This is a genomic window from Flavobacterium notoginsengisoli (assembly GCF_014207905.1).
Taxonomy (GTDB): domain Bacteria; phylum Bacteroidota; class Bacteroidia; order Flavobacteriales; family Flavobacteriaceae; genus Flavobacterium; species Flavobacterium notoginsengisoli_A.
In genome coordinates this window covers 171,687-229,357 of sequence record NZ_JACHLB010000007.1, presented here as the reverse complement: position 1 = coordinate 229,357, position 57,671 = coordinate 171,687, and the positions used below count along the sequence as shown (strand labels likewise).

53 protein-coding genes (2 of these 53 cut by a window edge) are annotated in these 57,671 nt (G+C 32.1%); 43 read left to right on the top strand and 10 right to left on the bottom strand.

What is annotated here, in order from left to right:
• The 11 genes from HNP35_RS20195 to HNP35_RS20145 all read left to right on the top strand — a co-directional run.
• Positions 1-1,994, top strand: partial view of a SusC/RagA family TonB-linked outer membrane protein gene (locus tag HNP35_RS20195; protein ID WP_184165973.1) — the 3' portion only. 1,720 nt of this gene lie to the left of the window's left edge; only the last 1,994 of its 3,714 coding nucleotides appear in the window; its start codon lies off the left edge, out of view; the stop codon is at positions 1,992-1,994.
• 14 nt (positions 1,995-2,008) lie between these two features.
• Positions 2,009-3,493 carry a RagB/SusD family nutrient uptake outer membrane protein gene (locus HNP35_RS20190; protein ID WP_184165976.1) on the top strand — a complete coding sequence of 495 codons (1,485 nt, stop codon included), beginning with the start codon at positions 2,009-2,011 and terminating at the stop codon, positions 3,491-3,493.
• A 19-nt stretch (positions 3,494-3,512) separates the two neighbouring features.
• Positions 3,513-4,370 carry a zinc-binding metallopeptidase gene (locus HNP35_RS20185; RefSeq protein WP_184165978.1) on the top strand — a complete coding sequence of 286 codons (858 nt, stop codon included), beginning with the start codon at positions 3,513-3,515 and terminating at the stop codon, positions 4,368-4,370.
• Positions 4,371-4,399: 29 nt separating this feature from the next.
• On the top strand, positions 4,400-5,761 hold the full coding sequence (locus tag HNP35_RS20180; RefSeq protein WP_184165981.1) for a DUF4302 domain-containing protein: 1,362 nt from the start codon (positions 4,400-4,402) through the stop codon (positions 5,759-5,761).
• Positions 5,762-5,850: 89 nt separating this feature from the next.
• Positions 5,851-6,126: a hypothetical protein gene (locus HNP35_RS20175; protein ID WP_184165984.1), complete on the top strand. Its 276-nt coding sequence runs from the start codon at positions 5,851-5,853 to the stop codon at positions 6,124-6,126.
• Positions 6,127-6,295: 169 nt separating this feature from the next.
• The gene (gene fabG, locus HNP35_RS20170; RefSeq protein ID WP_071637930.1) at positions 6,296-7,042 is read left to right on the top strand and encodes a 3-oxoacyl-[acyl-carrier-protein] reductase; all 747 of its coding nucleotides are present in this window, start codon (positions 6,296-6,298) and stop codon (positions 7,040-7,042) included.
• Positions 7,043-7,158: 116 nt separating this feature from the next.
• Complete coding sequence (locus HNP35_RS20165) at positions 7,159-9,186, top strand: hypothetical protein (RefSeq protein WP_184165987.1); 2,028 nt, start codon at positions 7,159-7,161, stop codon at positions 9,184-9,186.
• Positions 9,187-9,252: 66 nt separating this feature from the next.
• Entirely contained in the window at positions 9,253-9,657 is a 405-nt protein-coding gene (locus HNP35_RS20160) for a hypothetical protein (RefSeq protein ID WP_184165990.1), read from the top strand.
• Between the two features lie 60 nt (positions 9,658-9,717).
• The gene (locus HNP35_RS20155) at positions 9,718-10,500 is read left to right on the top strand and encodes a hypothetical protein (protein WP_184165993.1); all 783 of its coding nucleotides are present in this window, start codon (positions 9,718-9,720) and stop codon (positions 10,498-10,500) included.
• A 102-nt stretch (positions 10,501-10,602) separates the two neighbouring features.
• Positions 10,603-11,499, top strand: a complete 897-nt coding sequence (locus HNP35_RS20150) for a LysR family transcriptional regulator (protein ID WP_184165996.1) — start codon at positions 10,603-10,605, stop codon at positions 11,497-11,499.
• 75 nt (positions 11,500-11,574) lie between these two features.
• Entirely contained in the window at positions 11,575-12,540 is a 966-nt protein-coding gene (locus tag HNP35_RS20145) for a YeiH family protein (RefSeq protein WP_184165999.1), read from the top strand.
• Positions 12,541-12,542: 2 nt separating this feature from the next.
• Here the strand turns inward: HNP35_RS20145 and HNP35_RS20140 are convergent, their stop codons facing one another.
• Positions 12,543-13,460: a hypothetical protein gene (locus HNP35_RS20140; RefSeq protein WP_246453618.1), complete on the bottom strand. Its 918-nt coding sequence runs from the start codon at positions 13,458-13,460 to the stop codon at positions 12,543-12,545.
• A gap of 203 nt (positions 13,461-13,663) precedes the next feature.
• Between HNP35_RS20140 and HNP35_RS20135 the strand changes: the two genes are divergently transcribed.
• A complete protein-coding gene (locus tag HNP35_RS20135; protein WP_184166005.1) occupies positions 13,664-14,662 on the top strand; it encodes a zinc dependent phospholipase C family protein in 999 nt (332 codons plus the stop codon).
• A gap of 125 nt (positions 14,663-14,787) precedes the next feature.
• On the opposite strand, the gene HNP35_RS20130 is transcribed toward HNP35_RS20135, so the two are convergent.
• Complete coding sequence (locus HNP35_RS20130) at positions 14,788-16,929, bottom strand: LTA synthase family protein (protein WP_184166007.1); 2,142 nt, start codon at positions 16,927-16,929, stop codon at positions 14,788-14,790.
• A 200-nt stretch (positions 16,930-17,129) separates the two neighbouring features.
• Between HNP35_RS20130 and HNP35_RS20125 the strand changes: the two genes are divergently transcribed.
• The 11 genes from HNP35_RS20125 (at position 17,130) to HNP35_RS20075 (ending at position 27,979) form a co-directional block, all read left to right on the top strand.
• Entirely contained in the window at positions 17,130-17,792 is a 663-nt protein-coding gene (locus HNP35_RS20125; protein ID WP_184166010.1) for a response regulator transcription factor, read from the top strand.
• A 2-nt stretch (positions 17,793-17,794) separates the two neighbouring features.
• Complete coding sequence (locus HNP35_RS20120) at positions 17,795-19,195, top strand: sensor histidine kinase (RefSeq protein ID WP_184166014.1); 1,401 nt, start codon at positions 17,795-17,797, stop codon at positions 19,193-19,195.
• 313 nt (positions 19,196-19,508) lie between these two features.
• Positions 19,509-20,366: an ATP phosphoribosyltransferase gene (hisG, locus tag HNP35_RS20115; RefSeq protein ID WP_026729805.1), complete on the top strand. Its 858-nt coding sequence runs from the start codon at positions 19,509-19,511 to the stop codon at positions 20,364-20,366.
• A gap of 129 nt (positions 20,367-20,495) precedes the next feature.
• On the top strand, positions 20,496-21,794 hold the full coding sequence (gene hisD / locus HNP35_RS20110; protein WP_184166017.1) for a histidinol dehydrogenase: 1,299 nt from the start codon (positions 20,496-20,498) through the stop codon (positions 21,792-21,794).
• A gap of 82 nt (positions 21,795-21,876) precedes the next feature.
• Complete coding sequence (gene hisC / locus HNP35_RS20105; RefSeq protein ID WP_184166020.1) at positions 21,877-22,923, top strand: histidinol-phosphate transaminase; 1,047 nt, start codon at positions 21,877-21,879, stop codon at positions 22,921-22,923.
• Between the two features lie 112 nt (positions 22,924-23,035).
• Entirely contained in the window at positions 23,036-24,172 is a 1,137-nt protein-coding gene (hisB, locus tag HNP35_RS20100) for a bifunctional histidinol-phosphatase/imidazoleglycerol-phosphate dehydratase HisB (RefSeq protein ID WP_184166022.1), read from the top strand.
• Positions 24,173-24,240: 68 nt separating this feature from the next.
• On the top strand, positions 24,241-24,831 hold the full coding sequence (hisH, locus tag HNP35_RS20095) for an imidazole glycerol phosphate synthase subunit HisH (protein WP_184166024.1): 591 nt from the start codon (positions 24,241-24,243) through the stop codon (positions 24,829-24,831).
• A 110-nt stretch (positions 24,832-24,941) separates the two neighbouring features.
• Positions 24,942-25,670 carry a 1-(5-phosphoribosyl)-5-[(5-phosphoribosylamino)methylideneamino]imidazole-4-carboxamide isomerase gene (gene hisA, locus HNP35_RS20090; RefSeq protein WP_184166026.1) on the top strand — a complete coding sequence of 243 codons (729 nt, stop codon included), beginning with the start codon at positions 24,942-24,944 and terminating at the stop codon, positions 25,668-25,670.
• An 80-nt stretch (positions 25,671-25,750) separates the two neighbouring features.
• The gene (gene hisF / locus HNP35_RS20085) at positions 25,751-26,506 is read left to right on the top strand and encodes an imidazole glycerol phosphate synthase subunit HisF (RefSeq protein ID WP_184166028.1); all 756 of its coding nucleotides are present in this window, start codon (positions 25,751-25,753) and stop codon (positions 26,504-26,506) included.
• A gap of 89 nt (positions 26,507-26,595) precedes the next feature.
• Positions 26,596-27,192, top strand: a complete 597-nt coding sequence (gene hisIE / locus HNP35_RS20080; protein ID WP_184166030.1) for a bifunctional phosphoribosyl-AMP cyclohydrolase/phosphoribosyl-ATP diphosphatase HisIE — start codon at positions 26,596-26,598, stop codon at positions 27,190-27,192.
• A gap of 145 nt (positions 27,193-27,337) precedes the next feature.
• Positions 27,338-27,979: a hypothetical protein gene (locus HNP35_RS20075; RefSeq protein ID WP_184166034.1), complete on the top strand. Its 642-nt coding sequence runs from the start codon at positions 27,338-27,340 to the stop codon at positions 27,977-27,979.
• On the opposite strand, the gene HNP35_RS20070 is transcribed toward HNP35_RS20075, so the two are convergent.
• A complete protein-coding gene (locus HNP35_RS20070) occupies positions 27,940-28,638 on the bottom strand; it encodes a carbohydrate-binding family 9-like protein (RefSeq protein WP_184166037.1) in 699 nt (232 codons plus the stop codon). The two genes, HNP35_RS20075 and HNP35_RS20070, sit on opposite strands and share 40 nt — an antisense overlap.
• A 166-nt stretch (positions 28,639-28,804) precedes the next feature.
• Between HNP35_RS20070 and HNP35_RS20065 the strand changes: the two genes are divergently transcribed.
• A complete protein-coding gene (locus HNP35_RS20065) occupies positions 28,805-30,460 on the top strand; it encodes a M1 family metallopeptidase (protein WP_184166040.1) in 1,656 nt (551 codons plus the stop codon).
• A gap of 178 nt (positions 30,461-30,638) precedes the next feature.
• Here the strand turns inward: HNP35_RS20065 and HNP35_RS20060 are convergent, their stop codons facing one another.
• A complete protein-coding gene (locus tag HNP35_RS20060; protein ID WP_184166043.1) occupies positions 30,639-32,183 on the bottom strand; it encodes a hypothetical protein in 1,545 nt (514 codons plus the stop codon).
• A gap of 155 nt (positions 32,184-32,338) precedes the next feature.
• Here HNP35_RS20060 and HNP35_RS20055 point away from each other — a divergent pair, with 155 nt between their 5' ends.
• The 7 genes from HNP35_RS20055 to acs all read left to right on the top strand — a co-directional run bounded on the left by HNP35_RS20055 (position 32,339) and on the right by acs (position 42,921).
• Positions 32,339-33,514, top strand: a complete 1,176-nt coding sequence (locus tag HNP35_RS20055) for a 2-isopropylmalate synthase (protein WP_184166046.1) — start codon at positions 32,339-32,341, stop codon at positions 33,512-33,514.
• Between the two features lie 56 nt (positions 33,515-33,570).
• Complete coding sequence (gene leuB, locus HNP35_RS20050; protein WP_184166048.1) at positions 33,571-34,689, top strand: 3-isopropylmalate dehydrogenase; 1,119 nt, start codon at positions 33,571-33,573, stop codon at positions 34,687-34,689.
• A 268-nt stretch (positions 34,690-34,957) separates the two neighbouring features.
• Positions 34,958-36,631: a dihydroxy-acid dehydratase gene (gene ilvD, locus HNP35_RS20045; RefSeq protein ID WP_184166051.1), complete on the top strand. Its 1,674-nt coding sequence runs from the start codon at positions 34,958-34,960 to the stop codon at positions 36,629-36,631.
• 64 nt (positions 36,632-36,695) lie between these two features.
• Positions 36,696-38,384 carry a biosynthetic-type acetolactate synthase large subunit gene (gene ilvB, locus HNP35_RS20040; RefSeq protein ID WP_184166055.1) on the top strand — a complete coding sequence of 563 codons (1,689 nt, stop codon included), beginning with the start codon at positions 36,696-36,698 and terminating at the stop codon, positions 38,382-38,384.
• An 86-nt stretch (positions 38,385-38,470) separates the two neighbouring features.
• Complete coding sequence (gene ilvN, locus HNP35_RS20035; protein WP_184166059.1) at positions 38,471-38,992, top strand: acetolactate synthase small subunit; 522 nt, start codon at positions 38,471-38,473, stop codon at positions 38,990-38,992.
• Positions 38,993-39,052: 60 nt separating this feature from the next.
• Positions 39,053-40,522: a ketol-acid reductoisomerase gene (gene ilvC, locus HNP35_RS20030; protein WP_184166062.1), complete on the top strand. Its 1,470-nt coding sequence runs from the start codon at positions 39,053-39,055 to the stop codon at positions 40,520-40,522.
• A 491-nt stretch (positions 40,523-41,013) separates the two neighbouring features.
• On the top strand, positions 41,014-42,921 hold the full coding sequence (acs, locus tag HNP35_RS20025; protein ID WP_184166065.1) for an acetate--CoA ligase: 1,908 nt from the start codon (positions 41,014-41,016) through the stop codon (positions 42,919-42,921).
• Between the two features lie 104 nt (positions 42,922-43,025).
• Here acs and HNP35_RS20020 read toward each other — a convergent pair whose 3' ends face one another.
• A complete protein-coding gene (locus HNP35_RS20020) occupies positions 43,026-43,622 on the bottom strand; it encodes a 3'-5' exonuclease (RefSeq protein ID WP_184166068.1) in 597 nt (198 codons plus the stop codon).
• Between the two features lie 3 nt (positions 43,623-43,625).
• Positions 43,626-45,539, bottom strand: coding sequence for a DUF294 nucleotidyltransferase-like domain-containing protein (locus HNP35_RS20015; protein WP_184166071.1), 1,914 nt, complete (start codon positions 45,537-45,539; stop codon positions 43,626-43,628).
• A gap of 541 nt (positions 45,540-46,080) precedes the next feature.
• On the opposite strand from HNP35_RS20015, the gene HNP35_RS20010 reads away from it, so the two are divergent.
• The 11 genes from HNP35_RS20010 (at position 46,081) to HNP35_RS19960 (ending at position 52,450) form a co-directional block, all read left to right on the top strand.
• A complete protein-coding gene (locus HNP35_RS20010) occupies positions 46,081-47,208 on the top strand; it encodes a hypothetical protein (RefSeq protein WP_184166074.1) in 1,128 nt (375 codons plus the stop codon).
• Positions 47,209-47,224: 16 nt separating this feature from the next.
• Positions 47,225-47,416 (top strand): hypothetical protein, encoded by a 192-nt coding sequence (locus tag HNP35_RS20005; RefSeq protein ID WP_184166077.1) that lies wholly within the window; start codon positions 47,225-47,227, stop codon positions 47,414-47,416.
• A gap of 417 nt (positions 47,417-47,833) precedes the next feature.
• Positions 47,834-48,004: a hypothetical protein gene (locus tag HNP35_RS20000; protein ID WP_184166080.1), complete on the top strand. Its 171-nt coding sequence runs from the start codon at positions 47,834-47,836 to the stop codon at positions 48,002-48,004.
• Positions 48,005-48,122: 118 nt separating this feature from the next.
• Complete coding sequence (locus HNP35_RS19995; protein WP_184166083.1) at positions 48,123-48,848, top strand: hypothetical protein; 726 nt, start codon at positions 48,123-48,125, stop codon at positions 48,846-48,848.
• A gap of 2 nt (positions 48,849-48,850) precedes the next feature.
• On the top strand, positions 48,851-49,357 hold the full coding sequence (locus HNP35_RS19990; RefSeq protein ID WP_184166087.1) for a hypothetical protein: 507 nt from the start codon (positions 48,851-48,853) through the stop codon (positions 49,355-49,357).
• A gap of 119 nt (positions 49,358-49,476) precedes the next feature.
• Entirely contained in the window at positions 49,477-49,962 is a 486-nt protein-coding gene (locus HNP35_RS19985; RefSeq protein WP_184166090.1) for a hypothetical protein, read from the top strand.
• 120 nt (positions 49,963-50,082) lie between these two features.
• Positions 50,083-50,253, top strand: coding sequence for a hypothetical protein (locus tag HNP35_RS19980; RefSeq protein WP_184166093.1), 171 nt, complete (start codon positions 50,083-50,085; stop codon positions 50,251-50,253).
• Positions 50,254-50,272: 19 nt separating this feature from the next.
• Complete coding sequence (locus HNP35_RS19975) at positions 50,273-50,791, top strand: hypothetical protein (protein WP_184166096.1); 519 nt, start codon at positions 50,273-50,275, stop codon at positions 50,789-50,791.
• Positions 50,792-51,031: 240 nt separating this feature from the next.
• On the top strand, positions 51,032-51,487 hold the full coding sequence (locus HNP35_RS19970) for a hypothetical protein (protein ID WP_184166099.1): 456 nt from the start codon (positions 51,032-51,034) through the stop codon (positions 51,485-51,487).
• Positions 51,488-51,546: 59 nt separating this feature from the next.
• Positions 51,547-52,068 (top strand): hypothetical protein, encoded by a 522-nt coding sequence (locus HNP35_RS19965; protein WP_184166102.1) that lies wholly within the window; start codon positions 51,547-51,549, stop codon positions 52,066-52,068.
• 148 nt (positions 52,069-52,216) lie between these two features.
• Entirely contained in the window at positions 52,217-52,450 is a 234-nt protein-coding gene (locus HNP35_RS19960) for a hypothetical protein (RefSeq protein ID WP_184166105.1), read from the top strand.
• Positions 52,451-52,659: 209 nt separating this feature from the next.
• Here HNP35_RS19960 and HNP35_RS19955 read toward each other — a convergent pair whose 3' ends face one another.
• Both HNP35_RS19955 and HNP35_RS19950 read right to left on the bottom strand, forming a co-directional pair.
• Complete coding sequence (locus HNP35_RS19955; RefSeq protein ID WP_184166108.1) at positions 52,660-53,043, bottom strand: hypothetical protein; 384 nt, start codon at positions 53,041-53,043, stop codon at positions 52,660-52,662.
• 85 nt (positions 53,044-53,128) lie between these two features.
• Positions 53,129-53,545, bottom strand: a complete 417-nt coding sequence (locus HNP35_RS19950) for a hypothetical protein (protein WP_184166111.1) — start codon at positions 53,543-53,545, stop codon at positions 53,129-53,131.
• 141 nt (positions 53,546-53,686) lie between these two features.
• Here HNP35_RS19950 and HNP35_RS19945 point away from each other — a divergent pair, with 141 nt between their 5' ends.
• Positions 53,687-54,916: a multidrug effflux MFS transporter gene (locus HNP35_RS19945; protein ID WP_184166114.1), complete on the top strand. Its 1,230-nt coding sequence runs from the start codon at positions 53,687-53,689 to the stop codon at positions 54,914-54,916.
• A 161-nt stretch (positions 54,917-55,077) separates the two neighbouring features.
• Here the strand turns inward: HNP35_RS19945 and HNP35_RS19940 are convergent, their stop codons facing one another.
• Both HNP35_RS19940 and HNP35_RS19935 read right to left on the bottom strand, forming a co-directional pair.
• On the bottom strand, positions 55,078-56,343 hold the full coding sequence (locus HNP35_RS19940; protein WP_184166116.1) for an NAD(P)/FAD-dependent oxidoreductase: 1,266 nt from the start codon (positions 56,341-56,343) through the stop codon (positions 55,078-55,080).
• A gap of 80 nt (positions 56,344-56,423) precedes the next feature.
• Positions 56,424-57,671, bottom strand: partial view of a DEAD/DEAH box helicase gene (locus tag HNP35_RS19935; RefSeq protein ID WP_184166118.1) — the 3' portion only. 87 nt of this gene lie beyond the right edge of the window; only the last 1,248 of its 1,335 coding nucleotides appear in the window; the start codon falls outside the window, past its right edge; the stop codon is at positions 56,424-56,426.

Here is a 57,671-nt window from a genome sequence, read left to right as displayed (position 1 = left end):
CAAGTAGAACATTAAGACCTTATGATGAAAATGGTAATTTAGAATATTACCAAAACAACTGGGCTCCAATGAATATTCTTAATGAGTTAAAAAACAATACGCTTGGAATTAAAGTACAAGATATTCGTTTTCAAGCTGACTTAGAGTATAAATTAGCTAAAAACCTGACTTATAACTTTACAGGTTCTGCTCGTTATGCAAATACTTCGAGAGAGCATAAAATTTATGAAGGATCAAATGTTGTTGGTGCTTACAATGCAGGTGTTGGAGAAACTTTAAATACTCAAATTCAAAGAGATAACGTGTTTTTATATCAAAATCCAAATGATTTAACGGCACCAAAAGTTTCGGTATTGCCAAATGGAGGTTTTTTAAGAAAATACACTAACGATATGACTTCATATAATGTTAGAAATAGTGTTACTTACAGAAATACATTTAGCGACAAACATGAAGTTGAAGGTTTCTTCGGAACAGAGTTTAGATCTGTTGATAGAAATAATGACAACTTTACAGCTGCTGGAATTCAATTTGAAAAAGGGCTTAGCGCTTTTATTGATCCAAAAATGATTGAGAAATTAGTAAACGAAGGAAACTCTTATTACGATTTTGGTGCAGAAAGAGAGCGTACAGTTGGTTTCTTCGGAAAAGTTGGATATACTTATGACCGTCGTTATACAGCTTCTGTTACAGGTCGTTATGACGGATCTAACAGACAAGGAGATACAGGATCTTCAAGATGGTTGCCAACTTACACTGTGAGTGGTAAATGGAATATCAAAGAAGAAAGTTTTATGAAAGATGTTGAAGATATTAATACTTTGGCACTTAGAGCTTCTTACGGTTTAACTGCAACTGCTGGACCTGCAACTAACTCGCTAGCAATTTATAGAAGTTATATAGCAAATCGTTTTCAAACTACTGATAGAGAAAACGCAATTCGTATAGAAGATTTACAGAATAAAGATCTAACATGGGAAAAACAATTTGAAACCAATATTGGTTTAGATCTTGGAATGTTTAATAATAGAGTACAACTTACTGCAGACGTTTATCAGCGTAAAGCGTTTGATTTGATCGATTTTGTTATTACTTCTGGAGTAGGAGGACAAGATGTTAAGCAAGGTAACAATGCAGATATGGAAACTAAAGGGGTTGAGCTTGGTATTACAACTCAAAACATTGCTTCAAAAGATTTTAAATGGTCTACTACGTTGAATTTTTCTGTTTACGATCAGAAAATTACTAAACTGGCAAACAAACCAGCAGTATTTGATTTAATTGCTACAAATGGTGGAAATACAGTTGGTCATCCTAGAAACTCATTATACTCTTACCAGTTTACAGGATTAAATAATGAAGGTTTACCAACTTTTAAATTACAAGATGGTGCTGACAATAACATTACAGATGCTAATTTCCAAGATACTAATGATGTAACGAAATATTTGAAATATGAAGGTTCTGTTGAGCCAAATAAATCAGTTGGTCTTGCAAATACATTTACTTACAAAAGCTGGTCTTTATATGTATTTGTAGTAGGGTCAGGCGGAAATAAAGTAAGATTAAATCCAGTTTATAGTAATACTTATAATGATCAGACTGTTTTTACAAAAGATTTTGCTAACAGATGGATCAATCCAGGTGATGAAAACTTCACTAATGTTCCAGTTATTGCTGATAGATTGTTAAACAGAAATTACGGTGCTAATGATTTACAAATTGCTTATAATACTTATAATTTTTCTGATGTTAGAATTGCAAGCGGTGATTTCGTAAGATTGAAAAATATCTCTTTAAGCTGGGAATTTCCAAGTGAATACAAAAGAAAGTTAGGATTAACAACATTTAATTTAAAAGGTTCTGCTGTAAATCCATGGTTGATTTATTCAGATAAAAAATTAAACGGACAAGATCCTGAATTCCGTAACACAGGAGGGGTAGCATTCCCAATCACGGCACAATATACTTTTGCAATTAATCTTTCATTCTAAATAATAAATTGATTATGAAAAATATAAAAATAACACTATCATTATTATTGCTAGTTGGTTTTAGTAGTTGTGATGATTTTCTTTCAGAAATACCAGACAACAGAACACAAATAGATACTCCTGAAAAAATATCTGAGTTATTGGTTACGGCGTATCCAAACAGATCTTATTTCCCGATTGCAGAGGTTATGTCTGATAACGTCTATGATACTGAGGTACAATCTACAAGTATCATTAACGAAGAAAGCTATAACTGGGAAATGCAATCTCAAATTGGTTTAGATAGCGAGAATGCATTCTGGACGGCTTCTTACGAGGCAATTGCTGCTGCAAATCAAGCTTTAGATGCTATTGAAAAATTAGGTAGCCCATCTACTTTGAATCCGCAAAAAGGTGAAGCTTTAATTGCTAGAGCTTACAATCATTTTATGTTGGTTTCTTTGTGGTCAAACCGCTATAATCCTGCAACTGCAGCAACAGATTTAGGTGTTCCTTATGTGATAAAACCAGAAACAGAATTGTTGGCTAAGTACAAGCGTAATAGTGTTCAGGAAGTATTTGATTTTGTAGAACAAGATCTTATAGAAGGAATGAAATACGTGACAAATGAGTATAAAGAACCTAAATACCATTTTACTGTAGATGCTGCCAAAGCTTTTGCTGCTCGTTTTTATTTGATAAAAGGTGATTGGGATAAAGTTATTGAATTTACTGATGGGCTTGGTTCTAAACCAACAAAACTTAGAAATTATACTGCTTTTTACGCAGCTGCTTTTGCTCAAATGCCAATTGAATATTCTAGAGTAGAGCAAGAAACTAATTTATTGGTTGATTATCCTAACTCAATTGCTAATAGATCAGCTTCTTATAGATTTGCTCTTCCAGGAAATAAATCTGATGAGATATTTGGTGTTCAAACTAATATCTGGGCTAAAGCGAATGTTATTAGACCAAATGGTCAATATTATGGAGGTATAAACGTATTTGTTCCTAAACTTTATGAGTATTTCAAATACACAAATTTAACTTCACGTACAGGAGAGCCTTACACAGCTACAGTATTATTTAGTATTGATGAAATGTATTTGAACAGAATCGAAGCTTTGGTAATGAAGAACAGATTTGCAGAAGTTAATACAGAATTAGGATACTTTTTAGGAACTAGAACTACTGGATATAATGCAACTACAGATGTATTGAATGAAACTGTTGTAACAAATAAATTTCCAGTTGTTGCAAACGAATACACTCCATATTACACATTAACACCTCTTCAGACTTCTTATATTAAAGCAATAGTCGAAGCTAGAAGAAGAGATTTTATTCGCGAAGGTTTAAGATGGTTTGATATTAAACGTTTTAATCTTGTTGTAGTACATAATACTCTTGAGTTTGGAAAAGTGGTAAGAAATAATGTCTTGGAAAAAGATGATAAAAGAAGAGCATTACAAATTCCGCTTAGAGCGTCAGATAATGGCATTGAAAAAAATCCTAGATAATTTTTAATTTGAAAGTAGTATGAAAATATTTAAAGCATATAAAACAGTATTAATTGCAGGAGCTTTTATGATTGCATCTTGCGCTCATGAAGATCAGCCAACAGAAAGCCAGTTAGATTTTTCTGCTCCAGCAAAAACAGATTTAGATAAATGGATTGGTACTAATTTCTTAGATCCATATAATATTAATGTGTATTATGAGTGGAATCAGAATTTAGTAGACAACAATAAATATTTGTATCCGCCTCTTGTTTCAAAGGTTCAGCCTGCGATGGAAGTGGTTAAGAAAATCTGGATTGATAGTTATACAACTATCGGAGGAACAGAATTTGTTAAGAAAATTGCACCTAGAGAATTTGTTCTTGTTGGAGGTATAAACTTAAATACAAACGGTACAGTAACTTTAGGACTTGCTGAAGCTGGTCAAAGAGTTTCTTTATTTCAAATTGACAACTTAAACAAAAAAAGTAGAGCAAGTGTAACTCAGTTTATTCATACTATTCAGCATGAGTACGTTCATATTTTAAATCAAACAAAACCTTTTGATGAGCAGGCTTGGGCAAAATTAACACCATCTGGATATACATCAAGCTGGTATGTTGAGGCAATTGCAACTTCTAGATCTTTAGGATTTATAACAAGTTATGCAAGGTTGAATATTTATGAAGATTTTGCCGAAACGGCTGCTACAATCTTAACAAGTTCTAAAGCTGAATATGATGCAATTTTAGCAGGTGTTACAGATGCAACTGCAAAAGCAAACATTAAAGCAAAAGAAGCACTTGTGGTTAAATATTACAAAGAGGCATTTAACATTGATTTTTATGCTTTAAGAGATGAAGCGCAGAAAAACACAGATGTTGTAATAAATAATTAAGGACAATAAATTTTATAAATAGAAATATTATGAAAGCAAAATATATATATAAGTGCTTAATGATTGCTTTTGCAGCCTTGCTTTTGGGATCATGTTCAAGTCCGGAAGTAGACTCAAAATTCGATGAAAATGCGACAGATAGATTAAGTGGTCGCCAAAAAGAATTAAATGATTTGTTGCTATCATCAGCTGATGGGTGGAAAGCAGTTTATTACACTGATAGTACACAATTAGGAGGATGGACACATTTATTTAAATTCCTACCAGGAGGAAAAGTAGATATGGCATCAGATTTTACAGGTAAAGATGGCGAAATTGATACCAAAACATATCAGAGTCAATACAATATTCAGCTAGGAAGCACAGTAAGTTTAGTTTTTTCTACGCAGAATAGAATACATCTTCTTTCAGATGCTAATAATTATCCAACAGCTGCACTTTTAGCAAAAGGATATTTAGGTGATTTCCAGTTTTATTACTACGGAGAAAAAGATGGTAACATTATTTTTAGAACTAACAGAAATGGTCACTTTCTTCGTTTTGTAAAAGCTACACCAAAAGACTGGACAGATTTACCAGGAAATGTTCCGATGATTAAAAACATTACTGGCGATATGAATAGCCCATTATTTAGATTGTTAGAAATCAATGATGGTACAGCAACTAAAAACTACGATTTTAGTTATAACGCTAGTGCTCGTTTTGGTACAGGATATTCTATAGATCCTGCAGTTAATACAAGTTATGATTTGGCGCTTTCGTTTAATCCTGGAGGTGTTTATTCGAAACTTCCATTAGATGTAAAAGGTCAAAAACTTACAGATTTTCTTTATGATGCTCCAACAAATTCTTTTGTTGCAACAGGAAAAGATGGTGTAAAAGCAACTATTAAATATACAAATGCACCGCCAAGACTTACTGATAATTACAAAGTGACTTTGCCAGCAGCTGGAGCTCCATCTACTGCTTATGGTTATATTGCGGCGAATCTTTCTGCTGCTCCAACTAACTCGCAGTTGTGCATGTACTTGCTTAATGAAATCAACAACGCTTCTGTTGCAAAAGTAAATAGAGTACAATTTACTTTCTACAATAATCGTACTGTAGATATTATGTACAGTTTTACAGGTGGAAAAGCAACTGTTTATCATAGAGCAACTGTTACAGAAGATGCAGTTAATAAAACGATCATCTTAAAACATTCACTATGGCATAATGGAACTTCTGTAATTGCAGCAGATGCTTTAGTGAAAAATCTCGATGATAAATTGATGGATCCTAAAGGTTTATATGTGACTAGAGAAAGTTTCAGAATAACTTATTCTAATACTATATACACATTTACTTGTGCATCAAGCAGTTTTAGAATTACTACTTACGCATTCCAATAAAAATTTAGATAAAAAAAGCAACTCATTTTTGAGTTGCTTTTTAAACTTTATCACATAAATTAAGTTTTGCCCCTTACCATTAATAAATTATGATAAAAAAAGTTTTAACGCCAGCAACTATTGCTATTTTTTTCTGGGGAATAATCCTTCTTATACTTAATGCAAAATATTATGAATATGTTAGATATTATCTGTATCTATCGATTATCATAGTTTTTCCTATAATGATTGTGAATATGATTAAACAGAGAAAAAATGATAAAATAAACGGTACAAAAGAGTTTTATCAGGCTATAAATAGAATGATGATTTTTGCAGTAATTCTTGTTATTATGTTTGCTATAACTAAACAGCATCACGTTTAATAATTTTTAGTTTTTATTTTTTTATTCAGGTGGAAACAGCTCATTTATTGAGCTGTTTTTTTGTTTTGGGAAGAAACAAAATTCTAAACCAATTTTTGTATCACAAATTTTATTAAACGCCCAAATAAGCTATATTTGTATTTCAAAAAATAAAAACGAATACCTTAATATGAAATTACTAGAAGGAAAAGTTGCCATTATTACTGGTGCAAGCCGTGGAATTGGAAAAGGAATTGCCGAAGTTTTTGCTAAACATGGAGCAAATGTTGCTTTTACATACAGCTCGTCTGCAGCATCTGCAGAAGCTTTAGAAGCAGAATTGAATAGTTTAGGAGTAAAAGCTAAAGGATACCAATCAAACGCAGCAGATTTTAACGAAGCTCAAACTTTTGTTGATGCTGTTTTAGCTGATTTTGGAACGGTTGATATCTTAATCAACAATGCCGGAATTACAAAAGATAATCTGTTAATGCGTATGTCTGAAGCAGATTTTGACCAAGTAATTGATGTAAATTTGAAATCGGTTTTCAATATGACAAAAGCGATTCAAAAAACTTTCTTAAAACAAAGAGCAGGTTCAATCATTAATATTAGTTCTGTAGTAGGAGTTTCTGGAAACGCAGGACAAACTAACTATGCAGCTTCTAAAGCAGGTGCAATCGGATTTACTAAATCTGTAGCTCTTGAATTAGGTTCTCGTAACATTCGTTGCAATGCAATTGCTCCAGGTTTTATCGAAACTGAAATGACTGCAAAATTATCAGAAGATGTAGTAAAAGGATGGAGAGAAGGTATTCCATTGAAACGCGGTGGAACTACAGAAGATGTAGCGAATGCTTGTCTTTTCTTAGCTTCAGATATGAGCGCTTACATTACTGGCCAAGTTCTTAACGTTTGCGGAGGAATGCTTACATAAGGTACTGAGGTACTAAGTTGCAAAGGTTCAAAGGTTTTAATATTCAGTTCTTCTGATTTTATGATAAAACTGAACACTTTTTAAATCTGAAAACTGATACTGAATACTAAATAAATATGACTACAAACACGATTCTTTTATTATTGCTTTCTTTAGTAATTGCTGGTGGTTTGTCGTATTTTCAATATTTTTTCAAAGCCAAAAGTAAATCCAATGTGATTGTACTTTTGGCTTTTTTGCGTTTTTTAGCCATTTTCGGACTATTGGTTTTACTCATAAATCCGATAATTTCTAAGAATTCGCTAGAAATTACAAAAACGCCATTGGCAATTGTGGTAGATAATTCGAGTTCGATTACGGCTTTAAAATCAGATAAAAAAGCAGTAGAATTATATCAAAAATTAATATCAAACCCTGCTTTAAAGGAAAAGTTCGAAATTCAATCTTATCAGTTCGATAATGATTTTAAAAATTCGGATAAATTCGATTTTAAAGGCAATCAAACCAATTTGGATCAAGTTGCTAAGAATTTAAAAAGCATCAACAAAAATCTGATTTTCCCGACAGTAATTATTACAGACGGAAATCAAACTACAGGAAACGACTACGTTTATAGATTTGATCCTGTCAATAAAGTTTATCCTTTGGTTGTGGGAGATACAACCACTTTTTTTGATTTAAAAATCAATCAGTTAAATGTAAATAAATACGCTTTTCATAAAAATAAATTTCCTGTTGAAGTCTTTTTGCAATATGCGGGAGACAAAACTGCTAATGCAGAATTTACTATTACGCAAGGAAATACAGTTGTAGCAAAAGAGAAACTTTCTTTTTCGCCTTCTAAAAAAACAGCTTCTCTAAATTTACTTTTGCCAGCAGATAAAGTTGGGTTGCAGATTTATAAAGCAAGCATTCAATCTTCTGCAAAAGAAAAAAACAGTTATAATAATATCAAGAATTTTGCAGTTGAAATCATTGATCAGAAATCAACTATTGCAATAGTTTCTACAATAAATCATCCAGATATTGCCGCTTTAAAACGTTCAATTGAAGTTAATGCACAACGTAAAGTAATATTAGTTAAACCGAATCAAATTAATGAGTTACAAGATGTTTCTGTTCTGGTTTTGTATCAGCCAACAACTGCTTTTAAAGCTATTTTTGATAATGGCAAATTGAAAGGAACAAACTCATTTATTATTACCGGAAACAATACCGATTTTAATTTTTTAAATCAGCAGCAGAACAACTTAGTTTTTAAAATGAGTGGTCAGCGAGAAGATTTTTTAAGCGAATTCCATTCTGATTTTAATCTTTTTGCAATCGATAATATCGGTTTTGAGGACTTTCCACCTTTGCAAAATGCATTTGGAAATATCAGTATTAATGGCAATATTTCGGTTTTACTTTCTTCAAAAATTAGAAACGTTTCTACTAATACTCCATTGTTGGCTTTCGCCGAAAATCAAGGAAAAAGAACTGCATTTTTATTAGGAGAAAACAGTTGGAAATGGCGTTTGCAAAGTCATATTGACAATCAATCATTTGAAAAATACGATGTCTTTATTGATAAAATTATTCAATATTTAGCTTCATCCAATTCAAAAAAATCTCTGGTTGTAACACACGAAAGTTTTTATAATTCTGGAGAAGAGATTATCATCAACGCGCAATATTTCAATAAAAATTATGAGTTTGATGAAAAAGCCAGATTGACAATAAGCGTTGTAAACATAGCAACCAAACAAACCAAAAATTATGATTTGTTAAAAGGAAGCAATTCTTTCTCTGCTAATTTAGAAGGTCTGCCGGCAGGAAAATATAATTTTACAGTAAAAGAATTAAACTCAAACACTTCATATGCAAGTCATTTTGAAATTTTAGATTTTGATATCGAAAAACAATTCGTAAATCCGGACGTCGCTAAACTGCAACAATTAGCACAGCAAACTGGAGGAAAAGCATTCTTTGAAAATCAAGCAGATCAATTGATTAATACGCTTTTAGAAAATTCTGAATACAAATCAATTGAGAAAAACATCTCAAGTAAAACGCCAATTATTGATTGGGTTTGGTTGTTGATATTAATTGCAATTTTATTAACGACAGAATGGTTTGTGAGAAAATATAATGGATTGCTTTAGTGAGTTACAAAGTTTCAAAGAAACAAAGATTCATAGTTTTTAATAGACTTTTAAAATGATGCGTTGATGAATGATATTCAGAATATTTTAAATGCAATATTTCCTTTCGTTGAAAGGTTATTAAAAGAATACGGCGAATTTTACCCTTTATCTTGCGCTGTAAATTTAAATCAAGAAATTGAGCATATTCTCTTAGAAGAAAATGAAGACGATGATTGTCCAGCTTCGGCATCGGTTATAGATGAATTAAAAAAAGTATTATATTCAAGAAAAGATGATTTTCTAGCAGTTGCCATTTTTTATGATGTTGAGCTAAAAGAAGAAGAAACTTCTGCAATAGCCGTTTTTGTTGAACATAAAGAGGAAGAACTTGCGTACACTTTTTATTTTCCGTATGAGCTCATTAATAATGATTTGATTCTTGGTGAATCTTGGAAAGTTGTTAATGAAAGAGAAATTTTTGAAGATTAGTTTTTACCATTGTTTATATGTTGTCCTTTTTTATTGAATAAATCTTAAAAATATTAAAATATGCTTAATCCTTTCAAAAGAAATAAAGAAGATGTTGTTTTTAATATGTTCAAAGAACGATTAGAAAAGAAAGGTTTAACTATTAAATCTATTGATGAAGAGGATTTTATTTACATAGATATAGGTGAATCAGATTTGAAAATTAGCTTAGAAAATGTTAGGCTTAATTACAAAAGAGATTCTGATGAAACTCATATTGATGACTTAATTGATGTGATTATTTCGCATTCATTTAAAATTGATGATTGGGAAAAAATAAAAGACAAAATATACATACAGTTTATTCCAAATGATTTTGATTTTGGAAATACGGTAAATGAAAAGGTTACAAATGAATTTAGTAAAGCCTTTACATTGAGTCTTAATAATGGCTACTCGTTTATCACAAATGATGATTTATGCGATTGGAATATCAGTTTAAAAGATTTACAAGATCAGGCAGATTTTAATTTGGGAATTCTTTTAGATAAAGTAAAGATTGAACTTGAAGATATTGATGGACATAAACTTGGAATGATTAATATCGACGAAGTTTCGCTTAAAAGTTCTTGTCTTTTTTCTTTAAAAATAAAGGACTTAGTTAAAGATAATATTGGTTATCCGTTTTATGCTGTAATTCCTGTGAGAGACTTTTGTTATATCTTTTCTGAGGAAGATTTTGAATATTTTTCCCAACGTTTAGGCTCTGTTGTTCTTGATGAATATAATAATTCGGGATATGCTATTACAACAGAAATATTAAGATTTTCTGAAAGCGGAGTTGAAGCAATTGGAAAATACTAGGAAATCAAATATTTGATCTTGATATTTTATTATGATAGCAAGAGATTTTAAAGTTTTTAGTTAACTTGAAACTTTAAACATGAAACAAAAGAAACATTAAATATGGATTTCAGGCTAAAAGTTTTCTATACCGTTGCACTCCGCCTTAATTTTACTAAAGCGGCTACAGAATTGTATATTACTCAGCCTGCTGTTTCTAAACATATTCAAGAGTTAGAAGAAACCTATAAAACGAAACTTTTTGAGAGAAACGGTTCTAAAATTGCTTTAACTCCAGCAGGAAAAATTCTTTTAAAATATACTAAAAGTATTTTTGATCTTTATCGTGAAATAGATTTTGAAATGAGTTCTTTCAACAAAGAACGCCAAGGTTTATTGCGATTGGGAGCAAGTACAACCATTTCACAATATATTATTTCTCCAATTTTAGCCAGTTTTCACCAAAAGCAAAAAGACATTAAAGTCAATTTGCTAAATGGAAATACAGAACAAATAGAAAATGCTTTAATCAATAAAGAAATCGAAATCGGAATTGTTGAAGGACAATCTAAAAACCAATCTATAAAGTATATTCCGTTTTTAAAAGATGAATTGGTTTTGGTTTGTAACAGCAAAAATCCATTTGTAAAACAAGATGAAATTTCGATAAATGACTTAAAGTCAATGAAATTTATAACGCGTGAACGCGGATCTGGAACACTAGAAGTTATTGAATTTGCTTTAAAAAAAGCAGGTCTAAAATTTACAGATTTGCAAATTGAAATGCAGTTAGGAAGTACAGAAAGTATAAAATCTTATTTGCTCAATTCTGATTGCTTCGCCTTTATGTCTATTCATGCTGTGAGTAAAGAGTTGAAAAATAAAGAATTAATTGTTTTGGATGTAGAAGAATTATCAATAGAAAGATATTTTTACATTATAACTTTACAAGGAAAATCTGATTCATTATCAGAGCTTTTTATTCAAAATATGGCAAATCATTATAACTTGAAGTTATAGTCGATTGTAAATTACGATTGGCGTTTTCAATAGAAACGACGGAACTTTGCAAGGTAAATATCAATTACCTTTATTTTGAAAACAAAAGAACATTCAACTTCACAATTATTTGAAATTAATCATTATTTGCAACAAGGACTTTTTCTTGTTGTAATTCTGCTAAGTCTATTTTCGATTATTTCGCCTCCAATTGCATTACTATTAGGAGTTATACTGGTGAACTTTTTTGGAAATCCTTTTGCCGAATTTAATAGCAAAGCAATTACCTTTCTATTACAATTTTCTGTGGTAGGTTTGGGATTTGGAATGAACGCAAACAGCGCATTATCAGCAGGAAAAGAAGGTTTTGTACTAACAATATTTTCGATTTTCAGTACTTTGCTGTTTGGGTTTCTATTAGGAAAATGGTTAAAAACAGATAAAAAAACTTCTCATTTAATTTCTTGTGGAACAGCAATTTGTGGAGGAAGTGCAATTGCCGCAATTACACCAGTTATTAAATCAAATGAAAATCAGACCTCTATTGCTTTGGGTGTTATTTTTATACTAAACTCAATTGCATTATTTGTTTTTCCATTTATTGGCCATCAATTAGATTTAACTCAAAAAGACTTTGGGTTATGGTGTGCAATTGCCATTCACGACACCAGTTCGGTTGTTGGAGCCGCCAATAAATATGGCGCAGAAGCTTTACAAGTAGCTACAACTGTAAAATTAGCAAGAGCTTTATGGATAATTCCTATTTCCGTTTTAACAGCTTTTCTTTTCAAGAATAAAAACTCAAAGATAAAAATTCCTTATTTTATTGGTTTGTTTATTTTGGCGATGCTTTTAAATACTTATTTTCCAGCAACAGCTATTTTTTCAGCACATTTTGTTGGAGTTGCTAAAATAGGATTAACAATTACGCTGTTTTTAATTGGAGCCACTTTAAATTTTACAACTTTAAAAACAGTAGGAGTGAAGCCTTTGTTGCAAGGTGTGATTTTATGGATATTTATTGCTGTTTTGGCTTTATTATCAATTCTTTATTTAGGATAATATTATTTTACATTGGAGAATTTTACAATTGGTTTGTCAATCATTTTGTAAAATTTTCCTTTGAAGGCATAACGTCTTTCAATCTCAAAATCAAATGATTTTTTTGTTTTAGCCATTGCCGCAATTTCTTCAGGAACATTTGTTTCAAATTCATCTTGCGCCTTTAATGCTTTATTATAAGATCCTGTAGTTTTGATGATTATATCTCTAAAATGTTTTTTGGTATTGTCATTTACAACCGTATAATTTCCAGACCATTTTATGCTTTGCACATTGGTTAATTGGTAATTGTCAACTTCCATTATAAGCTGGTATTTTCCATCAAAACCGGCAACCAAATAAAGCCATCCTTCAAAAGGACCGCCTGCACCACCGTTAACATGCAATAAGGTAAAAGCAAACTGATCTTCTCCGATTTCAACCAATTTTGGAGTTGGGCATTGTGCAAAAGCTCCAAACGCAGCAACTGCAGGCTGAAAAGATCGCATTTCCCAAAGACTACCATTTTTTGCAAACTTTGCTAAACCAAGCAATCCGCCAGAAAAGCGTCCCGTCTGCAGTCCATCTTCATCATGAACCGAATGATTAAAAGCTAATATTTTAAATTGATTCCCCTTGGAATCTGAATAATCGATATCGGCAAGAAGTCTGGTGGCAACGCCTTCTGTGTAAGGAAATAATTGATCGCCTTCGACACCGTTTACATCTGTGTAAGGAGAAGGTGTACAGGTTTTGCAGATCCAACTGATGAAACCGCTTCCATCGCGTTTACCATATTGTGTGCCAGGAAATAGTTCCCACATTACTTTTTTTGCCTTAAAAGGATCAGCTATTTTTAAAGTTCTTTTTGAATTAAGAATGGTGTCTTTTACATTACCAGGTTTTAACTCAATTTCCTGTGCAAAACAAATGCTAGACAAAAAAATAATAATTATAAGAAAATTATGGCGCATATTTTAGATTTAATACCTAACAAACATACAAAGAAAATTATTGTTAATGTGGATTTCTCTCGTTTTGGGCTAATAAATCATAAAAACTCAAAATAGTAGAATCTTAATGATAGTATTTTTTGCGTATTCTTTAATTAAAGCTAAATTTGCTCCCTCTAATAAAAAAACAAATGAAAAAAATCCAAATGAGACCAAAATTAATCGCTTTCGGTGCTTTAATTCTTGGCTTTATTATGTTATCATGGGGAAATGTTGGCCATGAGCGTATTAACAAAGCTGCTGTAATGGCTTTACCAAAACAATTACAGATATTCTTTTACAATCACATTGATTTTATTACACAAGAAGCATCGGTTCCAGATATCCGTAAATATGCTTTAAACTATAAAGAAGAAGGTCCGAGACATTATTTTGATATGGAAAATTTTGGTCCTGCAGATACTTACCCGCAAACATTGGAAGAAGCAAAGCAAAAATACGATGCTAAATTCTTAAGCGATAATGGAATTTTGCCTTGGTATATTGAAGATATGATGGCAAAATTGACTAAAGCTTTTAAAGAAAAAAACAGAGCAGAAATATTATTTCTTTCAGCAGATTTAGGACATTATATTGGAGATGCGCACATGCCTTTGCATACTTCAAAAAATCATGATGGACAGTTGACGGATCAAAAAGGTATTCACTCTTTATGGGAAAGCAGATTGCCTGAGTTATTCGTTAAAAACTACAAATTGAATGTTCCCGAAGCGCAATATTATGCAGATGTTCATAAAGCAATTTGGGACATGATTAATGATACACACAGTTTTGCACAGCCTTTATTGGATATCGATAAAAAACTGAGAACTGCTACTCCAGAAAATAAAGTTTTTGAAGTTGATGCAGAAGGGAAAATTGTAAAAACAAAATACAATACTTCTAAATTCACAGATGAATATGCTACAAAATTGCATGCAGAATTAAACGGAATGGTCGAAAATCAGATGAAAAAAGCTATTGCCGCAACTGCAAGTTTCTGGTACACGGCATGGGTAAATGCTGGAAAACCTGATTTAAGCGATTTAGATTCGCCAGCAGTTACTCAAAGAAATTTTCAGTTTTTACAGGAAGATTTAAAAGCATACCAAAAAGGAAACTTATTCGGAATGAAGAATCAGAACGATTAAAAAGTTTTGTTTCAAGTTTTATAGTTTCAAGTTTCAGGTTTTGCCTTGAAATTTAAAAAAGCCTCAAATTCACAATGATTTGAGGCTTTTTTATTTTTGGTCAATGCTGGATTGGCGCATTTCTATTAACGAAGTTTAGCGTATAATCTATTGTGTTTTGCAGTAAGGCTTAAATCTTTAAGCTGATATTCTTTTTCTTTTAACACATACGAAGCAGATTGATAGTAAGAAATAGTTTCATTTACTAGATTCTTATTTTCAGTTTTTAATGGAATTTCGTCATAATGTATTTGAAAATCAGAAGAAAGGCCAGTTTCTGGTTTTAGTTTTAACTCAAATTGTTTGATCTGCTGTTTAGGAGATAAAATGGTTAAAACATTATCTTTTATCAATCCTAAATCCTGATAAGTCGCTATAAAAGCTCTCGGTTTGTAATCAGATTCAAAAACATCATGTCCGAAAAATTTACTTTTATAATCAAAATTCAATAAACCGAATAATGTAGGCATAACATCAATTTGTGACATTAGTTTGTTACATTTTTCTGGTTTCGCAGTTGGATCATAAATTAAAGCTGGAATTCGGTATTTATCTAACGGAAGTTCAGTTTTTCCTGCGCTAGAAGCACAATGATCGGCTACAATAACAAAAACAGTATTCTCAAACCAAGGCTGTTTTTTAGCCTGATTAAAAAACTGACGCAGAGCATAATCTGTATATTTTACACCGCCATTTCGTGATTTTATATCTCCTGGAATATCAATTTTATTGTTCGGATAAGTAAAAGGCCTGTGGTTGCTAACGGTCATGATATGATTAAAGAAAGGCTTGTTTTGCTTAGCTTCTGTGTTCATAATCTTAATCGCTTTATTGTACATATCTTCATCGCAAACTCCCCAAACATTAGAAAATGTGATTTCATTTGGTTTAAAACTCGATTTGTCAATAATTTGATAACCGTTTCCAGAATAAAAATCCTGCATATTGTCAAAAAAAGCATCTCCACCGTACATAAATTTGACATTATAACCTTTTTGTAGAAATACAGATCCGGTAGAAAACTTGTTTTTATTATCTTCTCTTTTCACAACGCTCTCGCCGGCAGTTGGCGGAAGACATAAAGTAACAGCTTCAAGTCCGCGAACCGTTCTGTTTCCAGCGGCGTAAAGATTCGTAAATAACAGGCTTTTTTGCGCTAAACTGTCCAGAAAAGGAGTGATATTCTCTTTGTTTCCATACATTTTCATAAAATCTGCACTCAAACTTTCTACAGTAATTAAAACGACATTTTTCTTCTTTTCGATAGAATCATCTTTAATTTCTCGTAATGTACTCTGACCTGAAATCTCAGGTAATTGCTGTTTCAAAAGTGCAAAAGCTTCTTTGTTAGGAATTGTTTTGTAAAACTTGAAATAATCCAGTTTGTTATTCTGAAAAGCCAAGTAAAATTTATAAATACCATTTGCCTGTAATTCATTTACAAAAATATTCTTTGAATTCTCTATTTTGGCTAATGATGGAATTGCAAATAAGGAAATGAAAAATAAGACGCCATAAATTGCTGTAATTTTAATCTTCTCTTGAACTGGAGGGATTTCTTCAATATAATTTTTTGATTTTTTAATAATGAAAAAAGAAATAGTTCCAGTAATGATAAACAAGGCAGAAAAAATTGGAATTACAGGGTAAGATTGCATAATATTACCGATAACTTCATTAGTGTAAATGAGATAGTTAACAGCTATAAAATTATATTTCACGCCAAATTCATTCCAAAAGAAAAATTCGCTTAAGGCGTTTTGAAGAATTAGCAATACATATAAAAAAATCACAAAAGCGAAAAGCCAAAATCTGATTTTGTTTCTCCATTTTGGAATAAAAAGGAAAAGTGTAAATAGAGCAGTTTTGATTGAAATGAAAATCAAAACAATTTTGGGTAAAGCGCCTCCATATTCATCGAAAATACTTTTTCCTGAAGCTGTATAAATTAGTAAAAGAACAAAACCTCCTAAAATAAAATATCCGTAAGGTCTATTATATTTTGAATTGGAAATGAAAATAAGATACAGCCAAAGAAAAAATGAAGCAACAGTAAAAACAAAAAAGTCTGATAATAAACCGAATACAAATATTTTAAAGCTTTCGGCAACGGTAAACGAACTTTGAGTTATGGGATGAAATAGTAATACAATTCTAAGTAAAAAACTTACAGCAAAATAGAGTGCCGCAAGATTGTAAAATGGAGAAAATTTTTTGAAAAGATTCATCGGATTTATTTTTTTTACAAAATTAATTTCGAATGATTAACGGCAGATTAAGTTCGACTTTAACCTTACTTAGCGTTATCTTAAAGTTTGCTTAAGATTGCGATTTTGTTTTGATCTTGAGATAAATGTGCTTTTTCAGGTTCAAAAATCTTTATCTTTGACTAAGAAAAAATGAAAACAAATCTTAGAAATTACGGTACATGCATATTTTAATAGTAGAAGACGAATTAGGAATTGTTCAGTTTTTAAAACAAGGTCTTCAAGAGGAAGGTTATCAGGTAACAACCGCGAATGATGGTTCTAAAGGCTTTGAATTGGTTCAAGATCAGAAATTTGATTTGATTCTTTTAGATTGGATGCTTCCCAAAATAAACGGATTGGATTTGTGTAAGGCCATAAGAATTAAAGACCAAATTACTCCCATAATATTTTTAACGGCAAAAGATACGGTTCAAGAAACAATTGAAGGTTTAAAAGCGGGAGCAAACGATTATATCAAAAAGCCATTTAGTTTTGAAGAACTTGTAGAACGTATAAAAGTTCACTTTAGAAATAAAATCAAAACAGAAGTTCTGACGTTGGGAAACATTACAATTGATTTATCTAAACATATTGTTTCTAAAGATGCGGAAGAAATTTCTTTGACACAAAGAGAATTTGAACTGCTAACGTATTTGATTCAAAATAAAGGAAAAGTTTGTACTAGAAATCAGATTTTGAGAGATGTCTGGGAGATTAATTTTGAATATGATACAGGAGTTATTGATGTTTTTATGAATGCAATTCGTAAAAAATTGAACCTTAAAATTGAAGAAGATTATATCAAAACTATCCGCGGAATTGGTTATATCGCCAATGATTAAAAATGACATCACTATCTTTTAAAAATCGAATTGCCCTAAATTATATTGTTGGAACCGGACTTCTGGTTTTGGCTGTTTTTTCAGCTATTTATTTCATTGTAAAACTGACTGTTTACAACCATATTGATGAGAATTTAAGAATCGAAATTGAAGATCACTTAAAAGAAATCAGAATGGAAAACAAGAAAGTAATTTTTATGGACGCTGAAGAATGGGAGGAAAGAGAACATAATTCTGTCGATGTTAATCCTGTTTTTGTTCAGTTTTTTGATTTGAATAAAAGGATTATTGAAAAATCTCCCAATCTTAAAAATGAGAAACTAATTTTTCATGAAAATAAAGAGCATTTTCAGCTTTTTGACACCAAATTATTAGGAAATAAAATTCGTCAAATTCAAGTTCCACTTCATGTAAAATCTAGGAAAGTTGGGTATTTAATTATTGCAATGTCCCTTTCTGATTCTTCAAAAGTTTTAGAAAATCTGTTGGATACTTTGATGATTGCTTTTCCAATTATCCTTTTGATACTATTTTTCCTTGCACGTTTTTACGCAGGAAGAAGTATAAAACCAATAAATGATATTATTTACACTTCAAAAATTATCACAAAAGATAATTTGAAATCGAGAATTCCGCTTCCAAAAACAAGAGATGAATTGTTTACGCTTTCCAAAACAATTAACAATTTATTGAATCGAATTGAAGATGCCATAGAACGCGAAAAACAGTTTACTTCAGATGCATCTCATGAACTTCGAACGCCGTTAACAGTTATTAAAGGAACACTTGAGGTATTGATTCGTAAAACACGTGATAGTAAGGAGTATGAAGAAAAAATTAATTACTGTATAAATGAAGTAGATCATTTAAATTCTCTTGTAGATCAATTGCTTATGATGGCTCGTTTTGAAAATCAAAAGCAAAATGTAGAGAAAGAAAATGTGTATTTGAATGCGGTAATTTTGGATGTTCTTACATTAAATGCTGAGAAAATTAAAGCGAAGAAACTCAATGTAAAATTAGAAGCTTCAGAAGAGTTTAGTATCTACTCTGATAATTATTTAACGGTAACGATTCTTCGAAATATTATTTCAAATGCGGTAAAATATTCTACAGATGAAACTGATATTAAAATTTCGTTGACTAGAGAAAAGGATAAGATAAACTGTGTTGTTTCAGATCAAGGAATTGGCATTGCAAAGAAAGATTTAGAGTCTATTTTAAATCCGTTTTTCAGATCAGATTCGTTAAGTCATTCAGAAATTAAAGGAACTGGTTTAGGTTTGTTTATTGTAAAAAGAATGACAGATTTGCTTGAAATTAAATTTAAAATAGAAAGCGAAATTGGTAAAGGAACTAAAGTTTTATTGGTTTTTGATGAATTTGATAATTCGTTAAAGTAATTTCAAAATTATTGGGCTAAAAGCCGTTTAGGATGTTTTTTAACAATAAACTATCGTTAAGTTAAAATAAAAATTGCTTTTTAATTAATTTATCTAGTATATTTGCAACCGAATCAAAGAAGTAAAAAATACAACAAATCATGATTTCAATTCAATTACATCATCATCATCTACATTATTGCTCTCAAGCGATGTGTTAATGGTATGCGTGTAAATCATCATATTTTAAAACCCGTTTGAGTACATCAAACGGGTTTTTTAATTCTAACTCTCTTTGTACTCAAACTATCAACCAAACAAACAACTAAAAAAAATGAGTACTTTAAAAATTGCAATTCAAAAATCAGGTCGTTTAAACGAAGACAGCATTCAAATCTTAAAAGATTGCGGTATTTCAATCAACAACGGAATCGATCAATTAAAAGCAGAAGCTTCCAATTTTCCTCTAGAGGTTTTATACCTAAGAAATTCGGATATTCCTCAATATCTAATTGATGGAGTGGTAGATTTGGCAATTGTTGGCGATAATCTTTTGGTAGAAAAAGGAAAAGGAATTGAAGTAGTTCAGAAATTAGGATTCTCAAAATGTAAAGTTTCTGTAGCTGTTCCTAAGACTTTTGAATATAATTCTGTTCAGGATTTAGCTAATCTGCGTATTGCTACATCTTATCCAAACACAGTAAATGAATATTTCAGTAAATTCGGATTGACTGTAGATATTCACCAAATTTCTGGTTCTGTTGAAATTGCGCCAAATATTGGTCTTGCTGATGCTATTGTAGACATTGTTTCAAGCGGTAGTACTTTATTCAAAAACAATTTAAAAGAAGTTGAAGTAATTCTGAAAAGTGAAGCAGTTTTAGCTGTTTCGCCAAAAGTTTCGCCAGAAATACAAAAACACATTGATACTTTAAAATTTAGAATTCAGGCCGTTTTAAGAGCTAGAAATTCGAAATATATTCTAATGAACGTTCCAAATGACAAAATCGACGCCGTTGGAAAAATTCTTCCAGTTCTAAGAAGTTTAACCGTTTTACCACTAGCACAAGAAGGATGGAGCAGTGTTCACTCTGTAATTGACAAAGACACTTTCTGGGATGTAATTGATCAATTGAAAGAAGTTGGTGCAGAAGGAATTCTAGTTTGTCCAATTGAGAAAATGGTTCTGTAAGGTATTCGCCTGCTATAGGCAGTAAGCTTTAGGCATTAGGCTTTTGAAAAACTTACTCCTTACGCAAAACACAAACACAACGTTAATAAAGCCTAAAGCCTACAGCTTAAAGCTTAAAGCTTAAAAAAAATGAATAAAATAGACAATCCAAAACCAGAAAGCTGGTCAGAAATATTAAAAAGACCAACTCAAACTATTGATGATATTGAGGTTACGGTAAAAGAAATTTTCAGAGAAGTGCAGAAAAAAGGAGATGAAGCTGTAGCAAAATACACTTCTATTTTTGACGGAATTTCTCAAGATAATTATGAAGTTTCTTTAGATGAAATAAACGAGGCAATTGCATTGATTCCAAACGAATTAAAGGAAGCAATTCAATTAGCAAAAGAAAATATTTACAAATTTCATAAAGCTCAGAAAACAGATAGAGTTGAAGTTGAAACCATTGAAGGCGTAAACTGTTGGCAGGAAAAAAGACCAATCCAAAAAATCGGTTTGTATATTCCAGGCGGAACAGCGCCATTGTTTTCAACGGTTTTAATGCTGGCTGTTCCTGCTGAAATTGCAGGTTGTAAAGAAATCGTATTGTGTTCTCCACCAGATAAAAAAGGGAAAATTAATCCCGCAATTTTATATGCTGCTAATTTATGCGGTGTAACTAAAATTTTAAAAGTTGGTGGAATTCAAGCCATTGCAGGAATGACATTCGGAACGCAATCTATTCCTAAAGTATATAAAATCTTCGGACCAGGAAATCAATTTGTAACTGTGGCAAAACAATTAGCGACTCAATTTGGTGTTGCCATTGATATGCCGGCGGGACCTTCAGAATTGCTAATTGTAGCAGATGATACCGCAGTTCCGGCTTTTGTCGCTTCAGATTTATTATCTCAAGCGGAACACGGAACAGATAGTCAGGTGATTTTGGTTTCTACCTCGAAAAAATTAATTGCAGAAGTAGAAAAAGAAGTTCAGTCGCAATTAGAAGTGCTTCCAAGAAAAGCTATCGCAGAAAAAGCTATAGAAAATTCGAAACTAATCTTTGTTGAGAATGATCAGACGGCTTTGGAGTTAATCAATGAATACGGACCAGAACACTTTATAATTTGCTCGGAATATGATGATTTCTATTGCAACGGAATCGTAAATGCGGGTTCAGTTTTTATTGGGAATTATACTCCTGAAAGCGCTGGAGATTATGCTTCTGGAACCAATCATACACTTCCAACAAATGGTTATGCAAAAAATTACAGCGGTGTAAATTTGGATAGTTTCATGAAATCGATGACTTTTCAAAAAATATCAGAGAAAGGAATTCAAAACATTGGAAAAGCAATAGAATTAATGGCTGAAGCTGAAGGATTGCAAGCACATAAAAATGCTGTAACCTTACGTCTGCAGTCTTGCGAGGTTTCTAAAACCTCGTAGGTCTAAATAGATTTCCAGTTTATAAGCTTAACAAGTAATACCTACAAGATTTTGAAAACCTTGCAGGAATAAAGAAAATAAAATGAGCACATTCGATATAAATACAATAACAAGAGAAAACGTAAAGTCTTTAAAACCCTATTCTTCTGCGAGAGATGAGTTTGAAGATTTTGATACAGCCGAAATGATTTTTTTGGATGCGAATGAAAATCCGTTTCAAAATGGAGTAAATCGTTATCCAGATCCGCAACAGAATTCGGTTAAAGCTATCTTGGCAAAAAATAATTTGATAAAACAAAGTCAGATTCTGTTAGGAAACGGAAGTGATGAAGTTCTTGATTTGCTTTTTAGAGCTTTCTGTGAGCCTAAAAAAGATAATATAATTTCGTTGCCACCGACATACGGAATGTATGGAGTTTTAGCAAATATCAATGCGGTTGAGAATAGAGAAGTTCTTTTGACTACAGATTTTCAGCCACAAGTTGAAAAGATTTTAGAAGCTGTTGATGAGAACACTAAAATTATCTTTTTATGCTCGCCAAATAATCCAACAGGAAATTCTTTTTCGGATGAAAGTGTGGTGAAACTGCTTCAGAACTTTAAAGGTTTGATTGTAATTGATGAAGCTTATATTGATTTTTCAGATAAAGAAAGCTGGTTGGCAGAAATAGATGCGTATCCCAATTTGGTGATTACTCAAACTCTTTCTAAAGCGTATGGTTTGGCTGGAATTCGTTTAGGGATTTGTTATGCATCTGAAGCGGTCATTTCAATTTTAAACAAAATTAAACCGCCTTATAATGTAAATGAATTAACACAGCAAAGAGCAATCGAGCGTTTAAAAGATTTTGATAAAATAAAACAAGAAATAGCTTCTATTGTTGAACAAAGAGAAGAATTACTTAAAGTTTTACTTGAAGTTGATTTTGTAGAAAAAGTTTATCCAACAGAAGCCAATTTTATTTTGGCGAAAGTGGACGATGCTAACAAAAGATACGATCAATTAATCCAAAAAGGAATTGTAATTCGTAACAGAACCACACAGCCTTTGTGCGAAAATTGTCTTCGTTTCACAATTGGAACGAAAGAAGAAAACGCTGTTGTAATTAGAGAATTGAAGTTGTTGTAATAGAGAGAAAAAGAATATAGAGCAAAGAATAAAGAAAATTTACAGAGTTTTAGCGATAGGATAAAGAATCTATTCTCTGTACTCTATTTTCTTTATTCTAAAAAAACAAAATATGAAAAAAGTACTTTTTATCGATCGTGACGGAACGATTGTTTTAGAACCTGAAAATTATCAATTAGACAGTTTGGATAAATTGGAGTTTTATCCAAAGGCATTTCAATATTTAGCAAAAATTGCCAACGAATTAGATTATGAATTGGCAATGGTTACCAATCAAGACGGCTTAGGAACAGACAGTTTTCCAGAAGACACTTTTTGGCCAACACAGAATTTCATTCTAAAAGCTTTCGAAAATGAAGGAGTTGCTTTTGATGAAATCTTCGTAGACAGAACTTTTCCAGAAGAAAATGCACCGACACGTAAGCCAAGAACTGGTATGTTGACAAAGTATTTAAATAATCCAGAATACGATTTAGAAAATTCTTTTGTATTAGGAGATCGTTTGACTGATGTAGAATTAGCTAAAAACCTTGGTGCAAAAGCAATTTTCATGAATGATACTGATGGTGCAGGAAGCAATGAAATCTCAGCAAAACGTGAAGAATTGAATGAAACAATCGTTTTGCAGACAATGGATTGGAAGAAAATCTATGAGTTTTTAAAATTAGAGGCTCGTTCTGCATCTATTACAAGAAAAACAAACGAAACAGATATTTACATCAATCTAAACCTTGACGGAACAGGAAAAAGCAAAATCGATACTGGAATTGCGTTTTTTGATCATATGTTAGATCAAATTTCACGTCATGGTCAAATGGATTTAGAAATCACAGTAAAAGGCGATTTAGAAGTAGATGAGCACCACACAATCGAAGATACGGCAATTGCTTTGGGTGAAGTTTTCGCGAAAGCGTTAGGAAACAAATTAGGAATAGAACGCTACGGATTCTGTCTTCCAATGGACGATTGTTTAGCGCAGGCTGCAATTGACTTTGGAGGAAGAAACTGGCTGATCTGGGAAACGGAATTCAAACGTGAAATGGTAGGTAAAATGCCAACAGAAATGTTCTATCACTTCTTCAAATCGTTTACAGACGGTGCAAAAGCAAATTTAAATATCAAAGCAGAAGGAATCAACGAACATCACAAAATTGAAGCGATTTTTAAAGCTTTCGCGAAAGCAATAAAAGTAGCCGTAAAAAGAGATACCGAAAAAATGATTTTGCCTTCAACGAAAGGAATGTTGTAAAACGCTATAAGCTTTAAGCAATAGGCAATAAGCCTAAAGCTTACGGCTTAAAGCTTAAAGCTTTTTAAATGAAAATAGTAATTATAAATTACGGAGCAGGAAATATTCAGAGCATTATGTTTGCGATTGAAAGATTGGGTTTTAAAGCCGTTTTGAGTAATGACCGAGAAGAAATTAAATCGGCTGACAAAGTAATTTTTCCAGGCGTAGGCGAGGCGAGTTCTGCTATGAGCAAACTTCGTGAAAGCGGTTTAGATGATTTAATTCCAGAATTGAAACAGCCTGTTTTAGGGATTTGTCTAGGAATGCAGTTGATGTGCAATAAAACTGAAGAAGGAAATACTGAAGGTTTAGGAATTTTTGACGTTGATGTTTTGAAATTCTCAAACAACGTAAAAGTGCCTCAAATGGGTTGGAATCAGATTTATGATTTAAAATCGGAGTTGTTTAAAGGTGTTTCTGAAAATGAATTCATGTATTTGGTTCACAGTTTTTATGCGCCAAATTGCACCGAAGCAGTTGCAACAACAAATTATGATGTTGAATATGCATCGGCTTTGCAAAAAGATAATTTTTATGGAACTCAATTTCACCCCGAAAAAAGCGGTGATGTTGGAGAAAAGATATTGGGTAATTTTTTAAAAATTCCAATTTCTTAAATCCCAAATTCCAATTTGAAATATCAAAAATCGATAACAATCAAAATACCAAAAACCAATTTCAATTTTTAGAATCTAAAATCTAAAATCAGAAATCTAAAATATCAAAAATGAGAATAATACCAGCCATAGATATCATTGAAGGAAAATGCGTTCGTTTGTCCAAAGGTGATTATGATACCAAAATAATTTACAATGAGAATCCGCTTGAAGTAGCAAAATCATTTGAAGCGCACGGAATTGAATACTTGCATTTAGTAGATTTAGACGGTGCAAAATCAAGTAAAATTGTCAATTATAAAATCTTAGAACAAATTGCGACACAAACAAGCTTAAAAATCGATTTTGGTGGCGGATTAAAATCAGATGATGATTTGAGAATTGCTTTTGAAAGCGGAGCAAATCAAATCACAGGCGGAAGTATAGCAGTTAAGAATAGAGCAATTTTCGAAAAATGGATTTCAGAATATGGTTCAGATAAAATCATTTTAGGTGCTGATGCAAAAGACGAAAAAATTGCTGTTTCTGGTTGGTTAGAAGAATCAAATGAAGATTTAGTTCCTTTTATTCAAGATTATCAATCAAAAGGAATTGATTATGTTATTTGTACCGATATTGCAAAAGACGGAATGCTTCAAGGCCCAAGTTTTGATTTATACAGCAAAATTTTAGCGGAAGCAAAGGGAATCAAATTAATCGCTTCTGGAGGAATTTCAACTTTCGACGAATTGCCAAAACTAGCTGAATTAGGCTGTGAAGGAACAATTATAGGAAAAGCAATTTACGAAGGAAGAATTACTTTGAAACAACTTGAAAATTATATTATTGGTAAAATGTAAAAAGTGAATTGTGAAATGAAAGCTAAGCCTTTTATTAAATACCATTTCACATCTTACCTCTAACAATTAACAAAAAGAAAATGTTAGCAAAAAGAATCATACCTTGCTTAGATATAAAAAACGGAAGAACCGTAAAAGGTGTTAATTTCGTTGATTTGCGCGATGCTGGAGATCCAGTTGAGCTTGCTGAAATTTATTCAGCTGAAGGCGCAGATGAATTGGTTTTTCTAGATATTTCGGCAACAGAAGAAAGACGTAAAACACTAGTAAATATGGTGCGAAGCGTTGCTGAAAAAATTAATATTCCATTTACAGTTGGTGGCGGAATTTCGTCTGTTGAAGATGTTGATGTTCTATTAAACAACGGCGCTGATAAAGTTTCAATCAATTCATCGGCTGTAAAAAATCCGCAATTGATAAATGATTTAGCACAGAAATTTGGTAGCCAATGTGTTGTAGTTGCAATAGACGCAAAACAAATTGACGGACAATGGATTGTGCATTTAGTTGGAGGAAAAGTGCCAACTGAATTAAATTTATTCGATTGGGCAGTCGAAGTTGCTGAACGTGGAGCAGGAGAAATACTTTTCACATCAATGGACAACGATGGAACCAAAAACGGTTTTGCAAACGAAGCTCTGGCTAAACTTTCAGAATTGGTAAATATTCCGATTATTGCATCTGGAGGAGCTGGAAACATACAACATTTTGTAGATTCGTTTAAAGAAGGAAAAGCAGACGCCGCTTTGGCAGCAAGTGTTTTTCACTTTAAAGAAATTGAGATTAAAGCTCTAAAACAGGAACTTAGAGATAACGGAATTGAAGTTAGACTTTAATTTAAGAAACAAGAAGAAAGAGGCAAGATTTAATAAAAAATAAAAGAGTTCGAGAATCTAAATTCTGAATTCTAAAATCCAAAATAATTATGGAAATCGATATCAAAAGTGCACACGGATTAATTCCGGCAATAATTCAGGATTCAGAAACAAAAAACGTTTTGATGTTGGGTTACATGAACGAAGAATCGCTTCAAAAAACAATAGAAACTCAAAAAGTTACTTTCTTCAGCCGTTCAAAACAAAGACTTTGGACAAAAGGTGAGGAGAGTGGCAATTTTTTAAATTTAGTTAGCATCAAAAATGATTGCGATGGTGATACACTTTTAATTCAAGCAAAACCTGTTGGACCAACTTGTCATACAGGAGCCGATACGTGCTGGCAAGAGCCAAATAGCGCCAATTATGGCTTTATTTCTCAATTAGAAAATACAATCAAAACTAGAAGAGAAAATGCTGATTCAGAAAAAAGTTATGTAGCTTCTTTGTTTGAAAAAGGAATCAATAAAATTGCTCAAAAAGTTGGAGAAGAAGCCGTTGAAGTCGTAATTGAAGCAAAAGATGATAATGATGATTTGTTTCTTAGCGAAAGCGCCGATCTATTATTTCACTATTTGATTTTATTGCAGGCAAAAGGTTATCAGCTGAATGATGTTATTGAAGTTTTAAAGAAACGTCAGAAATAGCACAAACTTGTCATTTCGAGGAACGAGAAATTGCACTAGAAACTCCGCAAAGCATATCTCCAATCTTTGTCGATTAACTAGTGCAGATTTCTCTTTCCTCGAAATGACAGAAAAATATATTATTTTAGTATAAAATAACATTGATATGAGATTAGTTGTATGCTTGCTTTTATTCTTCATTCCGACTTTAAACTATGGTTTTAAGAAAAATGTCATGCCTTATTCTATTGTCATTTCTAAAGCCGTTTTGATAGTTGACGGAACAATCTCTAAAGTTTCAAAAGACGAATATCAATTTAAGATAGATGAGTTTGTAAAAGGAAAATCAAATCCAAAAATTAATGTAACTATTTGGAAGGAATGGATTTGTGACCCTAGAATAAAAGAGTTGAAAACAGGGCAGAGATTAATTCTATTTTTAGAAAAATCACCAAATGGCAATTATTATCCAATTAATTATAGTACAGGGGAACTTTATGTAGATAATAATGCTTTTATCGATATATTTCTTCCAAAAGATTTTTCAAATCCAGAAGCTTTAAAGCAAGGAATTCGTATGTTTTTAGAGATATATAAATGTTTTGGAGATTTAAATAACAGGTTTTATGCAAATATCTACTTTGTTAGAAATAAATCCATTTTTGAAATTTATGAGATGAAAATGACTAATTCGTCATTTGGCTATTTAGTCGATAATGCTGATTATTTTAAAGTGATTGAATTTCTACAATTTCAATTCTTTAAAAACTATTCCGTAAACTCAAATACTGCAAATTCAGCTGGTTGATGAAAGCCAAATTTTAGACTCTTATAAGTCTGTAATGCAAGATATTCAATTGTGTTACCGTAATCAATTCTAAAAGTATTTCCTTTCCATTTTGTTCCTGTTTTTGGTTTCTGAAAATTCCCGTTTTTTATTTTTTCAAGACTAGAAAATGGAATTTTGATTTCAACAGTATATCCTTCAGGATTTATTTTGCTTACTGTTTCCATTCCCTTTATGTCAAAATTAGTTTCCGTTTTCCAGCCGCCACAATCAGGAGAAATACACTTTAAGAGTAAATCATAATTTGTTGAAAATGCGTTTACTCCAACTTCTATATAATTTTGGCTGTCTCCATCTGGATCTATAAAAAATTCTACTAAATCGTCGGTGTAAAAAATCTGAGAATCTTTCTTTTTAGGACTTCCTTTAATCTCAGAATCAATGCAGTTATAAGCAATAAAAAGGTTTTCGTCATTCCACGAAAGTGAAACAAAAGTATTTTGCGTTGCTTTTTCCCCGGAATTATGAATTAGAAACGGACCTAAAAATGGTGTTTCCCAATCGGATAAAATTCCATCTACAATTATCTGTTTTTTTGCTTTGTGAATTGGAATGTTTTGTGAATTTGAAGAAAACGAAAATAGAGCAGCTAAAAAAGCAAACATTGCATTAAATCTCATAATGAAGTCTAGTTATTTAAAAGCACTAAAATAGAGAAGAATAATGAATTTAACCGTAATTTTTTTGTTTTCAAAATAATAAAAATCTAAAATTATTGATCTGAATGTTTACATTTGTTGAAGATTAAGCTGGTTTAATTGCCTAATTATTTCAAATTTATAAATAATGAAAAAATACTTTGGTGGCGTAATTTTCGCCTTTTTGGTTGGTTTTACGGCCAATGCTCAGGGACTTTTAAACAAGTCTGAAACTGTTTTTACACATCAGGATACTTTACGCGGAAGCATCACGAAAGAGAGAGCTTGGTGGGATTTAAAATATTATCATTTAAATGTAAAAGTAAATCCTTCTGAAAAGTCAATTTCAGGTTCAAACACTGTTCGTTATACTGTTTTAACAGAAAATAACAGAATGCAGATTGATTTGCAGCAGCCAATGAACATTACAAAAGTTACCCAAAACGGAAAAGATTTGAAGTTTGAAAGAGATGGAAATGCTTTTTTTATCACTTTAAATGAAAAACAAAAAATAGGAGATACAAAAGAAATCGTAATCTCATATGAGGGTAAACCGAAAGAAGCGGTTAGAGCTCCATGGGATGGAGGTTTTTCTTGGAAAAAAGACAAAAATGGAAAAGATTTTATCGCGACTTCATGCCAAGGCTTAGGTGCAAGTGTGTGGTGGCCGTGCAAAGATCATATGTATGATGAAGTAGAAAATATGCTAATTAGTGTAAATGTTCCAGGAGATTTAACAGAGGTTTCTAACGGAAGATTGCAAAGCGTTAAAAAAGAGAAAGACGGAACAAAAACTTTCAATTGGTATGTTTCAAATCCGATTAATAATTATGGTGTTAATATTAATATCGGAGATTATGTGAATTTCTCTGAAGTATTTAAAGGAGAAAAAGGAGATTTAGATTGTAATTATTATGTTTTGAGAGATAATTTAGCTTTAGCAAAAGAGCATTTTAAAGACGCTCCAAAAATGTTGAAAGCTTTTGAAAATTGGTTTGGGCCTTATCCATTTTATGAAGATAGTTATAAATTAGTTGAAGTTCCGTATTTAGGAATGGAACACCAAAGTTCTGTTACTTACGGAAATCAGTACAAAAAAGGTTATTTAGGAAGAGACTTAAGTGGAACTGGATGGGGATTAAAATTTGATTTTATTATTATTCACGAGTCAGGACACGAATGGTTTGCAAATAATATCACTTATAAAGATATTGCAGATATGTGGATTCACGAGAGTTTTACAAATTATTCAGAAAGTCTTTTTCTTGAGTATTATTATGGCAAAGATGCTGGTGCAGAATATGTTATTGGTTGCAGAAATAATATCGAAAACGATAAGCCAATTATAGGCCATTATGACGTAAACAATGAAGGTTCTGGAGATATGTATCCAAAAGGAGCAAATATGTTGCATACTATTCGTCAGATAATCAATGACGATGCAAAATGGAAATCAATCTTAAGAGGTTTAAATAAAACTTTCTATCATCAAACGGTTACTTCAAAACAGATTGAAGATTATATCAATGAGCAATCAGGAATTAACTTTAATAGAGTGTATGCGCAATATTTGACAACTACTAAAATTCCAGTTTTTGAATATATGTTCAAGAATGGAACTCTAGGTTACCACTGGACAAATTGTGTTTCTAAATTCGATATGCCAGTTAAAGTTAAAATTAACGGCGTAGAAACTTGGCTAAAACCAACTACAGATTGGCAGTCTATTAAAACAGAAAATGAAGATAGAAAACTAGAAGTAGATAAAAACTTCTATGTTACAACTTCTAATATAGTCGAATAAATTCTTTTAATTTTTAATAAAAAAATCCCAAATTCCAATTAAAAGCGGACTTTGGGATTTTTTATGTTTTAAAGATAAAGTTTGTCATTTCGACCGAAGAGAGAAATGACAAAAGAACCTTGAAATTCAAGGCTTTTTTTTATTGGAATTTGGAATTTAAAAATTGTAATTTAAACATTCATCGATTGTTCAACTTCGCTTTTTCCTTAATAATATCAGCGATTTTCCTGTTTTCGATTTTGCTTTCCAGCCACGAAATAATATCTAAATATAAGAAAGCTCGTTTCTCGTAAGTGTTTTTTTCAAGTTCAACAAAACGAGCATGCATTTTCTTGAATTCCTTCTTAATATCAGCAGGATAAAAGTTATTTAAGTTTCTCAGGAATTTGATAATTTCTTTTTGAACCTCATGTAAATCATTCATTTTCAATAGGAACTTATACGTGCTTTTTAGATGATTTTCTAAATAATAATCTTTTCCTAATTCATAATGTGCAATTAAAGATAACAATCTCGCAAAACACATTAAATCCTCACGCATTGTTAAGTTCTTGTTATTGATTATTTTATCTAAGTAATTGATGCATTCATTGTATTTTTCAACACCAAAATATATAGAAGCAATTTTGTAGAAAAATACCATTTCGTGATGCTCGTCAAGATGCTCACTATGAATTTTTAGTTTACTTAGAATCTCAGGAATTAAGTATTCGCTCTCGGCGAAAGTACCTTCTAAAATATGCAAGTTTAATTTGTTGTTGTATACATACAAGAAAGATAACGAAGCTAAATTGTCGTTTGTTGGAAATTTAGGATCTGCAATAGTTTCTTCTAGTAAATTCAGGTATTTTTTGAAATTCGATTTATACTTTAACATATAAAGCGATTCTAAGAAATAATGATTCCCTTTTAAGAAAAATACAGGATTCAGATAAATCATATTAGGATTATCGTAGAAAAGCTGCACCCATTTATAAGCAAACTTGTAACTGGCTAGGAAATCCTGAACCAGAAAGCTTCGCCATAAATTAGCATTATAAAACCAGTATTTTTCTCGAAAACCAAACTTGCTTTCATCCAGTTTAGCAATATGTCTGTTAAAATAGTCGTCTATATATTTGTATTCGGCATCACTTTTTACATAACCTGTTTTCAGCATGATTCCATATAACTGAAGCGATAGATTAGAAAGCTTGCTTGAAATGGTATTACGATAATTTAATTCTTTCGCCTGAACAACCAATTCGTCGGCACGACCTTGAATACTTCGAGTAATATACTGGGATTCGATTAATTTTTCAAACTCAACAATTTCATACGCCATATATTTTTCATCATTTTCAAGCGCCTGTTGTTTTGTTTTGTCTAAAATTTTCAAACTCTGCTTATATAATCCTTTATTATAAAGAATAACAGCAAAATCCATTTGTTCGCGAAGCTGGTAACGAATATTCTGGCTCGGAATATTCAATCGAATACTAACTAAAATTTGTTTGTATAAATATGATTTTAAGTTAGATAGCTGTACTTTTTGGATAACACCACTTTTGAGAATGAGTTTTTCATCATACACTTCAGATTTATCCAAAATATTGAATAATTCGATAAATTTTGTATTTGAACTCGTCTCTAATCGGCTTGCAAAAATTTTAAACTGCCTTTTTTCTGATTTCGAAAGTGATTTGATTAAAACAAATAAGAAATCTTTTTGATGGTTAGCCATTGTAAAAAATAATAATGTAACTTATTGATAATAAAGTATTTAATAAGGTATAAATCGTTTTATGAACAGTATAATTTCATTAAAATGAATTTCGTACTGCGATAGTACAATATATATTTGTTATCAAGATGTGAAATTACATTAAATTAATGAATATGAATAGAGAGAAAGTTCAAATTTTTGACACCACTTTGCGAGATGGTGAACAAGTTCCAGGATGTAAGTTAGATACTAAGCAAAAATTAGTAATCGCAGAACGACTAGACAAAATGGGAGTTGACATTATCGAAGCAGGCTTTCCTGTGTCAAGTCCAGGCGATTTTTTATCGGTCTCTGAGATTTGTAAAATTGTAGAAAATGCAACCGTCTGCGGACTAACAAGAGCCGTAAAAAACGACATTGATGTTGCTGCAGCTGCTTTAAAGCATGCTAAGAAACCTAGAATCCATACTGGAATCGGAACTTCGGAATCTCATATACTCCACAAATTACAAACTACGCCTGAAGATATTATTGCAAGAGCAAAATTTGCTGTATCACACGCTAAATCTTATGTAGAAGATGTAGAATTCTACGCTGAAGATGCAGGTAGAACAGACAATGCTTTTCTTGCAAAAGTTTGTGAAGAAGTTATCAAATCTGGAGCAACAGTATTAAATATTCCTGATACTACAGGATATTGTCTTCCAGAAGAGTATGGAGCAAAAATTAAATACTTAAAAGAAAACGTAAAAGGAATCGAAAACGTAATCCTTTCATGTCACTGTCATAACGATTTAGGAATGGCAACTGCAAATTCTATAGCTGGAGCTATAAATGGTGCAAGACAAATTGAATGTACTATTAATGGTATCGGAGAAAGAGCTGGAAATACTGCACTTGAAGAAGTGGTAATGATTTTCAAACAGCACCCATACTTAAATTTAGATACAAACATTAATACTAGAGAATTAAACGAAATGAGCCGTTTAGTTTCTGAAAGTATGGGAATGATTGTTCAGCCTAATAAAGCAATAGTTGGAGCAAATGCATTTGCACACAGTTCTGGAATTCACCAAGATGGTGTAATTAAAAATAGAGCGACTTACGAAATCATGGATCCGCTAGATGTTGGAGTAAATGAATCTTCAATTATTTTGACAGCTAGAAGCGGAAGAGCAGCTTTAGCTTACCGTGCTAAAAAAGTAGGTTACGAATTAACAAAAACACAATTAGATATCGTTTATATCGAATTTTTGAAATTCGCAGATATTAAAAAAGAAGTTGTAGATGCGGATATTCATCAAATTATTGAAGCTTCTAAAATAGAAGGTGAATTAATTAGAAGTTAATATTTTAAAATAAATTAGGAACAATAAGGATTTAAAGACATAAAGAGCGAGAGATTATGAATTTAAAAATTGCAGTTTTACCAGGAGATGGAATTGGGCCTGAAGTAATTTTACAAGCTAAGAAAGCTTTGTATGCCATTGGCGAAGTGTACAATCATGAATTTGTTTTTGAAGATGCGCTGATGGGAGCGGTTGCTATCGATAAAACAGGAAATCCTTTACCGGAGCAAACTTTAAACCTGTGTTTGAATACAGATGCAGTTTTGCTAGGTGCAATTGGAGATCCTAAATACGATAACAATCCAAATGCAAAAGTTCGTCCAGAGCAAGGATTGCTGAAACTGCGAAAAGAACTAGGATTGTTTGCTAATATTCGTCCTATAAAACCTTATAAAGCCTTAATAGAATCTTCTCCTTTAAAAAGAGAAATTATTGAAGGAGCTGATTTTACCATTTTTAGAGAATTAACAGGTGGAGCTTATTTTGGAACTAAAACACTTAACGAAGAAGGAACGCATGCTTCAGATTTATGTGAATATTCAGAAGAAGAAATCACAAGAATTTCACATTTAGCTTTTAAATCAGCACAAAAAAGACGTAAAAAGCTAACAATGGTTGACAAAGCAAATGTTTTGGAAACTTCAAGATTATGGAGAAAAGTAGTTCAGAAAGTGAGCGAAGATTACCCAGATGTTAAGCTTGATTTCTTATTTGTTGATAATGCAGCGATGCAGTTGATTTTAAATCCGAAACAGTTTGACGTGATTTTGACTGAAAACTTGTTTGGAGATATTTTATCTGATGAAGCAAGTGTAATTACAGGATCTATTGGTTTGCTGCCATCAGTTTCTTTAGGAGAAAAAAATGCTTTGTTTGAACCAATTCACGGATCATATCCGCAAGCAAAAGGAAAAAATATAGCCAATCCGATTGCTTCGATTTTGGCAGCGGCGCTTTTGCTGGAGCATTTTGGATTAACTAAAGAGGCTAATGTAATTTATAAAGCAGTAGAAAAAGCAATTGAATACAAAGTAGTTACAGTTGATTTAAAACCAGATTCAAAATTCGGAACAAACGAAGTTGGAGAATTCGTTTCTAATTTTATTTTCAGTAAAGACGATTTGCTGTATTTTAATAATGACAATGTAAGTATTGGGCAATCTACAATTGTTTAATATTTTCTGTTAAAAAGTGAAGATAATCACAAGAAGTATTTGAAATGTTGAGATTTTATTTTTTTAGTTACTAAAGTTTATATACTTTTGTAACACTAAAAAAATAAGCGATGCAAATCTCAATTATTATTACTTCTGTCGTTGTTGTCAATGTGATTCACACATCTGCATCGGGAATGTTATAAATATAATTGAAAAACTATATTACAAACCTTCCAAATACTGGAAGGTTTTTTTTTGAATAAAAAATTAAAATAAAAAAGCAATAATGGAATTAAATAAGTACAGCAAGACCATCACCCAAGATCAAACACAGCCTGCAGCGCAAGCGATGTTGTACGGAATTGGTTTAACTGAAGAAGATTTGAAAAAAGCACAAGTAGGTATTGTGAGCATGGGTTACGATGGTAACACTTGTAATATGCACTTGAACGATTTAGCAAAAGATGTTAAAAAAGGTGTTTGGGATGCAGATCTTGTCGGACTTATTTTTAATACCATTGGTGTCAGTGACGGTATTTCTAACGGAACTGAAGGAATGCGTTATTCATTAGTTTCTCGCGATGTAATTGCAGATTCTATAGAAACTGTTGCGGGAGCTCAATGGTACGATAGTATTATTGCAATTCCTGGTTGCGATAAAAATATGCCTGGAGCATTAATCGCAATGGGAAGATTAAACCGTCCGTCTATGATGGTTTACGGAGGATCTATTCACTCTGGAAAATGGAAAGGAGAATCTTTAAATATCGTTTCTGCTTTTGAAGCTTTAGGAAAAAAAGTAAAAGGAGAAATTACTCCAGAAGATTTTAAAGGAGTTATACAAAATGCTTGTCCAGGAGCTGGAGCTTGTGGTGGTATGTATACAGCAAATACAATGTCTTCTGCAATTGAAGCATTAGGTATGAGTATGCCATATAGTTCTTCAAACCCTGCTTTAAGTCAGGAAAAAAGAGACGAATGTCTTGCTGCAGGAAAAGCAATTAAAATTTTATTAGAAAAAGATATTAAGCCAAGAGATATTATGACTCGTAAAGCTTTCGAGAACGCTATTACAATTGTAGCAGTTTTAGGAGGTTCTACAAATGCGGTTATGCACTTAATTGCAATGGCACATTCTGTTGGTATCACAATCACTTTGGATGATTTTCAAGCTATTAATGACAGAACGCCAGTTCTTGCTGATATGAAGCCAAGTGGAAAATATATGATGGAAGATATTCATGAAGTTGGAGGTATTCCAGGAGTAATGAAATATCTATTAAAAGTTGGATTGATTCACGGAGATTGTTTAACTGTAACAGGAAAAACAGTTGCTGAAAACTTAGCTTCAACACCAGATTTACAAGATGGTCAAGAAGTAATTCATGAAATCCAAAAAGCTTTAAAACCAACTGGAAACATTCAAGTTTTATACGGAAATCTTGCTTCTGAAGGTGCTGTAGCAAAAATCAGTGGTAAAGAAGGAGAATATTTTGAAGGGCCAGCAGTTGTATTTGAAGGCGAATTTGAAGTAATTCCAGGTCTTCAGGCCGGAAAAATTAAACCAGGTAATGTAGTCGTCATCAGGGGTTGTGGACCAAAAGGTGGTCCGGGAATGCCTGAAATGCTAAAACCTACATCTGCCATTATCGGAGCTGGATTAGGAAGCAGCTGTGCACTTATTACAGATGGTAGATTCTCCGGAGGTTCACACGGTTTCGTGGTAGGCCACGTTACACCAGAAGCATATGATGGTGGAGGTATTGCACTAGTAAAAGATGGAGATATGATCGCTATTGATGCTGTGAAAAATACAATCGACCTGAAGATATCTGACGAGGAATTTGCAGCTAGAAAAGCGGCTTGGGTTAAGCCACCTTTAAAAGTTGACAGAGGAGTTTTGCTTAAATACGCTAGATCGGTGTCAAGCGCTTCTACAGGTTGCGTTACCGATAATTAATTTTAAAACAATAATATCAAGAATCAATTAAAAATTAAAATTGATTCTTGAAAAACAATATACTATGAGAATATCAGGGGCAGAAGCCGTTATAAGATGTTTGTTAGAAGAAGGAGTAGATTTGGTTTATGGTTATCCAGGTGGAGCAATCATGCCAGTTTACGACGAGTTATATAAATTTCAAGATCAGTTGCACCACGTTTTAGTTCGTCACGAACAAGGAGCAACGCATGCAGCTCAAGGTTATGCTAGAGCTACAGGAAAAGTAGGGGTGGCGATTGCTACTTCTGGACCAGGAGCAACTAATTTGGTTACAGGAATTGCCGATGCTCAGATCGATTCAACTCCAATGGTTTGTATCACAGGACAAGTTGGAAGACATTTATTAGGTTCTGACGCTTTTCAGGAAACTGATATTATCGGAATTTCGACTCCAGTTACAAAATGGAATTTTCAAGTAACTGAAGCTTCTCAAATTCCTGGGATTATTGCAAAAGCATTTTACATTGCTCGTTCTGGACGTCCAGGGCCAGTATTGATTGATATTACTAAAAATGCTCAATTTGATGAGTTTGAATTTAGTTATGAAAAATGTACAGGAATTAGAAGTTATGTTCCAGTTCCGAAATTAAATTTAGAAAAAGTTGCTGAAGCTGCTGCTTTGATTAATAGTGCTAAAAAACCATTAATCGTTTTTGGACAAGGAATTATTCTTGGTCAAGCGGAAGCAGAATTCAAAGCTGTAATCGAAAAATCTGGAATTCCATCTGCATGGACAATTTTAGGACTTTCGGCTTTGCCTACAGATCATCCTTTAAATGTTGGAATGTTAGGAATGCATGGAAATTATGCTCCTAACTTATTGACTAACGAATGTGACGTTTTAATTGCTTTCGGAATGCGTTTTGACGACCGTGTTACAGGAAACTTAAACACTTATGCAAAACAAGCAAAAGTAGTTCACTTCGAAATTGATCCAGCAGAAATTGATAAAAACGTAAAGACAGAAATCGCTGTTTTGGGTGATGTTAAAGAATCTTTAGCAGCATTATTGCCTTTATTAGAAGCAAAATCTCACGATTTATGGCATAATGAATTCAAAGCTTTAAGAGAAGTTGAGTTCAATACAGTTATTAAAGAAGAACTAAATCCAACAAATGGTAAAGGAATTTCAATGGGAGAAACTGTTGAAATGATAAATAAACATTCAAAAGGTGATGCAATTATTGTAACAGATGTTGGGCAGCATCAAATGTTTGCTTGTCGCTATGCAAAATTCAATTCTACCAAAAGTAATATTACCTCTGGAGGTTTAGGAACAATGGGATTTGCATTGCCAGCAGCAATTGGAGCAAAAATGGGTAAACCAGAACGCGAAGTTGTAGCGATTATTGGTGATGGAGGTTTCCAAATGACAATTCAAGAATTAGGAACAATTTTCCAAACTCAGGTTCCGGTTAAGATTGTTATTCTGAATAATGAATTTTTAGGAATGGTACGTCAATGGCAAGAATTGTTTTTTGACAACCGATATGCATCAACAAAAATGATTAATCCAAATTTTGTTGCAATTGCTGAAGGATATCATATTAAATCTAAAAAAGTAACAAGTCGCGATGATTTAGACGAAGCTGTTGCAGAAATGTTAGCTTCTAAAGAATCTTACTTCTTAGAAGTTATGGTGGAAAAAGAGAATAATGTATTCCCAATGATTCCAACAGGAGCGTGTGTTTCAGAAATTAGATTAAGCTAAAAAAGTTTCAAGTTTTAAGTTTCAGGTTTCACGTTCTCAACAGAACTTGAAACTTGAAACCTGAAACAAAAAAAAACTAAAACAAAATGGAAGATAAAACATTTACCATATCGGTATATTCAGAAAATAATGTAGGATTGCTAAATAGAATTTCAGGTATTTTCTTAAAGCGTCACATTAATATATTAAGTCTAAATGTTTCAGAATCAGAAATAGAGAATGTTTCAAGATTTATCATCGTAGTTAATACGACAGAGAAATGGGTTCAAAATATTGTTGGGCAAATTGAAAAACAAATTGAAGTTATAAAAGCATTTTATCATACAGATGAAGAAACAATTTTCTTAGAAAATGCTTTATTTAAAATTGCTTCAAGCTTGTTGTTTGACGAAAAACAAATTCAGAATATCATTAAAGAAAGCCAGTCTACAATTGTAACGGTTTCTCGTGATTTCTTTGTGATTTCAAAATCAGGAAGACGTTCTGAAATTGAAGAATTATACGAAAAGTTCAAACCATACGGAATTATGCAGTTTGTACGTTCTGGAAGAATATCAGTTTCTAAACAAAAAATGGAGATTTCATCACTATTAGAAACATTCAAATAATTAAATCTTAGTTATATATAATCATTATTAAATTTCATTTCATTAAATATTAAAACAAAAATGGCAAATTATTTCAATACATTACCACTTAGATTACAATTAGAACAATTAGGAGTTTGCGAATTTATGGAGCAATCAGAATTTGCAGACGGAATTGCAGCATTAGCTGGAAAAAAAGTTGTAATTGTTGGTTGTGGAGCACAAGGGTTGAATCAAGGATTAAACATGAGAGATTCTGGTTTAGATATTTCTTATGCATTACGTGCAGATGCAATTGCTGAAAAGAGAGCTTCTTTCAAAAATGCTTCTGAAAATGGTTTCAAAGTAGGAACTTACGAAGAATTGATTCCAACTGCAGATTTAGTTTGTAACCTTACTCCAGATAAACAGCATACAGCAGTGGTAAATGCTATTATGCCATTAATGAAAAAAGATTCTACTTTGGCTTATTCTCACGGATTCAACATTGTAGAAGAAGGAATGCAGATTCGTAAAGACATCACTGTTATTATGTGTGCTCCTAAATGTCCAGGTTCTGAGGTTCGTGAAGAATACAAAAGAGGATTTGGAGTTCCAACTCTTATTGCAGTTCACCCAGAAAATGATCCAAATGGTTTAGGCTTAGATCAAGCAAAAGCTTACGCTGTAGCAACTGGAGGACATAGAGCAGGAGTTTTAAGATCATCTTTCGTAGCTGAAGTAAAATCAGATTTAATGGGTGAGCAAACTATCCTTTGTGGATTATTGCAAACAGGTTCTATTTTATGTTTCGATAAAATGGTTGAAAAAGGAATTGATGCAGCTTATGCTTCAAAATTAATTCAGTTTGGATGGGAAACTATCACTGAAGCTTTGAAACACGGAGGTATCACAAATATGATGGATCGTTTGAATAATCCTTCAAAAATCGAAGCTTATGAATTGGCTGAAGAATTGAAAGATATCATGCGTCCATTGTTCCAAAAACACCAAGATGATATCATTTCTGGAGAATTCTCTAGCACAATGATGGCTGACTGGGCAAATGATGATGTTAACTTATTGAAATGGAGAGCTGCTACAGGAGAAACTAACTTCGAAAAAACAGCTCCACAAGAAGCTCCAATCTCAGAACAAGAATATTTTGACAATGGAGTATTAATGATTGCAATGGTTAAAGCTGGTGTTGAATTAGCTTTCGAAACAATGACAGAAGCTGGAATTATCGAAGAATCAGCTTACTACGAGTCATTACACGAATTGCCATTAATTGCAAACACAATCGCTAGAAAGAAATTATTCGAAATGAACCGTGTAATTTCTGATACTGCTGAGTACGGATGTTATTTATTCGATCACGCATGTAAGCCGTTATTGACTGAATTCATGAAAAAAGTGGATACAAATATCATCGGAAAACCATTTTCAACTTCAAATGGAGTAGATAATGCTGTTTTAATTGCTGTAAATAGAGAAATTCGTCAGCATCCTATCGAAGAAGTAGGAGCTTGGTTGAGAGAATCTATGACTGCAATGAAGAAAATTGGATAATTAAGAAATTGGGAATTCCCGTAGAATTCGATTTTACGGGATTTGCACTGTATCAATGATTTATAATATTTTGAATTAGTAAGCACTTATTAAGATTAATAGATATAGATGCATATTGCATTCACTTAACTTCTGCTAAAGTAAGTTAAGTGAAGCTAATCCCTTATAATGGGGTATATTTTATAAAAATATACTTGTTGAGATTTCTATTGTAATTAATAATGATGCTGCTATTTCAAAGTTGAAAATATTTGTAATGCAGTTTTACAAAATTAATTGTTATTGAAATTTGTTAAATTAAAAAAGGCATAATATCTATTTATTATGCCTTTTTTTCCTTTTAGTTTGTTTTAAAAAATAAAGATTTAAAACAAATGCAAATAATTATCATATTTTATTAAATAAATGTTTTTTTTTGATAAAATTTATGAATTAAATTATTTTAAGAATACGTTCAGATTTAATACATTTATAAAAAAATTCAACAAAAGATGAGCTATTACAAAATTGAAAATTTAGAACAATATTTCAAGCATTACAATAAGTCAATAAGAGAGCCAAGAAAATTTTGGGGAAAAATAGCTGAAGAAAATTTCACATGGTACCAACAATGGGAAAAAGTAGTTGATTTTAATATGGCTGAAGCCGAAGTAAAATGGTTTACAGATGCTAAAGTTAACATTACCAAAAACTGTATTGATAGACATTTAAGCAAAAGAGGAGATAAAACGGCTATTATTTTTGAGCCAAACGATCCTTCTGAAGAAGCTTTACATATAACGTATAATGAATTATACGAAAGAGTTTCAAAAATGGCAAACGTTCTTCGCGAACAAGGCGTTCGTAAAGGAGATAGAGTTTGTATTTATTTGCCAATGATCCCAGAATTGGCTGTTTCTGTTTTAGCGTGTGCTAGAATTGGAGCTATACATTCTGTTGTTTTTGCTGGATTTTCTGCTTCTGCAGTTTCTGCGAGAATTAACGACTGCGAATGTAAAATGGTTATTACTTCTGACGGAGGTTATAGAGGAAACAAAACAATTGACTTAAAAGGAATTGTTGACGAGGCCCTTGAAACTTGCCCTTCAGTTACAAAAGTTTTAGTAGCTAAAAGAACAAAAACAGACGTAAAAATGAAAGAAGGCCGTGACATTTGGTTACAGCCACTTTTAGATGCAGCTTTAGATAATAGTGTTGCAGAAATTATGGATGCCGAAGATCCATTATTTATTTTATATACTTCAGGATCAACAGGTAAACCAAAAGGTATGGTGCATACTACTGCTGGTTACATGGTTTATACTGCATATACATTTAAAAATGTTTTCAGTTATGAAGAAAATGATATTTTCTGGTGTACAGCAGATATCGGATGGATTACAGGTCACTCTTATATTTTATATGGACCATTATTAAATGGTGCTACAACTGTTATTTTTGAAGGAGTTCCGTCTTATCCAGATTTTAGCCGTTTTTGGGATATTATCGAAAAACATAAAATTACACAATTCTATACAGCGCCAACTGCAATCCGTTCATTAGCAAAAGAAAGTTTAGATTATATTCAAAAATATCCTCTAAAATCTCTTAAAGTTATTGGATCTGTTGGAGAGCCTATTAACGAAGAGGCTTGGCACTGGTTTAATGACCACGTGGGAGATAAGAGATGTCCAGTTGTGGATACTTGGTGGCAAACAGAAACTGGCGGAATTATGATTTCTCCAATTGCTTTTGTTACTCCAACAAAACCAACTTACGCGACATTGCCATTACCAGGAATTCAACCAGTTTTAATGGATGAAAAACGTAATGAAATTGAAGGAAATCAAGTAGTTGGAAGTTTATGTATTAAATTCCCTTGGCCTGGAATTGCTAGAACAATCTGGGGTAATCACGATCGTTACAAAGAAACTTATTTCTCTGCTTTCCCTGGAAAATATTTTACAGGTGACGGTGCATTAAGAGATGAAGTTGGATATTACAGAATTACCGGTAGAGTAGATGATGTTGTAATTGTTTCTGGACATAATTTAGGAACTGCACCAATTGAAGATGCTATCAACGAACATCCAGCGGTTGCTGAATCTGCTATTGTTGGATTCCCACATGACATTAAAGGAAATGCTCTTTACGGATATGTTATTCTAAAAGAAACTGGAGAAGTTAGAAATAAAGAAAATTTATCAAAAGAGATCAATCAATATATTGCAGACCATATTGGGCCAATTGCGAAATTAGATAAAATTCAATTCGTTTCTGGTTTGCCTAAAACTCGTTCAGGAAAAATTATGCGTAGAATTTTACGTAAAATTGCTGAAGGAGATTTCTCTAACTTTGGAGATACTTCAACTTTATTGAATCCAGAAGTTGTTGAACAGATTATGAAAGAAAGAGTTTAATGATTCTATAATAAAATAAAAAAGCCTCTTAAAATTTTTAAGAGGCTTTTTTATTTATTCGACAAATTGGAATTTGGTATTTTTTATATTTAAAATTTTAAAAGTTATTTAATTCCTAAACGAGATTTTAATTTAAGAAATAAAAGTCCGATTCTGTAAGCGTCTTCAGAAGAAGAATTTCGATCGCTTTTTGGAATCTTGTAAATTTCACATAAATCATCTAAAGAAAACTGTTTGTCATTGATATCCGTTAGTTTTCTGTACATCATATCTACGTCTAAAGCTTCATTTTTTAATCGACCACAATCTAAACGTTCCAAAGCTGCATTTAGCATTTCGACGTCAAAGTTAATATGATGCCCAACTAAAATTGAATTTCCGACAAAATTCACGAACGCTTCAAGTGCATCAGGTTCAGGCATTTTCATCATTTTGCTTTCAATAATAAATTCATTTGAAAGTCCGTTATCTTGTAAATATTTATATTGCAATAAAACGGTCTCGAAATTTTCTTTAATTACAATACTGTCATCAATTATAGAAAATGCTCCAAGAGACAAAATAACATCTTTATCCGGATTAAGCCCAGAAGTTTCGGTTGATAAAACAACAAACTTATTAGGTTTAGTCTCGAATTTAGTTAAATAGTCTTTCCAGAATTCTGGATAGTCTTTGTTAATGTTTTTTAACCAGTCTAGCATATTTTATGAGAATTGTGTCAATTGAAATTTACTCTTAATTAGTTCCTCGAGGTCTTTCATTGGGGCTAATGCATTTTTTAATTTCTCTTTGTCAGTTTTTGACATTTCTCTTAAATTAATATATTGGCCAGAGTCATCATTTTTTAATCCTTCAACAGTTCTAAATTTTGAAAGTGTTAAGAAAGCTTCTGCACAGCTTAAATAAATTTCAGCATTTTTAGAATCTGTTATTGCTAACTGCTTGAATCTTAGGTATGTGTTTTGAATTCCTTTAATATTGGCATTTAATATCAGTAAACGAGCTCCATCAATTAGTGGCATTAAGGCTCTGGTTTTAATGTCAAATTTATCTTTGTTTGGACCTTCTTCTTCAACAATGAATTTTTTGAAAAAACTTAAAGGAGAATTTCTTTTTAAAGCATCATTTCCTAAAAAGTCAAAGAATAATGTGTTGTTTACAGCATTCTTAAAAATAACATTTTCTATAGCTTCTTCAATTTTTCCTTCTCCAAAAACAATTTCATAGTCAAAGAAAATACTGCTCAAATCGTTACTATTTTCACCTGGAGTATTCATCCAACTGTTGTATTGTTTTGTCCAGTCACTCAATGACTTACACCAAAGCATATTACTTCCCATATGGCCGTTTGGACAATATTCATAACCAACTTTTTCTAAAATAGAAGTAGTTCTTTTTGCCAATCTTAAGAAATAATCTTTTACTTCACGATATTTTTCAGGAGTAACATCTTCAAAAATTAAAATACTATCTTGGTCTGTTAATAAAAGTTGCTCTTTACGGCCTTGACTTCCAATGCTTAACCATGCAAATCGTGCAGGAGGGGAGCCTAAATCTAAAATAGAAAGCTCAACGGCTCTTTTTATAATAGCTAGATTAATTTCACTTGCAATATTACTAACATGTGAAATCGGAATATTTTTCTGAATAGAATTCTGTATCAAATCTGATAAACGATCGCGAATCTGTTTTAAATCTTTCGGAAGTTGCGAACGTTTAATTTCTTTAATTAAAACACCTGGGTTACTAGCTTGAGCTACAATAAGATCGTGCTCAGAAATAATTCCTTTTACTACTGATTTGCTAGTCCCGTCTTTTGTAACACATAAATGGGTTACATTATGTTTTAGCATCAATAATTGCGCTTCGGCCAAAGAAACATTTTCGATAACAGTAACTACTGGAGATGACATAATTTTGTCAATAGTTTCAGTAATAGGATAGCGCCCAGTTGCAATTTTTGAAGATAAATCAGCATTGGTAACAATACCAATTGGGTGATTCTTTTCGCAAATTACGATGTTATCAACCATAGAATCAGTCATTAAGATAGCGACATCCTTAATGATAGAACTTGCTTCGGTTGTTAGAGGCGAATTATTATAGTTTAATGACTGAATATATTGCATTTCTGTCTGCTGATCTAAAAAATCAGTGTCAGAAAGTAATTTTCCGTTGGAGTTCATACTGTCTTTAGTATGACGTGAATTCACAGCAAAACTCTCCAAAAGAAAGTTTAAAACATCAGAATTATTGGCAACAAAAGGCCTGAATACGGCAATCGGAATAGCATAAATAATGCTTTCCTCGCGTGCTTTAGCCGTCATCATATAATTGTTTTTAGCAAAAAACGGACGCAAACCAAAAATATCACCTTCATGACATTTGTTTAAAATCGTTTCTTCAGCATCAGCAATCGTAGTAAGATTGATAACACCAGAAGCTACAACATAAAAACTATCATGAAGCGGATCATTATTTTGGAATAATACTGCATGTTTTTCTAAATTAATGACACGAATATTCGTAGCAATATCTGATAATTCCTGAAAAGTCAAATTATCAAATGGTTTGTATTCTTTTAAAAAATCTGCAATATGTTCAGCAACTGTATTCATATATGTGATAATTTATTTTTAAAGTATCGAATGTAAAAATACTAAAATAAAGTCTTACAATGAAAGTATCTTTGGTAGAATCTAGTTATTTTAAAGAAATGTTAAGAATTACTGATAATAAGGCGTTAAAAGGTTTTTTTTGGTTTAAAAAAACTGAAATATGTTATTTTGGTTTGATAGATAATTACGGATCCTGAAAATCGTATAAACGCAAATTTATTTATTTTTTTTTGAATTATGCGATTCTCGTATCATTGTATATTTCAAAATTATACAGTTAACCAACGAATCTATTTAAAAATTGGATTCGCGAGAATCGCGTAGATTTTTTTTTCTTGATCATAATCCTAAATATTGAATTCTCACGAAATCTTTTTTATACAATTTAAAAAGTGAGGATAGTCGAATATTGTTATATGTGTATAAAGAACGAATGTTAGCAGGGAACTTCTATAATTTTATATTTTACATAATATAAATTATGGTTCAAAAGCGTTAGTATCTATTTGGTAATCAATTTGTTAACTCTAATTTTTTTAGCATGTTTAACGTTGGTTTAATAGATTCGTTAAAGGTTCGCGTAAAGCTTGATAAAGTAAAAATTCTCGATAAACGTCTGATTACTGATTACATAGCGTATTATCCTGACATTGAAACTTTAGACAATGACGGAAACGAACAGCAAAAACTTGGAGATAACTTTCGTAAAGCTGAACCATTTACTAAGATTATTAACGGCATTACGTATCGTTTTTATATTAAAGCTTTTATTGATTCTAGAAAATTAGCACACGAATATGTTGTTTTCCAGATATCTGCAAAAATGCTTAAGGAAAAATATTTCGAAGGAATTTCTTCAACTAATTATCGTACAATCGTTGACGATATCAATAGTTTTGGTGTTTTGCACATTAAACGTGAAGATTTTTGCGAGGGTCTTGTATCTGATATTGATATCTGTATCAACCAATTGATAGACGTAAAAAGTTTAAAAACTGCATTTAGCTTGATTATGCATAACCCAAATGCAGGAAAAAAGCCTCTATTGCACCATATCTCACAATCAGACACTTTAAAAAACACTTTTAATCTTGGTTTAGATTTTAATAAACGTGAAAAAGCAACAAATACAACTCCATATTGTAAAATTTATCATAAAGGCTATGAATTGCTATCAAAGTCTATCGCCTTTTATAAGGCTTATCTTGAGCCGATGAAAGCAAGCGTAATTGACAATCTTGTCAGATACGAATTCACAATTAAAGCGCATAAACACAAAGAATACTTGTGTAAAAACGGCTATAAAGCTGATTTTAAAACCTTTTATGATTTGCTTAAAGCTCGTCAGGACGATTTGACAAAAATCGCAAAAAGCGGTCTGCCTCATTATATAGAAGCAAAAGTAAAATCGAAAATCAATACAGAACTAAGTCCTATGGACGTTGCTATGCAGTTTTATATCGAGAACCTAATAAAATTAGGCTTTGATAGAGAAAAACTTTTAGGATTTACCTATTTGATTGATTGTCCTGTTTCAAGATCGCGAACAAAAAGCAAAGCAAAAAAACTCATTGACGATTTAACCAATCGTGATAAAAATTTAACTATTCAAATTCAAAATAACGAACGCAGTAACAAGTTTCTGCAAAATCTAGGTATTAACTTATAAAATTAAAATTATGAAAATGTCAGATTTAACGAGAGGCAAATATTTTTCTTTCGCAAACTCAAATGTTGTGTACTATGTAGAGCAAGTCGTTTATTCGGGAAACCAAAACGGTGACTTTCATTTGTTTTATTCAAAATTAAATACGGATAAAACTTTTAAATGGAGCACTTTCGAATTAGATAAAAGCATTACGATATACGATAACTAAATTCTTACAAAAATGAATGATGTTTTAATCTGTATAATCTTTCTATTAATCGGTCTAATAATCGGTTTAAAGATTTCCCAAAATCCCGACTAATGATAGTCGGGATTTGATTAACATTTTTGTTAAACTGCTAAATTGAAAACTATGACTGAAAATTGCTCAAACTGCATGTTTTTCGACAATTCGAAATTCGTACAAAAAATACAAACTCAAAACGCTGGCATCTGCACAAAATTTACAGAAGTCTGTTTTAAAAGTGAATCTTGCAAATGGCATATTCCCAAACAGGAACTTGAAGAAAAAGAAATTTTTAAACCTCTCGTAGAGAAACCAAAATTTATAATAAAGCAATACGATTTATTCCAATAACAAAGGAGGGTTGCACCCCTCCTCTATTTAACCCAAATGACCTATAACATGGAACAATTACAAGTGATTACTGCTAAAGAATTAGCTTTAAAAATGGGCGTGCATCTAAATACCGCCAAAGTTTATATCAAGGATATAAAACAGGAATACGATATTAAAGTTGTGTTAAGCTATCATGTTTTATCTTATTTCAAAGTTAGTGCCAAAAAAGCACAATAAAGAACAAAGAAGTCCAAAAAAGAACTAACCTCGATTTTCGGGGTTTTTTTATGCTCAATTTTGACATGTATAAAATATTATTAATTGTCGGATAGAAACCGACCTAAATTTAAAAAAAATGGAAATTTACAAAGGTACGGGCAAAACAACAACAGGAACAATTTTGCTTACTAAAGGTATTTCGGCTTTTGTTATTGGTTCTTCTGTTGAGTTTGAAGACTTGACAACTGAAACAATCCGAGTAGAAATTGAAAGGGCAAACGGCTCTAATTTCGAGATTACAAAAGGCACAATGTCTTTAGCTGATTTTATTTTGGCTACAACTTACGGAGAAGATGCAATTACAAACAATGTAGTGAGAGGTTTAAAAACTGTCGCTGTTTGTGAAATCAGTGCGCATGGTGCTGTACATTTATTTGAAAAAGATGTAATCAAAGTGACTTTAGCAGGATTGGTTAATGCAGAAACTTATGTATTGAATGGTATCGAAGAACCTGAAACAGGAACAGAAATCTACTCGTTTGAACGTAAAAGCATGGCGCCTGACGATACAAACAAAGACTTTAATGTTGCGGGATTTGATATTTTAATTCTTGACAAATCGGCTGACATTGAAGAGGTTAATTACACGTTCGAAAATGGTAGAACGGTAAAGTATAGTCTTTTTGAATTGGAAGCTATGAGCGCGTCAGTTGACCCAGTAGCATACGTTAAGAATGACGGCAAAGTCGATTCTCTTTTTAGTAAAAAGATTCAACTTCCTTTGTTGGCAGTAGTAAATGTCAATATCCGTAAATCGCAGGGTGCATTGCCTGTAAGTTTAATTCTTAGAAATCAGCTGTAACTATGGGATTTTTTAAAAACATTGGCAAAGCCATTAAGAAAAATGTTTCGTTTAAAAATCTTGTAAAAGTAGCAACGCCTATTATGGGAGCTATTCCAATCGTTGGCGGTACTGTTCAAAATATCTCGCAAAAATTGCAAGATGCTCACGAAGCAAAAAAGGAAGCGCAAAATGCGCAAAACGAGTACGATAGACAAGTTGCAGAAGCAAATGCGGAAGCCTTAAGACTGCAAGCATTACAGACAGCTGGTCAAACTGTTGGAGCTGTCGCAGGTGCTGGAACTCAAATCTTTTCAAAAGCTGTTACTGAAGGTGCTTATGCAGGTTTAGGAGCAGGAACGCAACAAGGTTTGGGAACTGTTGGAGCTGAAATTGCAGATAGCACTATAAGTGCTTGGTTTAAAAAACATTGGAAGCATATTTTAATTGGTTTATCAGTTATCGGTGCAATCTATTTAATCAGAAAGCACAACGAGGATAAATACCCAAGAAAACGTGCAAGACGATAAATTTAAGACGAAGTATTATCGCCTCTACGGTTTGATTTTCCTGATAGACACGGTAATACTTCTATTAAAGAAATTAGGCGATTTAATTGCAATTATCAAACAACTAATATTTTAAAGCTATGTCACAAACATACTATAGAGGTAAAGACGGTAACTTTTACCCTGTTCAACAGAACAATAATCGTGGTTATAACAATTCTCAGCCACAACAGCAAAAGCAGACATACAAAAAGAGCGGAGCAACTTACAGCCGTATCAGAAACGGAAATTTTGAGGGCGATACAATTGTTAATGCTTGGCGTGTTACAAAAGGTGGTCTTATGAAAGCTACGGTAGCACCTTATTCTGGTCAAGGCGGTAAAGGTCGAGAAATAGTAAACTCGGGCGGTAAGTCAGGAAATCAGGATAAGGAGTATCAAAAAATGATTTGCACTATTACCAATTCAAATGCAGGAACTACACAGACATATCATGTGCTAATGAATGTCAAAACTCAGGTTATTTCTATCAAAGAGCTTGGTTTGTGCATTACTCCAAACGGTAGCGGTGTTACTAGAAGCGGTAAGCGTGTAACGGGTTATTTCGGTAAAAACTACAAATCTTAAAGATGCTTCGGGGTCTTGCAAAATTATTGCCTCTGATTATTCATGAAATAGCAGAGGTAATAATCGAAAAATTAAGAGAGCGCAGAGAGCGCAAAGTCGAACAACAAAAAAATCTAGAAAATGAAAAGTCTTAGTACTATTACAAACATTCTAAAAGTAGTTATTAAATATGGTGCTTATATCGCTGTAGCAGTAAAAGTTGTGCAATTTGCGCATGATGAATTTGCAAAGCTGTCTGAGGAAAAAGAACCGAAAAACCTTGAAAAAGATGCCGAAGTCGTTTCTGAATAACTCGAAAGTAGCTAGAGGATTGAGAAATAATAATCCTGGCAATTTAATTAGGACAAGTATTGCTTGGCAAGGTAAAATTCCTCATTCTGCTAATACAGACAAAAATTTTGAGCAGTTTGAAAATGTTCATTTTGGACTTAGAGCAATGCTTAAAGACCTGATTAACGACATTAACAAAGGTAAAAACACCGTAAAACTTTTAATTACAGAGTATGCACCGCCAAGTGAGAACGATACAAAAGCTTATATTAATTCTGTTGCTAAAACATTGGGGGTCTCTCCTACTCAAAAACTTACAGAAATTAATTCCAAGTTTCTTATTAACCTCGTTAGGGCAATTCTGCAAGTTGAGTTGGGCAAAGATCATACATTAATAACCGATTCTGATATAGTAAAGTCGATTACTATGTTAGGCGATGTTTCAACACCGATTTTAAAAGTCACTATTGACAAGTTCGCGCTAGCAAAACAGTACATCATCCCTCTTTTAATTACAATCGGTCTTTTTTTTTATTCATACGTAACAATAACAATTTAAAACACAATCACAAATGGAAAAGTTAAAACAATTTTGGCAAGAAAACACTAAAGCAATTTTAATCGTAGCTGGTGCTTTAGCAGCGTATTTTATTTATACAAAAATTAAACAAAATCAGAAATAATGAGAAACACTAGGCAAAAACCTAGCTTCTTAGATACAAAGGTAATCCCGTTCTTTAAGAAGTACGGGATTTTTTTGGCTGTTCTTTTTCTAGTTTTTCCATACTTGTACAAGTATTTGAAAAAGACAATTGAAATTGTAAAAGATACCAATCTAGAAGCTAAAAAAGAGCAAAACTCTAACGAGAATGCAAAGGCTGACCCAACAATTATAAAGAAAAAGGTAGCTGACCTAACAAAGAGCTATCCAACTATTCCAAAAAAGACTATGGATACGATAGTTGCATCGGCTTTTAAAATAGCGGAAGCGTTCGGAACTAACGTTGATGATAACCATGTTTTATTGGGTGGTTCAATTGATTTATATAATATTTCTGCTTGGACTGAGGACGAAAAAACCGCTATTTCATTTTTGAAAAAGCATACCGGTACGTTCCCAATTTTGGAAGAGGTCTATTATAAAACCGCTACAAAATCAAAGAATTTAAGAAACGATATTATTAAATACTTGTCGAATAGCCAATATAAAGAATTAGCAAACTATTACAAATCAAAAGGCTACAATTGGCTTTAAACTACTAAAGAAATATGTATACATTATACTACTTAAACAGAAATTTACAGTTGTGCACAATGAAAGTTAAGACTTTCGATGAACCTGTTTTGATTCCAGAAGATTTGATTTTTTGTGATTTGAGACAGGAAACCACTTTCATTAAAGAGCCTACCAAGTGTATTGATTTTACTGATATTGAGCGTTTAATCATTCAATCAGAATTTAACGATATATCGCTTATAAAAGATGCTGATTTTCGTTTGCAGAATACTTATATGACCTCTTTATGTCAGGTAGACCCAAGATTATTGACTGTCAATATAGTAACTGCTCAAAGAGCCTATACTATAGATATTGAACAGGAAGTTATGGACAGGGTTTATGGCTGTTCGGGCGATATTGGAGTTACAATGCATATAATTGATGCGGATGGCATCCAACATGATTTTACACCTCTTTCATACTTGGACATGAAATATGATAATGATTTGAATTATTACTATTTTGAATGTCCGCTACCTTTTAGCATTTCAAAGGTTTGGTTTTCAGATAATCACGGTCATTTTAATGATTCGAATAAGATGGAATTTGTTCCTTAGCATCCCTCCTCCCCCAAGGGGTAGGGGAGGATTTAAAAATTAAAAATTTAACATTTTAAATAAGAATAATATGTATATTTGCTCAAACTTCTACGAGAAATAAAATAGACTACTTGCAATAGTCTCTCGTTGATAAAATCATACATCCATGTCTAAAAAACTAAAAAACGGCCTGTTAAAGGTTACTTTTTCGCATATTCTTGCGAACGGCACAAACTCGTGTTGGTTCAAATTTAAAGAGGCTTCTTTGCAATATCTCTGTTATTATTGGAGAAGCAAAGAAGCTTTTCGCTACTTAAAAATTTATCAGAAACTAGATGACGGTTCATGTGGTCCAAAAATCGGCTATATAACAAGAGATAAAGCAGAGCTAAATTTTTAGGTTAAATTATTAATTCGTTAACAGGCGTAGCCTAGTCGCCTGATAATCAACCCAAAACATAAACCAAAAAAAAAGAGCCTCGAACGGTACTTGCAATACCTTGGCTCTTATTGATAAAATCATATGACAAAGATAATAAACACTTCCGAAAAAACAAGCTTTTCATACTATAAATTATAGGTCAAAATGAAATAGCCTAAAAATAGAGGCTATTCATATAATTTGCTTAAAATGATTTCTTTTGGAACTAAATCTGCACCACCACGTTTTGAGAATTGTAATGCTCCATCGTTAGCCATTAAAACTGCACTTGAAGAAATTCCGTCCTTGTCTTTCAATTTTATTTGCGCTTTGTCGCCAAGCGGATAAACATATCCAGAAACTTCTAAAATTCCTGAATTTAATTCTTTATGATCACTCGTGATTTCAGCTGTTCCAAAAATTGCCGAATTTGACTGTGCAATTGTGATTGTAAAAATATATTCCTTTTTGCAGTCTTTACATTTTTCATTGCTCCAAGTTCCTGAGAATCGATTTTGTGAAAAAGATTTTACAGTAATTAAAAATACGGCTAAAAGAATAAATTTTTTCATTGTAGAATTTTGCTTTAAAATATGAATCAAATATAAACTAAAAAAGCACCATAAAATTATGATGCTTTTCTAATTTAAATAAAACTTATAATTTTTTCAAATAAACTGATTTTCCGTTTATTGAAACATCAATTTGGTTTGTCTTTTCATTAAATGTTGTTTTCAATGCATTACCATTAAAAATAGTAACATTACCGTATACGTGACCAACTTCAGTTGATACATAGTCGAAATTTACTTTTTTGTTACCAGGTTCAAGTCCTAACTTATAACTTGAAAATTTAGTTCCTCTTAAATCGAAATCTTGTTGTGTGTCGATAATTTTTCCATCTGCATAAAAATTGGTTACAGATTTACTTAAGGTAATATCGGGATAATACTGGTTTACTTTTTTAAGAAGTTCGTATTGTTCAACACTCGCTTCTTCTTGTTTAGATGTAATTGTTTGAGCAAATGAAATTGATGTGCATAAAACGGCTAATAATAAAAGATACTTCTTCATTTTTTTAAATTTAGATTAATAATAAGTTATTATCATTTTTTGGCTAATAGAAACTTAAATATTTTATAAACTTCGATAAGCTATACTACAAGATAAGAAATCTTTACCTTTGCAAAAAATTATAAGCCGTTTTTTAAGAAAATGACAACAAAAAAATATATTAAACTTATTCTTATTTTAGGATCTTTAACCGCACTTGGTCCTTTTTCTATTGACATGTATCTGCCTGGTTTCTCCGGAATTGCAAAAGATTTAAATACTTCTGTTGCAAAAGTTTCTATGAGTTTATCCAGTTATTTTATCGGAATTTCTGCCGGTCAATTGCTATACGGACCTTTATTAGACCGTTTTGGACGCAAAAAACCTTTGTTTATAGGCCTTTTGGTTTATATATTAGCTTCTTTAGGATGTATATATGTTGCTGATATAGATACTTTTATATTTCTTCGCTTTGTTCAAGCAATTGGAAGCTGTGCTGCTACCGTTGCTTCTGTAGCCATGGTTCGTGATTTATTTCCTGTAAAAGATATACCAAAAGTATTTTCTCTTTTAATGCTTGTAGTGGGACTTTCGCCAATGTTAGCGCCAACAATTGGTGGTTACGTTACCGAAGATTTGGGTTGGCACGCTGTATTCTTCATATTAATGTGTATGGGAATTGTTATTCTAATGGCATCACAAATCGGACTTCCAAATACTTATAAGCCAGATACATCTATTTCACTAAAACCAAAACCTATCATAAATAACTTTTTATTGGTTTTAAAAGAGCCACAATTTTATACTTACGCATTTACAGGAGCGATTGCATTCTCTGGATTATTCTCGTATGTAGCTGCTTCTCCTCTAGTTTTTATGGATATTTATAAGGTTGATGCTAAAACTTATGGATGGATTTTTGCTTTAATGTCGGTAAGTTTTATTGGTTCTAGTCAGTTGAATTCTATGCTTTTAAAAAGATTTTCTAGCGAACAAATGATTTTCGGCGCTTTGATTTCTCAATCTGTTATCAGCATAATTTTTCTGATTTTAGCTTTAAGTGATCTTTTAGGATTATATGAAACTATTGGAATGTTATTCTTATTCTTAGCTTGTTTAGGAATCTCAAATCCAAATACAGCTGGATTAACATTAGCGCCTTTTGCTAAAAACACCGGAAGCGCGTCTGCATTAATGGGTGCTATTCAGTTAGGATTAGGAGCTTTAGCTTCATTTGCAATTGGAGTTTTTGTAAAAGATTCTGTTGCTCCAATGGTTGCAATTATGACAACGACCACAATAACTGCTTTCATTATTTTGAATATTGGAAAACGATTCATCAAAAATAAAGTAAACGTTTCTGATGCTGATGATGTTATGATTGGGCACTAAATGTATTAAAATTCCAATACTTAAAAATCCAAATTCCAAGTTTAAAAACTTAAAAAGATAATTAATTTAGTATAAATGAAAAGCCGAAATCATAAGATTTCGGCTTTTTTATAACGCATCCTTTTGGAATTTGGAATTTCAGTTTTGGAATTTTTTAAAGATTAACTCTGAATTTTTTTATCAGGTCTAATAATCATTCTAAGTGATTGATCTTTTGCAAAATAAGCTACCATCCAATTCCAGAATGTATTTAATCGGTTTCTGTAAGTAATTAAAGAAATTAAGTGAATAAACAGCCAGATAATCCAAGCAAAGAATCCTTTGAAATGCCATTTTGGACTTGGTAAATCTACAACAGCTTTTGCTTTTCCAATAATTGCCATTGAACCTTTGTCATTGTAAGCAAATGGTTTAAGTGGTTTGTTTGAAACTATTGCTTTAAAGTTTTTAGCCAAATTTAATCCTTGTTGAATTGCAACTTGCGCAACTTGTGGATGTCCGTCTGGGAAATTTTTGTCTCCAGCTGTAATAGCGGTATCACCAATCGCATAAATATGATCTACACCATTAACTTTATTAAATTCGTCTGTTGCCATACGTCTTCCGCGTCCATAGCTTTCTTTCGGAATTCCTTCAAAAATTTTGGCAGAAACTCCTGCTGCCCAAATTAAGTTTTTGGTTTTGATTGTTTCTCCGTTTTCAAACATTACAGTATCATCAACGTAATCGACAACTTTAGTATTCAATTTTACTACAACTCCCAATTTTGTCAATGCTTCCAAAGTATCTTTTTGAGATTCTTTACTCATTGGCGCTAACAATGCATCACCACCATCGACCAAATAAACGTTACTGGCAGAGGTGTCTAATTCTGGGTATTCTTTTAAAAGGATATTTTTACGCATTTCAGCAAACATACCAGAAACCTCTACTCCTGTTGCCCCCCCTCCTGCTACAACAATTGTAAGTAATTTACGTCTTTTACGCATATCCTTACAAATAGCGGCTTTTTCAAGGTTTTTAAGCAGTGTATTACGCATTACGATGGCATCATTTAAGGTTTTCATCGGAATAGCGTTTTTCATCACGTTTTCCATGCCAAAATAACTCGTTTCTGCTCCAGTTGCAAAAACAAGATAATCGTATTCTAATTCTCCGTTGCTTAAAGTAATTTTCTTTTCAGCTGGAGAAACAGATAATAGTTCGCCTAAACGGAAACTTAAATTCTTTTTTCCTGCGAAAAATTTTCTAAAAGGATAACTAATGCTCGAAGGTTCTAAAAATGCCGTAGCAACTTGATATATAAGTGGTGGGAAAAAGTTATAATTATTTTTGTCTACAAGTGTTACTTGTATTTGAGGCTGATTTACGAGCTCTTTTGCTAGATTGATTCCCGCAAATCCACCTCCAATAATGACTATTTTCATATATGTTGTAATTAATAGGATTATAGAATAATTCCTTATAAAAGTACAACTTTAATATACAATGACAAAAGTCATATTATTTACTTTTTGAATTTTTTAACTGTTTTATCAACTATATCGATTTTGTTCTGTAGGACATAACTTGCCATTAATTTTTCGATTAGTTCTTCTTTCGTCAAATGATGAAAAACAGTTTTTACTTTTGTTTTTAATTCTGTTGAAAGATCATGATTTGGTTTTGTTTTAAAGATTTGCTTTGCCCACAAAAGCATGTTATTTTCTTCAAGACTTGCAGCTGTTGGTTTTTTAAATTCTGAAAATTTAATTCCCAATTCTCTTTCGAAATCGGCAATTTCAAAAACTTCTTCTTGTTGTAATACCGTTAAAGAAAGTCCCTTTGCCCCTGCCCTTGCCGTTCTTCCGCTTCTGTGAACGTAATTTTCATAAGTATCAGGTAAATGATAATTAATTACATATGAAATTTCTTTAACGTCAATTCCACGCGCCGCCAAATCGGTTGCAACCAAAATATTGATATGACCTTCGCGGAATTGTTCCATTATTCTATCACGAATTCCTTGAGTTAAACTTCCATGAAGCGCACCTGAAGAAAATTTATTGATTGCCAGATTTTTAGCCAGTTTGTTAACGGCTGCTTTTGTTTTACAGAAAATAATTCCTCTTTCGCCATCTCTAGAATTTAAGAAATGCATCAAAACTTCTAACTTTTCAATTGGATCAACAACAATGTATTCGTGATCAATCCCTTCGTTTCCAACTGTTTCCATGTTGGCGCTTATTTGAACTACATTCTTATTCAAATAATTCTGAATCAATTGCTTGATAGCGCCTGGAAGTGTTGCAGAAAACAATAATGTTCTGCGTTTTTTAGGAAGCTCTGCAACAATTTCGTCTAAACCTTCTTTTAGAATGGCGATCATTTCGTCTGCTTCATCTAAAACTAAATATTCGGTTGTTTTTAAATCAATTGCTTTTCGCTGAATTAAATCGATTAAACGTCCCGGAGTTGCCACAACAATCTGAGCGCCTTCTTTTAATCTTTCAATTTGAGGTTTTATTGGAGTTCCTCCACAAATGGAAGCAATAGATATACTAGGAATATATTTTGCAAAACTTTCTAAATTTCTAACAATCTGTTGTCCCAATTCTCTTGTCGGAACTAAAATTACAGCCTGAACATCAGTTGATTCTGAATTAACTAATTGTAATAACGGAAGCCCAAAAGCAGCTGTTTTTCCAGTTCCTGTTTTAGCCAAACCAACTATATCGTGATTTTCGCCCAAGAATAACGGAATTGTTTTCTGCTG

Bases quoted from the DNA above. Each gene is read 5' to 3' on its own strand.
- HNP35_RS19960 (WP_184166105.1), top strand. From the start codon at position 52,217: ATGTCTAAAAAACTAAAAAACGGCCTGTTAAAGGTTACTTTTTCGCAT.
- HNP35_RS20155 (WP_184165993.1), top strand. From the start codon at position 9,718: ATGCTTAATCCTTTCAAAAGAAATAAAGAAGATGTTGTTTTTAATATG.
- hisB (WP_184166022.1), top strand. From the start codon at position 23,036: ATGAAAAAAGTACTTTTTATCGATCGTGACGGAACGATTGTTTTAGAA.
- HNP35_RS20180 (WP_184165981.1), top strand. From the start codon at position 4,400: ATGAAAGCAAAATATATATATAAGTGCTTAATGATTGCTTTTGCAGCC.
- ilvB (WP_184166055.1), top strand. From the start codon at position 36,696: ATGAGAATATCAGGGGCAGAAGCCGTTATAAGATGTTTGTTAGAAGAA.
- ilvD (WP_184166051.1), top strand. From the start codon at position 34,958: ATGGAATTAAATAAGTACAGCAAGACCATCACCCAAGATCAAACACAG.
- HNP35_RS20190 (WP_184165976.1), top strand. From the start codon at position 2,009: ATGAAAAATATAAAAATAACACTATCATTATTATTGCTAGTTGGTTTT.
- HNP35_RS19950 (WP_184166111.1), bottom strand. From the start codon at position 53,545: ATGAAGAAGTATCTTTTATTATTAGCCGTTTTATGCACATCAATTTCA.
- HNP35_RS19940 (WP_184166116.1), bottom strand. From the start codon at position 56,343: ATGAAAATAGTCATTATTGGAGGTGGATTTGCGGGAATCAATCTAGCA.
- HNP35_RS20055 (WP_184166046.1), top strand. From the start codon at position 32,339: ATGAATAGAGAGAAAGTTCAAATTTTTGACACCACTTTGCGAGATGGT.
- HNP35_RS19955 (WP_184166108.1), bottom strand. From the start codon at position 53,043: ATGAAAAAATTTATTCTTTTAGCCGTATTTTTAATTACTGTAAAATCT.
- hisF (WP_184166028.1), top strand. From the start codon at position 25,751: ATGTTAGCAAAAAGAATCATACCTTGCTTAGATATAAAAAACGGAAGA.
- HNP35_RS20160 (WP_184165990.1), top strand. From the start codon at position 9,253: ATGAATGATATTCAGAATATTTTAAATGCAATATTTCCTTTCGTTGAA.
- HNP35_RS20135 (WP_184166005.1), top strand. From the start codon at position 13,664: ATGAAAAAAATCCAAATGAGACCAAAATTAATCGCTTTCGGTGCTTTA.
- HNP35_RS19965 (WP_184166102.1), top strand. From the start codon at position 51,547: ATGAAAGTTAAGACTTTCGATGAACCTGTTTTGATTCCAGAAGATTTG.
- ilvC (WP_184166062.1), top strand. From the start codon at position 39,053: ATGGCAAATTATTTCAATACATTACCACTTAGATTACAATTAGAACAA.
- hisH (WP_184166024.1), top strand. From the start codon at position 24,241: ATGAAAATAGTAATTATAAATTACGGAGCAGGAAATATTCAGAGCATT.
- HNP35_RS20065 (WP_184166040.1), top strand. From the start codon at position 28,805: ATGAAAAAATACTTTGGTGGCGTAATTTTCGCCTTTTTGGTTGGTTTT.
- HNP35_RS20150 (WP_184165996.1), top strand. From the start codon at position 10,603: ATGGATTTCAGGCTAAAAGTTTTCTATACCGTTGCACTCCGCCTTAAT.
- HNP35_RS20165 (WP_184165987.1), top strand. From the start codon at position 7,159: ATGACTACAAACACGATTCTTTTATTATTGCTTTCTTTAGTAATTGCT.
- HNP35_RS20125 (WP_184166010.1), top strand. From the start codon at position 17,130: ATGCATATTTTAATAGTAGAAGACGAATTAGGAATTGTTCAGTTTTTA.
- HNP35_RS20020 (WP_184166068.1), bottom strand. From the start codon at position 43,622: ATGCTAGACTGGTTAAAAAACATTAACAAAGACTATCCAGAATTCTGG.
- HNP35_RS19985 (WP_184166090.1), top strand. From the start codon at position 49,477: ATGTCACAAACATACTATAGAGGTAAAGACGGTAACTTTTACCCTGTT.
- HNP35_RS20070 (WP_184166037.1), bottom strand. From the start codon at position 28,638: ATGAGATTTAATGCAATGTTTGCTTTTTTAGCTGCTCTATTTTCGTTT.
- fabG (WP_071637930.1), top strand. From the start codon at position 6,296: ATGAAATTACTAGAAGGAAAAGTTGCCATTATTACTGGTGCAAGCCGT.
- HNP35_RS20000 (WP_184166080.1), top strand. From the start codon at position 47,834: ATGGAACAATTACAAGTGATTACTGCTAAAGAATTAGCTTTAAAAATG.
- hisA (WP_184166026.1), top strand. From the start codon at position 24,942: ATGAGAATAATACCAGCCATAGATATCATTGAAGGAAAATGCGTTCGT.
- hisD (WP_184166017.1), top strand. From the start codon at position 20,496: ATGAATAAAATAGACAATCCAAAACCAGAAAGCTGGTCAGAAATATTA.
- HNP35_RS20130 (WP_184166007.1), bottom strand. From the start codon at position 16,929: ATGAATCTTTTCAAAAAATTTTCTCCATTTTACAATCTTGCGGCACTC.
- hisC (WP_184166020.1), top strand. From the start codon at position 21,877: ATGAGCACATTCGATATAAATACAATAACAAGAGAAAACGTAAAGTCT.
- acs (WP_184166065.1), top strand. From the start codon at position 41,014: ATGAGCTATTACAAAATTGAAAATTTAGAACAATATTTCAAGCATTAC.
- HNP35_RS20060 (WP_184166043.1), bottom strand. From the start codon at position 32,183: ATGGCTAACCATCAAAAAGATTTCTTATTTGTTTTAATCAAATCACTT.
- leuB (WP_184166048.1), top strand. From the start codon at position 33,571: ATGAATTTAAAAATTGCAGTTTTACCAGGAGATGGAATTGGGCCTGAA.
- HNP35_RS19980 (WP_184166093.1), top strand. From the start codon at position 50,083: ATGAAAAGTCTTAGTACTATTACAAACATTCTAAAAGTAGTTATTAAA.
- HNP35_RS20010 (WP_184166074.1), top strand. From the start codon at position 46,081: ATGTTTAACGTTGGTTTAATAGATTCGTTAAAGGTTCGCGTAAAGCTT.
- HNP35_RS20175 (WP_184165984.1), top strand. From the start codon at position 5,851: ATGATAAAAAAAGTTTTAACGCCAGCAACTATTGCTATTTTTTTCTGG.
- ilvN (WP_184166059.1), top strand. From the start codon at position 38,471: ATGGAAGATAAAACATTTACCATATCGGTATATTCAGAAAATAATGTA.
- HNP35_RS20185 (WP_184165978.1), top strand. From the start codon at position 3,513: ATGAAAATATTTAAAGCATATAAAACAGTATTAATTGCAGGAGCTTTT.
- hisIE (WP_184166030.1), top strand. From the start codon at position 26,596: ATGGAAATCGATATCAAAAGTGCACACGGATTAATTCCGGCAATAATT.
- hisG (WP_026729805.1), top strand. From the start codon at position 19,509: ATGAGTACTTTAAAAATTGCAATTCAAAAATCAGGTCGTTTAAACGAA.
- HNP35_RS20120 (WP_184166014.1), top strand. From the start codon at position 17,795: ATGACATCACTATCTTTTAAAAATCGAATTGCCCTAAATTATATTGTT.
- HNP35_RS19945 (WP_184166114.1), top strand. From the start codon at position 53,687: ATGACAACAAAAAAATATATTAAACTTATTCTTATTTTAGGATCTTTA.
- HNP35_RS20075 (WP_184166034.1), top strand. From the start codon at position 27,338: ATGAGATTAGTTGTATGCTTGCTTTTATTCTTCATTCCGACTTTAAAC.
- HNP35_RS19990 (WP_184166087.1), top strand. From the start codon at position 48,851: ATGGGATTTTTTAAAAACATTGGCAAAGCCATTAAGAAAAATGTTTCG.
- HNP35_RS19995 (WP_184166083.1), top strand. From the start codon at position 48,123: ATGGAAATTTACAAAGGTACGGGCAAAACAACAACAGGAACAATTTTG.
- HNP35_RS20015 (WP_184166071.1), bottom strand. From the start codon at position 45,539: ATGAATACAGTTGCTGAACATATTGCAGATTTTTTAAAAGAATACAAA.
- HNP35_RS20005 (WP_184166077.1), top strand. From the start codon at position 47,225: ATGTCAGATTTAACGAGAGGCAAATATTTTTCTTTCGCAAACTCAAAT.